Source organism: Flavisphingomonas formosensis (genome assembly GCF_009755815.1).
GTDB lineage: Bacteria > Pseudomonadota > Alphaproteobacteria > Sphingomonadales > Sphingomonadaceae > Flavisphingomonas > Flavisphingomonas formosensis.
Genome location: NZ_WRPK01000014.1, coordinates 55,708 through 111,336, shown reverse-complemented (window position 1 = coordinate 111,336; position 55,629 = coordinate 55,708). Strand labels below are relative to the sequence as shown.

At 61.6% G+C, this 55,629-nt stretch carries 58 protein-coding genes and 1 pseudogene (2 of these 59 cut by a window edge); 31 read left to right on the top strand and 28 right to left on the bottom strand.

Features of this window, described 5'->3' with window-relative positions; translation table 11 throughout:
- Positions 1–1,433 carry the 5' portion of a portal protein gene (locus tag GQY20_RS28770; RefSeq protein ID WP_157220619.1) on the bottom strand. The gene continues 409 nt to the left of window position 1, outside the view, so 1,433 of the gene's 1,842 nt are visible here — the first part of the coding sequence; it begins with the start codon at positions 1,431–1,433; the stop codon falls past the left edge of the window.
- Positions 1,434–1,597: 164 nt separating this feature from the next.
- Between GQY20_RS28770 and GQY20_RS28765 the strand changes: the two genes are divergently transcribed.
- Together GQY20_RS28765 and GQY20_RS28760 are read left to right on the top strand one after the other, a co-directional pair.
- Positions 1,598–2,044 carry a hypothetical protein gene (locus GQY20_RS28765; protein ID WP_157220618.1) on the top strand — a complete coding sequence of 149 codons (447 nt, stop codon included), beginning with the start codon at positions 1,598–1,600 and terminating at the stop codon, positions 2,042–2,044.
- Positions 2,041–3,579, top strand: coding sequence for a hypothetical protein (locus GQY20_RS28760; protein ID WP_157220617.1), 1,539 nt, complete (start codon positions 2,041–2,043; stop codon positions 3,577–3,579). The genes GQY20_RS28765 and GQY20_RS28760 overlap by 4 nt, the downstream gene beginning before the upstream one ends.
- Before the next feature lie 8 nt (positions 3,580–3,587).
- On the opposite strand, the gene GQY20_RS28755 is transcribed toward GQY20_RS28760, so the two are convergent.
- Genes GQY20_RS28755 through GQY20_RS28745 form a run of 3 tightly spaced genes read right to left on the bottom strand, consistent with a single transcriptional unit; the run spans position 3,588 to position 5,680 of the window.
- Positions 3,588–4,169 (bottom strand): hypothetical protein, encoded by a 582-nt coding sequence (locus GQY20_RS28755; RefSeq protein WP_157220616.1) that lies wholly within the window; start codon positions 4,167–4,169, stop codon positions 3,588–3,590.
- Between the two features lie 17 nt (positions 4,170–4,186).
- The gene (locus GQY20_RS28750; RefSeq protein WP_157220615.1) at positions 4,187–4,804 is read right to left on the bottom strand and encodes a hypothetical protein; all 618 of its coding nucleotides are present in this window, start codon (positions 4,802–4,804) and stop codon (positions 4,187–4,189) included.
- A 36-nt stretch (positions 4,805–4,840) separates the two neighbouring features.
- Positions 4,841–5,680 (bottom strand): hypothetical protein, encoded by an 840-nt coding sequence (locus GQY20_RS28745; RefSeq protein ID WP_157220614.1) that lies wholly within the window; start codon positions 5,678–5,680, stop codon positions 4,841–4,843.
- Between the two features lie 432 nt (positions 5,681–6,112).
- Between GQY20_RS28745 and GQY20_RS28740 the strand changes: the two genes are divergently transcribed.
- From GQY20_RS28740 to GQY20_RS28730, 4 genes are all read left to right on the top strand, one after another.
- Positions 6,113–6,829 (top strand): recombinase family protein, encoded by a 717-nt coding sequence (locus GQY20_RS28740; protein ID WP_157220613.1) that lies wholly within the window; start codon positions 6,113–6,115, stop codon positions 6,827–6,829.
- Positions 6,830–7,066: 237 nt separating this feature from the next.
- A complete protein-coding gene (locus tag GQY20_RS28735; RefSeq protein WP_157220612.1) occupies positions 7,067–7,756 on the top strand; it encodes a hypothetical protein in 690 nt (229 codons plus the stop codon).
- A 171-nt stretch (positions 7,757–7,927) separates the two neighbouring features.
- Positions 7,928–8,119, top strand: coding sequence for a DUF6771 family protein (locus GQY20_RS32980; RefSeq protein WP_332836116.1), 192 nt, complete (start codon positions 7,928–7,930; stop codon positions 8,117–8,119).
- 364 nt (positions 8,120–8,483) lie between these two features.
- Entirely contained in the window at positions 8,484–8,957 is a 474-nt protein-coding gene (locus tag GQY20_RS28730) for a MucR family transcriptional regulator (protein WP_157220611.1), read from the top strand.
- A 618-nt stretch (positions 8,958–9,575) separates the two neighbouring features.
- On the opposite strand, the gene GQY20_RS28720 is transcribed toward GQY20_RS28730, so the two are convergent.
- Complete coding sequence (locus GQY20_RS28720) at positions 9,576–10,487, bottom strand: hypothetical protein (RefSeq protein ID WP_157220609.1); 912 nt, start codon at positions 10,485–10,487, stop codon at positions 9,576–9,578.
- A gap of 735 nt (positions 10,488–11,222) precedes the next feature.
- On the opposite strand from GQY20_RS28720, the gene GQY20_RS28715 reads away from it, so the two are divergent.
- On the top strand, positions 11,223–11,513 hold the full coding sequence (locus GQY20_RS28715) for a hypothetical protein (RefSeq protein ID WP_157220608.1): 291 nt from the start codon (positions 11,223–11,225) through the stop codon (positions 11,511–11,513).
- A gap of 12 nt (positions 11,514–11,525) precedes the next feature.
- A complete protein-coding gene (locus tag GQY20_RS28710) occupies positions 11,526–11,732 on the top strand; it encodes a hypothetical protein (protein ID WP_157220607.1) in 207 nt (68 codons plus the stop codon).
- Positions 11,733–12,023: 291 nt separating this feature from the next.
- Here GQY20_RS28710 and GQY20_RS28705 read toward each other — a convergent pair whose 3' ends face one another.
- The 3 genes and pseudogenes from GQY20_RS28705 to GQY20_RS28695 form a co-directional block, all read right to left on the bottom strand.
- The gene (locus tag GQY20_RS28705) at positions 12,024–12,734 is read right to left on the bottom strand and encodes a PDZ domain-containing protein (RefSeq protein ID WP_157220606.1); all 711 of its coding nucleotides are present in this window, start codon (positions 12,732–12,734) and stop codon (positions 12,024–12,026) included.
- A 135-nt stretch (positions 12,735–12,869) separates the two neighbouring features.
- Positions 12,870–14,609 carry a recombinase family protein gene (locus GQY20_RS28700; RefSeq protein ID WP_157220605.1) on the bottom strand — a complete coding sequence of 580 codons (1,740 nt, stop codon included), beginning with the start codon at positions 14,607–14,609 and terminating at the stop codon, positions 12,870–12,872.
- A gap of 56 nt (positions 14,610–14,665) precedes the next feature.
- Positions 14,666–15,310: pseudogene (locus GQY20_RS28695) on the bottom strand (magnesium chelatase domain-containing protein); the annotation flags it as partial.
- Between the two features lie 155 nt (positions 15,311–15,465).
- Here GQY20_RS28695 and GQY20_RS28690 point away from each other — a divergent pair.
- From GQY20_RS28690 to yihA, 7 genes are all read left to right on the top strand, one after another.
- A complete protein-coding gene (locus GQY20_RS28690) occupies positions 15,466–16,284 on the top strand; it encodes an aspartate/glutamate racemase family protein (protein WP_157220603.1) in 819 nt (272 codons plus the stop codon).
- A gap of 72 nt (positions 16,285–16,356) precedes the next feature.
- Complete coding sequence (locus tag GQY20_RS28685; RefSeq protein ID WP_232476309.1) at positions 16,357–16,671, top strand: hypothetical protein; 315 nt, start codon at positions 16,357–16,359, stop codon at positions 16,669–16,671.
- A gap of 90 nt (positions 16,672–16,761) precedes the next feature.
- Entirely contained in the window at positions 16,762–16,896 is a 135-nt protein-coding gene (rpmH, locus tag GQY20_RS28680) for a 50S ribosomal protein L34 (RefSeq protein WP_015459770.1), read from the top strand.
- A complete protein-coding gene (gene rnpA / locus GQY20_RS28675; RefSeq protein WP_157220666.1) occupies positions 16,893–17,219 on the top strand; it encodes a ribonuclease P protein component in 327 nt (108 codons plus the stop codon). The genes rpmH and rnpA overlap by 4 nt, the downstream gene beginning before the upstream one ends.
- Positions 17,216–17,428, top strand: a complete 213-nt coding sequence (gene yidD, locus GQY20_RS28670) for a membrane protein insertion efficiency factor YidD (RefSeq protein WP_157220601.1) — start codon at positions 17,216–17,218, stop codon at positions 17,426–17,428. Before rnpA ends, yidD begins: the two co-directional genes overlap by 4 nt.
- 18 nt (positions 17,429–17,446) lie before the next feature.
- The gene (gene yidC / locus GQY20_RS28665) at positions 17,447–19,138 is read left to right on the top strand and encodes a membrane protein insertase YidC (RefSeq protein WP_157220600.1); all 1,692 of its coding nucleotides are present in this window, start codon (positions 17,447–17,449) and stop codon (positions 19,136–19,138) included.
- The gene (gene yihA, locus GQY20_RS28660) at positions 19,135–19,770 is read left to right on the top strand and encodes a ribosome biogenesis GTP-binding protein YihA/YsxC (RefSeq protein ID WP_157220599.1); all 636 of its coding nucleotides are present in this window, start codon (positions 19,135–19,137) and stop codon (positions 19,768–19,770) included. The genes yidC and yihA overlap by 4 nt, the downstream gene beginning before the upstream one ends.
- 6 nt (positions 19,771–19,776) lie before the next feature.
- Here the strand turns inward: yihA and GQY20_RS28655 are convergent, their stop codons facing one another.
- A complete protein-coding gene (locus GQY20_RS28655) occupies positions 19,777–20,061 on the bottom strand; it encodes a hypothetical protein (protein ID WP_157220598.1) in 285 nt (94 codons plus the stop codon).
- Between the two features lie 168 nt (positions 20,062–20,229).
- On the opposite strand from GQY20_RS28655, the gene GQY20_RS28650 reads away from it, so the two are divergent.
- Positions 20,230–21,198: a TIGR03557 family F420-dependent LLM class oxidoreductase gene (locus GQY20_RS28650; protein ID WP_157220597.1), complete on the top strand. Its 969-nt coding sequence runs from the start codon at positions 20,230–20,232 to the stop codon at positions 21,196–21,198.
- Positions 21,199–21,269: 71 nt separating this feature from the next.
- Here GQY20_RS28650 and GQY20_RS32895 read toward each other — a convergent pair whose 3' ends face one another.
- The 3 genes from GQY20_RS32895 to GQY20_RS28640 all read right to left on the bottom strand — a co-directional run bounded on the left by GQY20_RS32895 (position 21,270) and on the right by GQY20_RS28640 (position 23,784).
- Positions 21,270–21,392 carry a hypothetical protein gene (locus tag GQY20_RS32895; protein ID WP_269769794.1) on the bottom strand — a complete coding sequence of 41 codons (123 nt, stop codon included), beginning with the start codon at positions 21,390–21,392 and terminating at the stop codon, positions 21,270–21,272.
- Positions 21,393–21,480: 88 nt separating this feature from the next.
- Positions 21,481–22,206 (bottom strand): energy transducer TonB, encoded by a 726-nt coding sequence (locus GQY20_RS28645; protein WP_157220596.1) that lies wholly within the window; start codon positions 22,204–22,206, stop codon positions 21,481–21,483.
- A 123-nt stretch (positions 22,207–22,329) separates the two neighbouring features.
- Complete coding sequence (locus GQY20_RS28640) at positions 22,330–23,784, bottom strand: 8'-apo-carotenoid 13,14-cleaving dioxygenase (RefSeq protein WP_157220595.1); 1,455 nt, start codon at positions 23,782–23,784, stop codon at positions 22,330–22,332.
- Positions 23,785–23,812: 28 nt separating this feature from the next.
- Between GQY20_RS28640 and GQY20_RS28635 the strand changes: the two genes are divergently transcribed.
- From GQY20_RS28635 to GQY20_RS28625, 3 genes are all read left to right on the top strand, one after another.
- Entirely contained in the window at positions 23,813–24,403 is a 591-nt protein-coding gene (locus GQY20_RS28635; protein WP_232476307.1) for a TetR/AcrR family transcriptional regulator, read from the top strand.
- 37 nt (positions 24,404–24,440) lie between these two features.
- Positions 24,441–25,403: a prolyl aminopeptidase gene (gene pip, locus GQY20_RS28630; protein WP_157220593.1), complete on the top strand. Its 963-nt coding sequence runs from the start codon at positions 24,441–24,443 to the stop codon at positions 25,401–25,403.
- Positions 25,404–25,545: 142 nt separating this feature from the next.
- Positions 25,546–26,436, top strand: coding sequence for a Coq4 family protein (locus GQY20_RS28625; RefSeq protein ID WP_157220592.1), 891 nt, complete (start codon positions 25,546–25,548; stop codon positions 26,434–26,436).
- A 348-nt stretch (positions 26,437–26,784) separates the two neighbouring features.
- On the opposite strand, the gene GQY20_RS28620 is transcribed toward GQY20_RS28625, so the two are convergent.
- Positions 26,785–28,053 carry an aromatic ring-hydroxylating oxygenase subunit alpha gene (locus GQY20_RS28620; protein WP_198351265.1) on the bottom strand — a complete coding sequence of 423 codons (1,269 nt, stop codon included), beginning with the start codon at positions 28,051–28,053 and terminating at the stop codon, positions 26,785–26,787.
- 205 nt (positions 28,054–28,258) lie between these two features.
- Here GQY20_RS28620 and GQY20_RS28615 point away from each other — a divergent pair, with 205 nt between their 5' ends.
- On the top strand, positions 28,259–29,377 hold the full coding sequence (locus GQY20_RS28615) for an FUSC family protein (protein WP_157220590.1): 1,119 nt from the start codon (positions 28,259–28,261) through the stop codon (positions 29,375–29,377).
- Positions 29,378–29,538: 161 nt separating this feature from the next.
- Here GQY20_RS28615 and GQY20_RS28610 read toward each other — a convergent pair whose 3' ends face one another.
- Positions 29,539–30,525: an MBL fold metallo-hydrolase gene (locus tag GQY20_RS28610; RefSeq protein WP_157220589.1), complete on the bottom strand. Its 987-nt coding sequence runs from the start codon at positions 30,523–30,525 to the stop codon at positions 29,539–29,541.
- 56 nt (positions 30,526–30,581) lie between these two features.
- Positions 30,582–31,595, bottom strand: a complete 1,014-nt coding sequence (locus GQY20_RS28605) for a bile acid:sodium symporter family protein (RefSeq protein ID WP_157220588.1) — start codon at positions 31,593–31,595, stop codon at positions 30,582–30,584.
- Positions 31,596–31,690: 95 nt separating this feature from the next.
- Here GQY20_RS28605 and GQY20_RS28600 point away from each other — a divergent pair, with 95 nt between their 5' ends.
- The 6 genes from GQY20_RS28600 (at position 31,691) to dapE (ending at position 36,809) form a co-directional block, all read left to right on the top strand.
- Complete coding sequence (locus tag GQY20_RS28600) at positions 31,691–32,554, top strand: LysR family transcriptional regulator (protein ID WP_232476306.1); 864 nt, start codon at positions 31,691–31,693, stop codon at positions 32,552–32,554.
- A gap of 121 nt (positions 32,555–32,675) precedes the next feature.
- Entirely contained in the window at positions 32,676–33,527 is an 852-nt protein-coding gene (locus GQY20_RS28595) for a helix-turn-helix domain-containing protein (RefSeq protein WP_157220586.1), read from the top strand.
- A gap of 148 nt (positions 33,528–33,675) precedes the next feature.
- Positions 33,676–34,440 carry an SDR family NAD(P)-dependent oxidoreductase gene (locus GQY20_RS28590; protein ID WP_157220585.1) on the top strand — a complete coding sequence of 255 codons (765 nt, stop codon included), beginning with the start codon at positions 33,676–33,678 and terminating at the stop codon, positions 34,438–34,440.
- Between the two features lie 13 nt (positions 34,441–34,453).
- Entirely contained in the window at positions 34,454–34,855 is a 402-nt protein-coding gene (locus GQY20_RS28585) for a nuclear transport factor 2 family protein (protein WP_157220584.1), read from the top strand.
- Between the two features lie 53 nt (positions 34,856–34,908).
- Complete coding sequence (locus GQY20_RS28580) at positions 34,909–35,583, top strand: glutathione S-transferase family protein (protein WP_157220583.1); 675 nt, start codon at positions 34,909–34,911, stop codon at positions 35,581–35,583.
- A 92-nt stretch (positions 35,584–35,675) separates the two neighbouring features.
- Complete coding sequence (gene dapE, locus GQY20_RS28575) at positions 35,676–36,809, top strand: succinyl-diaminopimelate desuccinylase (protein ID WP_157220582.1); 1,134 nt, start codon at positions 35,676–35,678, stop codon at positions 36,807–36,809.
- On the opposite strand, the gene GQY20_RS28570 is transcribed toward dapE, so the two are convergent.
- The 5 genes from GQY20_RS28570 to GQY20_RS28550 form a co-directional block, all read right to left on the bottom strand.
- On the bottom strand, positions 36,773–38,485 hold the full coding sequence (locus tag GQY20_RS28570; protein WP_157220581.1) for a putative bifunctional diguanylate cyclase/phosphodiesterase: 1,713 nt from the start codon (positions 38,483–38,485) through the stop codon (positions 36,773–36,775). The genes dapE and GQY20_RS28570 overlap by 37 nt on opposite strands.
- 91 nt (positions 38,486–38,576) lie before the next feature.
- A complete protein-coding gene (locus tag GQY20_RS28565) occupies positions 38,577–39,131 on the bottom strand; it encodes a Smr/MutS family protein (protein WP_157220580.1) in 555 nt (184 codons plus the stop codon).
- Entirely contained in the window at positions 39,106–40,389 is a 1,284-nt protein-coding gene (gene mltA / locus GQY20_RS28560) for a murein transglycosylase A (RefSeq protein ID WP_157220579.1), read from the bottom strand. The genes GQY20_RS28565 and mltA overlap by 26 nt, the downstream gene beginning before the upstream one ends.
- Positions 40,386–41,036: a Tim44/TimA family putative adaptor protein gene (locus tag GQY20_RS28555; RefSeq protein ID WP_157220578.1), complete on the bottom strand. Its 651-nt coding sequence runs from the start codon at positions 41,034–41,036 to the stop codon at positions 40,386–40,388. Before GQY20_RS28555 ends, mltA begins: the two co-directional genes overlap by 4 nt.
- Positions 41,037–41,515: 479 nt before the next feature.
- Positions 41,516–41,701: a Thivi_2564 family membrane protein gene (locus tag GQY20_RS28550; RefSeq protein WP_157220577.1), complete on the bottom strand. Its 186-nt coding sequence runs from the start codon at positions 41,699–41,701 to the stop codon at positions 41,516–41,518.
- Between the two features lie 260 nt (positions 41,702–41,961).
- Between GQY20_RS28550 and GQY20_RS28545 the strand changes: the two genes are divergently transcribed.
- Positions 41,962–42,285: an RcnB family protein gene (locus tag GQY20_RS28545; RefSeq protein ID WP_157220576.1), complete on the top strand. Its 324-nt coding sequence runs from the start codon at positions 41,962–41,964 to the stop codon at positions 42,283–42,285.
- 58 nt (positions 42,286–42,343) lie between these two features.
- Here the strand turns inward: GQY20_RS28545 and GQY20_RS28540 are convergent, their stop codons facing one another.
- The 4 genes from GQY20_RS28540 to GQY20_RS28525 all read right to left on the bottom strand — a co-directional run bounded on the left by GQY20_RS28540 (position 42,344) and on the right by GQY20_RS28525 (position 46,332).
- Positions 42,344–42,934 (bottom strand): dienelactone hydrolase family protein, encoded by a 591-nt coding sequence (locus GQY20_RS28540; protein ID WP_157220575.1) that lies wholly within the window; start codon positions 42,932–42,934, stop codon positions 42,344–42,346.
- A gap of 139 nt (positions 42,935–43,073) precedes the next feature.
- On the bottom strand, positions 43,074–44,258 hold the full coding sequence (locus tag GQY20_RS28535; RefSeq protein ID WP_157220574.1) for an aromatic ring-hydroxylating oxygenase subunit alpha: 1,185 nt from the start codon (positions 44,256–44,258) through the stop codon (positions 43,074–43,076).
- A 159-nt stretch (positions 44,259–44,417) separates the two neighbouring features.
- Positions 44,418–44,858: a DNA polymerase III subunit chi gene (locus GQY20_RS28530; RefSeq protein WP_157220573.1), complete on the bottom strand. Its 441-nt coding sequence runs from the start codon at positions 44,856–44,858 to the stop codon at positions 44,418–44,420.
- 19 nt (positions 44,859–44,877) lie between these two features.
- Positions 44,878–46,332 carry a leucyl aminopeptidase gene (locus GQY20_RS28525; protein ID WP_157220572.1) on the bottom strand — a complete coding sequence of 485 codons (1,455 nt, stop codon included), beginning with the start codon at positions 46,330–46,332 and terminating at the stop codon, positions 44,878–44,880.
- Between the two features lie 270 nt (positions 46,333–46,602).
- On the opposite strand from GQY20_RS28525, the gene GQY20_RS28520 reads away from it, so the two are divergent.
- The 4 genes from GQY20_RS28520 to rsmA all read left to right on the top strand — a co-directional run bounded on the left by GQY20_RS28520 (position 46,603) and on the right by rsmA (position 52,096).
- Complete coding sequence (locus GQY20_RS28520; protein WP_408641147.1) at positions 46,603–48,831, top strand: LPS-assembly protein LptD; 2,229 nt, start codon at positions 46,603–46,605, stop codon at positions 48,829–48,831.
- Between the two features lie 121 nt (positions 48,832–48,952).
- A complete protein-coding gene (locus tag GQY20_RS28515; RefSeq protein WP_157220665.1) occupies positions 48,953–50,266 on the top strand; it encodes a peptidylprolyl isomerase in 1,314 nt (437 codons plus the stop codon).
- Between the two features lie 7 nt (positions 50,267–50,273).
- Complete coding sequence (pdxA, locus tag GQY20_RS28510; protein WP_157220570.1) at positions 50,274–51,272, top strand: 4-hydroxythreonine-4-phosphate dehydrogenase PdxA; 999 nt, start codon at positions 50,274–50,276, stop codon at positions 51,270–51,272.
- On the top strand, positions 51,269–52,096 hold the full coding sequence (rsmA, locus tag GQY20_RS28505; protein ID WP_157220569.1) for a 16S rRNA (adenine(1518)-N(6)/adenine(1519)-N(6))-dimethyltransferase RsmA: 828 nt from the start codon (positions 51,269–51,271) through the stop codon (positions 52,094–52,096). Before pdxA ends, rsmA begins: the two co-directional genes overlap by 4 nt.
- Before the next feature lie 41 nt (positions 52,097–52,137).
- Here rsmA and GQY20_RS28500 read toward each other — a convergent pair whose 3' ends face one another.
- The 4 genes in view from GQY20_RS28500 to guaB are tightly spaced (at most 51 nt apart) and all read right to left on the bottom strand, a layout consistent with a single transcriptional unit that may run on beyond the window.
- A complete protein-coding gene (locus tag GQY20_RS28500; protein ID WP_157220568.1) occupies positions 52,138–52,668 on the bottom strand; it encodes a hypothetical protein in 531 nt (176 codons plus the stop codon).
- Positions 52,669–52,703: 35 nt separating this feature from the next.
- Positions 52,704–53,885 (bottom strand): RsmB/NOP family class I SAM-dependent RNA methyltransferase, encoded by a 1,182-nt coding sequence (locus GQY20_RS28495; protein WP_157220567.1) that lies wholly within the window; start codon positions 53,883–53,885, stop codon positions 52,704–52,706.
- The gene (locus tag GQY20_RS28490) at positions 53,882–54,712 is read right to left on the bottom strand and encodes a TIGR02452 family protein (RefSeq protein WP_157220566.1); all 831 of its coding nucleotides are present in this window, start codon (positions 54,710–54,712) and stop codon (positions 53,882–53,884) included. The genes GQY20_RS28495 and GQY20_RS28490 overlap by 4 nt, the downstream gene beginning before the upstream one ends.
- A gap of 51 nt (positions 54,713–54,763) precedes the next feature.
- Positions 54,764–55,629: the 3' portion of an IMP dehydrogenase gene (gene guaB / locus GQY20_RS28485; RefSeq protein ID WP_157220565.1), read on the bottom strand. The gene runs 592 nt beyond the window's last position; only the last 866 of its 1,458 coding nucleotides appear in the window; its start codon lies beyond the right edge, outside the window — the gene reads right to left on this strand; its stop codon occupies positions 54,764–54,766.

The following is a 55,629-nucleotide window of genomic DNA, read 5'->3' as shown; positions in this document are numbered from 1 at the left end:
TGCAGGCGCATGATCGGTTGCCCCATGGGATCGAGCATCGGTTGACCGTCTGACCCCATAGCAGGCGCCATCTGCTGAGCCGTGACGGGAACATTGATTTCAAGGAATTCGGCGGCACGCTCCTGACCAGAGACGCGCACGAACATCTGAGCAGTCCAGTATTGCCGGACGGCATGCCACATGTGCTCATAGACGGCGTTTTCCCAACGCTCCAGACGATCGAGGACAGGCGCAAGCTCAGTGATGCCGGCTTGCTGCTGAACCATGCGGCTCCGTCCGCTCTCGGAGGTTCCGAGTGAGCGCCCCAGAACAGCCGGCGTGGGTCCCATGCGATCAATCTCAGCACGGGCTAACTGCAACAAGGCGTTCTGCTCAGTGAGATCGTTTCCACCCACGACCTGCCAGCCGGTAGGGATAACGCCATCGGGTCGTGACGCTTCTTCCCTCACCGTCTTTGAATCGACCACAGGCGCTGACATATCGATCTGTTGAACCCGCCTGCTGACTGCCGCTTTGACCATGGACGCCCGATGCGAGTTATATTCTGTCTGGGGATCGATCATCGACCTCACGACCCCATAACGGCTATAGGTGAGCGTCTCGTCGTCATGGTCCTGATTGATGTAACAACTCATCGCCACGATCGGACAGATGCTACGACCGGCATCATCAAGATACGCGGAGTCGCCGAAATCAAGAATGCCAGCATGACAGAAAACGATGCGTTTCCATCGCCCGTGCTCGACATAATACATTTCAACGACAAGGACGCGTTTGTTCTTACGATCAACCCACACATCCGGAGCGTCTTTCATCGTCTGATTGACGCCCAGCATATCGCCGGGTGATATTTCTCCGTATTTCGATTCAGCGTCAGGGAAGATATCGTAGATTTGCGAGATATGTAGCCATTTAGCAATGCCCATATAGAGCGCATCGCTGAAATCATACTCGCGGCTATGCACATCCCAAAAGAACTCATTTGGATGAATTCGACGGATCATGACATCCCGATCATCGGCTTCAACGATGACCGCACCGACGCCCTCAATGAATAGATTCTCGACTACATCATTTTTTACATTATCGAATTTCGTCTTATCTGCGACGTAACGGAGCAATTTGGTTACGATATCTGCGGCATCCTGATCGCTTGGGTTTCGCCCCCATGCTTCAGGGTCAGTCGAATTCTGTAAAACGACTCCTATGTGACCGTTGACGATTGGCTTGACGATATTGATGTTAAGTGGCGGCAGCTTGTGCGAGTCGAGATGCTTGCGCCATGCATCAGAAAGCGCACGGTTCCCATCATAATAGCCGCGATCAAGTGCCGCAGCATCACGGGCAAATTCCGATGTATCGATAGATTGACGAAACTTGCGCTTCAATCCTTCAAGGTCAGGAAGCGTCGGCGATGTATCATTTGAATCCATCGTCTATTTATTTGGTGCGTCGGCTTCTCCGGCTTCCGTCAACGCCACGATCGCGGCTCTGATCGCCTCCACACGCTCCCTCAGCCCTTCCCGCCCCTCACTGACTTCAAGGATGCGCTGCAAATCTTGGACCGTGTAACTCATCGGATATTTATAAATACGCGATGAGTGACGAGACAAAACCACCACGAAAAGCCAACCCTGCGCACTTCAAGAAAGGTCAGAGCGGCAATCCATCGGGTCGTCCGAAGGTTCAGAAAATCAATGGCGTGATGCCTTCCGAGATTTTCTCGACGCGTATTGGACCAAAAGCCATTCGAGCGCTGGAATTAGCCATCGGACGCGCCGCGAAACGCTTGGAAGAAGAAGGCGGAGAACTCACCCGCATTGAAGCCGATATGGTGAAATTTGGGATCGAAAGAACCTATGGCAAAGCCGTTCAGACAATCTCTGTAGCGTCCACCGAACCAAAGGCTTTGCCGACGCTCGATCTGACCGGCGCCTCAACCGATTTCCTCCGTCAGCTTGCCGCCATTCAGATTGAGGCGATCGATGCCACAGACGCTCAGCTTCTCCCGTCTCCCGACCGTCCGGAGGCGGACGATGAGTGAGCACCGTAACCGCAGAACAGATACGCGCCGCACGCGCTGAGCTTGCCCGCCGTTCGCTGGCGGAATTCGTCAAACAGGCTTGGACGGTCCTAGAGCCCGCCACCCCGCTCATCTGGGGATGGCACCTCGACGCCATCTGTGAGCATCTGGAGGCGGTCTCTGACGGTCGGATCAAACGGCTGTCCATCTGCGTCCCGCCAGGATCGATGAAAAGCCTTCTCGTGGCGGTTTTCTGGCAAGCGTGGGAATGGATCAGCCGTCCTCACCTTCGCACCGTCACGGCATCACATAGCCTGTCATTCGCCTCCCGAGACAACATCCGCGCTCGCCGGCTTATCACCTCAGATTGGTATCAAAGCAATTGGTCGATCCGGCTTCAGGACGATGTTAACACGACGCTCAAATTCGAGAATGAATCCACGGGCTACCGATGGGCGGTTCCCTATTCGAAGCTGACCGGCGCGCGTGGCGATCGTCTCATTATCGATGATCCGATTGCAGTCGGTGACGCTGCCTCAGAGATCGAGCGTCAGAAGGTCAACGACCTGTTTTTCCAGTCAGCGACCTCCCGCCTCAACAACCCGAAGCGTGATCCGATCGTCATCATAATGCAGCGCATCCATGCGGATGACTTGGTGGGAGCGATCCTCGCGAAGGGTCTGGGATACGAGACGCTCATCATCCCGATGGAATGGGAAGGCGAGAGCGGTTCAACATCCATCGGGTGGAGCGATCCAAGAACCGAGATCGGCGCTCTCATGCTCCCCGAACAGCGCGGACCTGAGGAGGTTGACGAGCTACGCCGTGCCGACGCCTACGCGTATGCGGCACAATATCAGCAAGACCCGGTTCCAAAATCGAGCGGCTTCTTTGACCCCGCATGGTTCAAGCGATGGACGCCCGCCACCCTGCCCAGCAACCTTGCCCACTATATGACCTCAGACCACAGCTTGGGGCTTTCGGGAAAAAGCGATTTCAATGTCATCCGCGTCTGGGGCGTGGACGATCGGAAAAACATCTATCTCCTCGATAGCTTCCGCGAGCGCTGCCATCTCAAGGAAGCGCTGGGGATCGCGACCGACCCGAGCGGGAAGCTCAAGGTTGCGGATCGTGGTGCGTTGGCGCTGGCGAAAAAGTGGAAGCCGCGCGTTTGGTTCGCTGAGCCGGACAACAATTTCAAAGCGTCGGTTGACGTGCTCAGGGACACGATGCTCGCCAGCGGGGTGATGGTGCGGATTGAATATGCGTCCAACCATGGCAAGGACAAAGCCACGAAGGCGTCAGCGTATCAGGTGATGGCTCAGGCTGGTAAGGTCTATCTCCCTATGGGGAGCGTGGGTGATACAGCGTTACAGGAATATCAGGCGTTCCCGAAGGGCAAGGATGATCAGGTGGACGCTGACGCCATCATCGCCCGAGAGCTTCAAGGGGCTCATCGGGCAATGATATGGGATCATGAGCCTGAGCGCCGCCCCATCGATGGATATGACCGTCGCGCGAGCGTCAAGAAGGATCGTCAGGCAGGATTTTACTGAATGATTATTCAATTATCATCATTTTGAGCGCTCTCCTGATCAAGATCCGGATAAGCTAAATCTCCAGCCTGAGCGAAATAATCCGCCTTTAACCCTTTAATTTTTCCAACGTACTGCACATGTTGCTTAACTCTCTCGCCGAGAAGATAGAATTTCTGCTTCCTCTCGACAATCTGTTTCAAATCCAATTCAGTTCCCGAATTTTCTTGAAAAGATTTCATTTTGAAGAACGGGCGAACGAATTCGCGCATCTCCCCCGTCTGATTCTCGCGCCCGACGAGAGCAAAATGCGCTATTTCATGCCTCTTGCGGTATGCTTTAAGAATTCTACTATGTAACTTCTTATAGTGATCGGTGTATTTTTCATTCACTGAATCATCAGCGGAAATATAAACTCTTATAACATCAAGACGTGCTTCGAGCGATATAAGAGCTTCAAAAGCAGCCCGCAACGGATGAGCAAACTCGATCCATGGTCGCTCATTTAATACCATGAAGAGAATTGTAATTTCGTTCTCAACTGTGCTCCATGCATGGATACACTCTCCCACCTCTGCATAAAGAGCCTTTCTATATTCTTCTCTCCGCACAGAACAATCCTTCAAATTTAGAACCCCGGAGCGAAATTAGAATCGATCTGAATTCCCGAGGAACGGATAGCCTCGAACATTTCCTCTACAAACGAGTCAGTTAAGCGCAATGCATTAGCATAACTTACTCGCGTTGCGTCATTCATGTGGTTTTGGTCAAACATTCCCGGATACCCTTCAAATAAATTTGAAGAATTATGCTTTAGGGTATTGCAAGACAGCCTCAATATTTCGAGCCTGCTCCTATCGACCGCCAGACCATTTTTCTCCAGAAAATTATATGCTCTTAGAGGATCATAATTCTTCTTCGAGTGCATCCACTCGTCACAGCGCTTTTCCCAATAATGGTGCAAGATAATTACATAGCTCTCCCTAGCGATCCGTAGAGAGGAGGCAGCATCATCGATTGAGTATTTTATCGCTTTCTCCTTTTCGTAAAGGATCGATCCATCCGCGTCGCGCTCGTAAGGATCTATCTCGCGAGCTTCGACCGCCCGCGCATTCTCTGTCAAATCAATTTCGAGCTTATGCTTACGCGAAGAAAGCGCCGATACAGTTTCTTTATAGGCAATCTCGATTTCTGAAACACCCTTTTGATAGAGATATCCATTGAGATTAAACGACAACTTCGCCATCCGCCCCCGTTTTACTCGATCTTTATCGATAAAAATTTAAGGAAATCCGAGGAATTTTCCTGCAATTTTATTTGCTATATGATCTGCCATTTCTAAGATATCACGACATACTTGTCTCACAAACGCGTCGTTTATTATGGTAATCATTTTTCCATCCTTGTCGTATCCATTGCGATGGACACAATCATGACGAATCGGAATCACCGCAAAAAGTCGAGACTTTGTTTCATCATTAGGAAATATAGAGAATTGAAGTGATGTTTGGTATATCTTATCGACCCTCGCAAGTTGATGGTAATTTATTTCTTTAAGATAACTTTTAATATAATCATCCACGGGTCGCTCTTTTGATATTATATGCAGGAGTGGCAATTTGGCATCTTTCAACTCTGGATCACCTCGGAGCAAGCGAGGCAAGGCGTCTCGGAGTTCTAACACGGCATTTATTAGCGTATCCGCGAGGAATGCCTCCATAGCCGAAATAGCCTGACTAAAAGCCATCCGCTTTATAATTTTTTCTGAAATAAATTCATTATGATATTCAAAAAGTGATAGGATTTCTTTGATAGTTCCTATCAAAATGGTGTGAGGATACTCCGGAATCTCAAAATCCATATCCTCATCGGAGACAAAATAAGCCCGACTCACCTCCATCACCCCAACGGGATGACCCTCCACGAACACATCCACCTGCATGTCATGATTGGTAATGCTTCCCTCAAAAACCCTGTTGCATTTCGGGCAAGCCACTTCGATATCCGCGCTTGCCCATCCTTTCTCTGGATCGCCATCCGCATCTTTAATAGGAGGAACAGAGGTAGGAATGCTGCTTGTTTCTCCGCAATTCGGACAGGGAAAGGTTATGTCGGCTGCCATATACATGCGCCGAAGATAAGGAAACCTGCGGCGCACGGAAAGCCCGCGATGCACGCACGATTATTCCGAAACGGTTTTTTTGGGGGCTGATTTAAAGACCCCTTTTTCAGAGGGTGGGGGTCGATCGCTGGCGAGGGTATACCCCCTACCCCACCCCCCCTAAAATTTCAGGAGGGGGTCAGCCTCAACCCTCTGCGGGCAGGCTCTCGACGATCGAGCGGATCGTTTTCGCTAGGCTCCTGTGAGCCTTTGAGGGAGCGTCGATCAGAATGACCGGGATCGTCTCTCGATCGTTGGAGAATGCCCCTCCACGAATCGTGATGCAAGAACTTTCTTGAACTATTTCAGTGAGTTCACGGTTAGTTCCTCTCGACAGCGATTCAGCCGTTCTGTTACACAACTGACAACGGTCATTGATCAAAGGTAACGGTAATGCCAAGCGGCTCTTTCATCTCATATGCGCGCGTCTCGACCGCGCGTCAGGGTCAATCAGGGCTTGGGCTCGACGCTCAGCGTGAGGCTGTTTCCCGCTACCTCAACGGTGGCGATTGGAAGCTCCTCGCCGAATATGTCGAGATTGAATCCGGACGAAAATCCGATCGTCCGCAACTCGCCGCCGCACTGGCTCATTGCCGTGCCACGAAATCGACCCTGATCGTGGCGAAGCTGGATCGCTTGGCGCGCAACGCTGCGTTCCTCCTAACTCTGATCGATAGCGGCGCCGATGTCCTGTTCTGCGATCTCCCTGACCTTCCCGCCGGTCCAGTCGGACGCTTTATGCTAACGCAAATGGCGGCTGTGGCTGAGCTTGAGGCTGGATTGATCAGTCAGCGGACGAAAGCCGCTCTTGCAGCGGCGAAAGAGCGTGGCGTGAAGCTTGGCGGCTATCGTGGCGAGGATCGATCCATGACCGTTCAGCGCGCACGATCGGCAGAAATTCGGGGCAATCAGGCTCGGGATCGTGCTGAGGATGTTATGCCGATGATCTCGTTGGCTCGCTCTCGTGGCGCATCGTCGCTGAGACAGATTGCCGAATTTCTAAATGAGAAAGGCGTCAAGACCGCCAGAGGCTCAGAATGGCAGGCAAACAGCGTGCGGAGAATCCTAAGCCTCAATGATGGTAGAGGAAAAGCCCCTAGGAGCGCCTAGGAGCTTCACTGAGCGCGATAATTAAAAAATGGCTGGTAGAGTGCAGATGCCAGAAAAGACTCTGGGAGGAATTGTTTTAGCGGCGCAAAAGGGCTTGTTAGCAGAGCCGCCTTTCTGTCAAGGTCCGCTATGCAGATGAGGGGAGACAATATGCCTAAGGATAGAGGCAACATATTAATTAAATCGAGAAATTATCTTCTAATATTTCTTTCTGGTATATTAGGATTATCGTTTCTCATGTATATCTCGTATGCAATATACGGACCGCTTACCGACCATGACACTAGATTAATAGATTCGGTTTTAGCTTCTGTTCTATTTACTGGATTTAGCGTTTATCTCCTATCCAGACGGATTTTCAGTTCATATCCATATTCTTTGGAAGCTTCTTCTAAAGAACCAGAAATCGAAGATCAGATTTATGCATATTATGACTTGCTTTCAAAGGACTCCCGTTCATTAGCGCAAAGTCTATATAATCGATCAGGTGTTTACCTTATCGTTGGTGTCATCATGGCTATTGCTGGAATCGGCGTATTTTATCTGAGCCAATCTCGAATGGACCCCAAGGAAAATATTGCAGCGATTGCCCTATCCCTTCTGCCTCATGCGAGCATCCTCCTCCTCACTGAACTCATCGCTTTCTTTTTCTTGCGTCAGTCTCGTGCAACGATGGACGAATTCCGTCATTTTGATAGTCTGGCGAGGCATCGCGAGGAGGTTCTAGCCATTCTCCGCATCGAGCATGAGCAAAACGATCAGATCGATCTCAATGGCGCGATCGAGAAGGGTTGGATTTTCTCGCAATCTCAGAAGCTCGCAGCAGGGGAATCGACGGAAATCGTGGAAACCCGTAAGCTCGAAAAGAATGAGGTCGATATCCTCAACAAGATTGTTGAGTTGATATCCGGAGCATCGAAGCGATAGACCGTTTCAACCATCCTCCGCCTTATCGCCCTCCCCATGATCGAGGCGACGCTCAAACGCGCGTCGGATAGGAAGATACTTCGGACCCTCGCCAAACGCGCTTGAGCGGATTGAAGGCGGTTGCATGAACCCTCTTGCCGAATCGTTCTCATTTTGTTCTCATGTCACGCTATGGAACGAATCGACCCATCAAGGATAGCCATGATCCTCCTCCACGCCCCAGCGTGGGCGAGGAATGGGCTATCTGCGTCTGAACGATCTCAGCGCGAGCGTGCGGCGGATGCTCTGGCGGCAACCATCGTAGAGCGTCTCAGAGAGCCTCTGATGGACGATGATCGCGACCAGCTTCGGCTAGATGTCTGAGTATGATCGGCTACGGCTGGCTCGCTGCTCCACGCTTGAGGATGTTAGCCGTGAAGGCTTTACGCTTGAGGTTTCGTGCAAATGTGGGCGGAAACGCGTCATTGAGACAAAGCCATTCCTGGCTCTCTGCGTGGCTCGACGATGGAAAACCGATTTCATCAACTGCGGTCGATATCTGCGGTGCCAATCATGCGGGAAAAAGTGGGCAAGCATGAAACCCGTGATGGAGCGAGCTACGGGCATTATCGGTCCAACGGATGAAGCATCGTATCAGCGCATTCTAAAGCGATCGCGGTGATTGCTCTGCGTAAATTGAAAAATCATTCGTTTCTGATAGGCGTCGCGGCTCAGATTGGAGTCGCACATGTCAGACGAAACCCTACTCACCCTTACAGCCGACATCGTTGCTGCTCATGTCAGCCGTAATTCTGTTGCGGTCGGGGATTTGCCTGCCCTGATTCAGAGCGTCCATTCGTCGCTGAGCAGCCTTGGTAAGGAGGTTGAGCCGGAACCTGTGGCGCAAGAGCCGGCGGTATCTGTGCGCTCTTCGGTAAAACCCGATTATCTGGTTTGCCTCGAAGATGGGAAAAAACTGAAGCTGCTGAAGCGCTACCTGCGGACGCGCTTTGACATGAGTCCCGACGAGTATCGTGCAAAATGGAAACTGCCGGCTGATTATCCGATGGTGGCACCGAACTACGCGGATCAGCGGAAGGAACTGGCGGTCAAAATCGGTCTCGGAAGAAAGCCTAAGGCGGTTGAGCCGGCTCCCGCTCCGGCACCTTCTAAGCCAGCTTCACGGGGTCGGCGGAAGCTCGGTATCTCGACCAACGGTTGAGGGGCGATGAGCCTCAACATCTTTCCAAAGGCGTAGGGCGGCGCGGTAAGCTCGCCCTAGCCGGCGATCAAAGCCCATGGTGAGGACAAATTCACCGATGCTAACTTTCTCCGCCGTGCACGCGGCGGGGAGAGACTGACCACATGCGAGGCGGGCGAGGACATATCCGTGTTGCGTCATCGCGTATTTAGCCCGCCCACCCCATCACGGCGGGAAACGGCGCGGACAACGGAACACTGAGCCAATTTCTCATTTAATGAAAAACTTGGTTTGCGATCGAACTTTTTCGTTGATCGAGCACAGACATGAAAATGGGTGGGCAAGGTCTATGCAATGAGACTTCCACATCTATAATGGAATTTAATCGAGCACTTATTCCAAAACATCGAAATTTCGCCATTTATGGCGCCTTGCGTGGACCTGATCACGAAGTGGGCAAGGTCTATGCAATGGCACTGCCACATACAAATTATGATAAATCGAGCGAAGCGCAGGAAATCGCAGATTTCCGCCATTTATGGCTCATTGCAAGGACGAGCCAACAAGGTGGGCAAAGTCTTTGCAATTATATTATAGAATAATATATTAGATATGTATTGCAAAGACCTTGCCCACTTTTTACCCTCGCTTCAACTCGAATTCTCCGGTTGCCCAATCCTGTTTTCCGTCGAGATTCTGCCGGATAGCACGACATTGTAGAACGAACTTATTGAGCGGCTTTCCGGTGGATGTCTTTTCGTCAAAGCGAGGCAGCAGGATTACCGCTGTGCCTTTCTGGTCCTGCATCATCAATATAGCCTGATCCAGCTTATGATTTTCCAGCCCCGAGCGATCCGCGAAAATAATCTGTCGATCGGTAAAGGGCGTGCCGGAATCGTTCGTCTTACTCTTGAGGAAACCGATCATATAATCATTGTTTTGCGCCGCGATACATGCTTCTTCAATGAAGTCTCGATACGCCTGAGTAATTGATTTTTGGCGTAGAAACCTATCTGCGTCCAACCTCGCTCTTTTCGGACTCCGAAAATCAACGAGACCGGACCAGCCCGCTTTACTGATTTGTGTCTGAGCGGATGTGCAGACCTGTATGGTAGCCGAAAAGCGTAGCGATTGACGCTCGATCCGCTCTCTTTTCGTTTTCTTGGGTGGACCGCGATCGGCAATAGCAATCTCGATCGTGGTAGCGGTGGCGAAAGGCATCGGTCTAAGCGGCTCAGCCTTTCGGAAAGGGGCTTGATAATCGAAAGCATGGGCGAGCCGCTCAAGATATATCGGATCAGATTTAGCCATCTCGACGAATTCTCGATAAATTTGCTCGCTCGATCGGTAAACCGGCTGCTCGATTTTATCGTAAACCGGCTTAGGCTCTGGGGCAGCGTCGAAACCAAACCTGCGACCGGAAAGGATTTTCGGCGCGGGTTCCGGCTCCGGCTCTGGATCGATAAAATCATTTTCCTGCTTCATAGCGCGTGGCACCCAGCCCGCTCTAAGTCTATCCAAGGTCGCACGAGCATTTTTTACATCATTCATGATAGTTTTCTCCAAAATATAAAAAGCCTCCGGATGTTGCGGACCATCCAGAGGCTTCTCACTTCTTATTATTTGGAGATAACATGCGGATTATATCCACACATCGTATTTATCTCAATAATTAAATCAGAGCGCATCCAACGATGGTCCGCACCATCGATCGGATATTTATCTTACAGGAGCGCCATAGCGGTTCGCATTATTATTTTCATCGAATCGGAAGTGATTCGAATAGACATATGTCATCAAGAATGCGTGTAGCTTTTGTGGTACGATAAACGCATTTTCGCGATGATCGAACGAAAAGCCCGTCAGACCGCCTAGGAGGCTCATACAAAATTATTTCATAATTTTGGCTCCTGCACCTCACCGTCAATTCAGCATATTTTTTACAAGCTCTAGGATCGTGACCGACGCTGTTATTATGGATAATCGATCTATTCTCTATAGTTCGGTCTTTTTATGCAATTTTTTGTTGACCAAATCAGATCGGCGAGAGATATAGCCGCCGTCACCGCGATGGCTGACGTTGAGGGAATCCGATAACTGGTTTCCTACTACAATAACAATAAAACTAAATCTCGAATTAGTTTACGCTAATTTTAGATTCATAGAAAATTTGATAACCCAGAATTTGAGTTACGATCGTGGACCCTATTATTATTTTCAACCGACCCCTCATCACGGTGACGGGTCAAAGAGGAACTATGTATGAATGAGATTGGACGACGGATCATGGTTATCGATGCACATGACGATAATATGCTTAAATGCGGGAGCATTGTTATTTTTGAAACTCCAAAAACTAAAAAATACGGGACTACATGCGAATTTGAGATACTTTGTGAAATATGGCGCAATAAGGTAGATCGCTTATGCTACACTACAGCTCTTTACCAGACCATTGATGGTATAAAACAAGTATATGCAGAAGATGATGCGATCAATTTGATCGACGATCTACCAGACGAATTTCGCGCTTCCGCGAAGATGCAAGCCCTTAATTTTATGATTTTGCATAGCTAAAAGGATTTTCAGATGAAACGCAAACTGAGCAAAGAACAAAAGCGTGCGATTTTGAGGAGTGAGGAAGCAAAGAGAACTGGGAAAACTATCGTTGTTAAGGATGAAACAAACGAAGATGGTAATCCGGTTATTGGTAGAATTTCTATTGATGTAGTATGCCCCGCGCCAGACAATACGGTTACGCGAACCCTCAAGGAGAAAATATCTAAGAAAAAATAGAAATACTCCACTAGGTATAGAAAAACAGCATAGAGCCGCTCGAATTCAAAATGGAATACAGCGGCACTATGTTATTTTTTGCGTGGATACCGATTATGACGCGTCAAATAGATAACTGCGTCAGGTCATTATCCAAGGTCGCAGAGCCAGCGCGACGCTCCCCAAAAATCGCTTCCGGTCGGAATAACATCAATAGAGGTTTCCGCCATTGGCTGTGCCAACGCCGTCCCTCAAGAACATCGTAACCGTGGGAAAATGATTTTGCTTAGCTTCATTGACCGCCCGCCCCCACTACTGAATCGGCGCACGCGTGAGTTTAACATCACCCCGCCCGATAATGGTAAAGGTTGCGGTTGTATCAAGGTTTTTTAGTATCTTAGCTACCGTGGGCTGATCAAAACCCTTGATCGGAATTGAGTTGATGGCAGAAATCACCATTCCTGTCGTCAATCCGGCTTTATCTGCCGGTCCCGCAGGCACAATAACGCCGATGTAGGCGCCATCTGGAACGATGTTAAAGCCAAAGCCGAATTGAGGCTGAGACGGATCGATAGCCGGTGTTGAGGCTGGGACCGCGCTCGCCAACGGCAGATAACCCGCCTGAATCGCTTTCTGGCAGCCCAACTCGACAAAATCGAAATCACCACCCTCGCCAACCTGCGAGAAAACAACCTGATCGTTGTTCATCACCACGACGAAGCGCCGGAAGCCGACATAGCCCCCCATGCGGTTTTTGCCGTTCACCAAACCGCAGGTCCACCAACCGATAACCTTCTTCTGAAAAACGGGCTTCCAATAGCCGCCCGTGATCGCGCGATCCCATTGGAACTGAGCGGACGAAGGATCAAAAAAGCCCTGTAGAATCGCTTGCTGACCCGCTTCCCGAAAATGTTCAAGTGAGGACGGGCGAGGACCGGGATCAACAGGCGCCTCAGGCGTCTTAGCCGCCATCAGAAGCGTTGACACAGCCGCAAGCGTAGAAACCCTGAGAACTGCTCTCATGATCGATCCCCCTTCAATGAAGGATGATATCGGCGGCGGGATTTCTCAAGCTCGAATAGCAGATTACCTCCGAAACGGCGCCGGATGCCTTCGACTTAGAGGTTGGGACATTGGCGAAGGCGGAACGGGAACGCCCTAGAGAGCAATTTTCGGGTGATTTTCCCTGCCCACAAACATCGTGCGCTCAATCGGCGCATCGTCCTCAGAAACGGGCTCCAGAGCCTCTTTCCGACGCTTATATGCCGCCTGAATTGGATCGTTGGTATCAGCGGCGATGGCGGGAAGCAGCGAGCCAATTTCTCCCGTGTCGCCATAAATCACGAATGAGCGAACCCCGCCTTTCAGGGTCACCGCTATCCGTGAACGGGAATGATGGAATATCATTTCCTTCACGATGTCGTTGATCGCCAGCTTGACGCGCGAACGCGCCTGATAACGCTCCTCTGCATTATCGCTGTGCATCATTGATCGGACCTCGTTGACCCGCCGGACATGCTCAGCGGGTGAAACGGAGCCACGCGCTTTCGCCAATGCCTCCTCAGCGTCCTGTAGCTGATTTTTAGCCGCCTTCGTGGCGTCACGGCTTTCACGATATTTCGCTATCGCAAAATCATCATCAGGGTCATCGGCTTTCGCATGGGCGGCGGCTTGCCGCTTTTCGCATTCTTTCACCTCATGCTTGAGCCGCAAGACCCTCGCCTCAAGCTCAGCAGCATCATCCTTCACGGAGAAATGCTGATCATCCATGGCGAGATGAAGAATCTGATCCAAGAGGGCTGATTCGATCGGTCTATATCCGTAGCTCTGCCGCCGATCACAGCCCTTGGCACGATGTGCATTCGAGCATTTCAGATAGCCGCGCTTGACTACCGATCCATCAGCAAGCGTCTCATCGCCCTTATTCACGAACATCATCCAACCGCCGCAGTTTCCACATTTGGCGATCCCGGCGAGGAGATTTGCGAGCGGGTTAGCCGGACGCTGCTTAGCTAGGATCGCCCTCGCCTTCTGGTCGTTGACCCGCTCAAACTGCTCGATTTCGATCACCGCAGGGAAATAATTCTGAATTGGCTCGCCAACCGGACGACGCTCGCCGCCCTTGGGTCGAGTGTGAGGCTGATATTCACCATACACGGCGGGGCTGGTTAGAATTTTCTGAATGTAGCTGGCGTGCCAGCCGTCACCGCGACCCCAAACCGGTTCAGACCGTTCATTGAGCATGCGCGCGATGGTGGATTTGCCGCGCCCTTGCTCGGTCAGGTTGAAAATTTCACGGACGATCGCCGCGCGGTTTTCGATCACCGAATATGCGGCTGAGAGATTGTCCGCGCTCTTAAAATGAGTGCTCTTCTGGTCGATCGTGAGCCATGCCGGACATATGCGGGTCATCGGCGCTCGGCGTTCACGCTTACGCTCCCACGCCTCTTTCACTCGATCCGATTTATCCTGAGATTCCTGATAGCCCTTGAACGCCTCAAAAATCAGCCCAACCACGACCAACTGATTGCGAATGAGAGCGTCGGCGTCGAGCGTATGACGACCGTCTGCGGTCATGATCGTGAGCCCGTAACCACACACCCGTTGGAGCCACTGAGTGACGACGAGGGGGCTTTGACGGCTGATCCTATCGAGCTTTTCGACGACAAGGACCTTACCTTGAGCGCCTTCCCGCTTGAAGCGCTCGGTTAGCTGCCCGAGTCGACCATTGATTAGATTGTCGCCGGTCCATGCTGAGCGACCTTCATCAACCACTCGCTCGACGATGTCGAAACTTCGGGCGGCGGCGAACGCCTCGCAAATCTCAAGCTGACGGGGCGCGCTCGTGGTCGATGTTTGTTCGAGGCTCGACCAACGAGAATATAAAATCGCTTCCATGCCATGCCTCCGTCGAACCGGTCCATATCATGACCGTTCGAGGATAACACCTAGCATACCATCAGCAGATTGTGGCCGCCCGCCGCCGCAATCTCGAGAGCGCGCTTGGCAGTCTCCTGCCCCTTCACCTCCGCCAGATCCGGCCCGCGCACGGGCGCCTCGGCTTCGCCCGGCAGCGGCGGCGCGAGTTGGCCCGATCCCTTGAAATGATTGAGCAGCGACAGGAGATCCGGCGCAGCGAGCACCTCCACCGACCCCGCCCAGGCCGCTTCCGATCCCTGCGCAGCCGGACAGACGAGGCCGAGATCGCGTTCGGACGCATGGAGAGCGGCGAGCAGCACGCCCGGCGACGGCATCACCCGGCCGTCCAGGCCCAGTTCGCCGACAACCACATAGCCAGCAAGCGTCTCGACATCGACCACGCCCATCGCGCCGAGCAGGCCGAGCGCGATCGGCAAATCATAATGCGATCCCTCCTTGGGGAGATCGGCCGGAGAGAGATTCACCGTGATCCGTCGCGGCGGCAAGGCCAGGCCGATCGCGGTCAGGGCGGCACGCACCCGTTCGCGGCTTTCCGCCACAGCCTTGTCCGGAAGACCCACGACGACGAAGGCCGGAACGCCGGCGCTGATCTGCACCTGCACCTCGACCGCACGCGCCTCCAGCCCCAGAAATGCCACCGTGGCGACATGCGCAACCATTTGTTCCCCCTCTGTCCCATATCCTCTTAGCCATGAAAGCCGCGCCGAGTCGATGGCGCGGAAAGAGAAGCGACGTGGTTCGCATTGTGCCGGCCCGCGCCATCGGATAGCGCGGCACGGCCAGGCCAAAGGCCGGCATGAGCGGGAGATGGGCCATGAGACTATGCGTCGCCAACATCGTGCCGGTGCCGGAGGATTATCTGGCGGCATCCCGCCAGAGCGTGGAAACCATCTGCCGGCGCGTGCTGCACGCCGACACCGAGCTCGCCTTCCGCGCGCCTCGCGCCGGCCTGACGCTGGGTCCGGACGGTCTCGAATATCATCGCAATGCCTATTATGAATTTCTGATCGGCGGCGCGGTGATCGACACGATATTGGAAGCAGATACGGAAGGCTTCGACGCCTTCGTGATCAACTGCTTCGACGATCCCGGATTGAAGCAGATCCGTTCGCTGATCGAAACGCCCGTCTTCGGCCTCAGCGAGCCCACCTTCGCCTGGGCCGCCACGCTCGGCGCGAAATTCGGGGCGCTGGTGCCCGACATGCCCGGACAGGTGAGCTATGTGACGCGCCAGATCGAACAGCTGGGCCTCGGCGACCGGCTGATCCCCAACGGCGTGCGCGCCGAGCGGCGGCGTTTTGTCCAGTCTTTCGGCGAAGCGCTCTCCGATCCGGCTCCGATGATCGACCGCCTGAGCGCGCAGGCGCGCGAGATGATCGACGAAGGGGCGGACGTCGTCGTGCTCGCCTGCGGCGGACTCGGCCAGATTTGCGGCAATGCCGGCTTCCACATGCTGGAGCATCGCGGCGCCCGCATTCCCATCGTCAATCCGCTCACGACCGCGGTGAAGACCGCCGAAATGGCGGTCGCGATGCAAAACGGCCTCGGCTACCAGATTCCGAGCAGGGTGCATGCCGGAACGCGGCTCTCGGCGGAAGATCGCGTCCGCTTCCGGGACGCCTTCCTCGGCTGATCGTGCCGCGGATCGGGCGATCATGCTTGCGCCGGCCGCCATCGCTCGCCACATCGCTGGGCAATGCGGTTGATGGATTCCTGGCGCGCGCTGAGGCGCACCGAAGGCTGGCGGCTTTCCATGTTGGCGCTTGGCCTGTTGCTGCTGATTCTTGCCCCGATCGTCGGCGCACTGCCCGGGCCAGGGGGCGTCTTCGTCTTCGCGGCCGGCCTCACGCTCCTGCTGCGCAACTCCGCCTGGGTGCGGCGACGCTATGTCCGCTTCAAGCGCCGCTGGCCCCGGCATGGTGCATGGGCCGATTGGGGGCTGCGCCGCAAAAGCGCGAAACGTCGCGCACAGCGCGAAAAGGCAGTGGCGGAAGCCCGGCCGGCCATAGAGGGCGATTGACTTTCCCGCCGCCCTTGCCTATCCGGCCCCCCGACAGCGGCCGCCCCACCGGCGGCCCTTTTGCATTCAGACGTTTTTGAGGAATGAGCGATGAAGCGCACCTTTCAGCCGAGCCGCCTCGTGCGCAAGCGCCGTCACGGCTTCCGTTCGCGTTCGGCGACGCCGGGCGGACGCAAGGTGCTGGCGGCCCGCCGCGCGCGCGGCCGCAAGACCCTTTCGGCCTGACGGTCCTCCGCAAACGCGCGGACTTCCTGGCTGCGAATGGCGGGCGTCGCGTTCCGATGCCCGGCTTCGTGTTGCTTGCCAGACATCGGAACGACGGCGATCCCGCGATCCGCTTCGGCATCACCGTGACCAAGAAGATCGGTGGCTCGGTTGTGCGTAACCGCATGAAGCGGCGTTTTCGCGCACTCATACGCGAGCTGCTGCCCGCAGAAGGAATGCCCGGCGCCGATCATGTGCTGATCGGCCGGTCGAGCGGCATCGAACGCGGCTTTGCGGATCTGAAGCGCGAGCTGTCCAAGGCGCTCGCCAAGGCGAAGCGATGATCGCGCGCCTGCTCATTCTGATCGCGCGGCTCTGGCAATGGGGTCCCTCGGCCATATTGCCGCCGAGTTGTCGTTTCACACCCTCCTGCTCCGCTTATGCGATCCAGGCCTGGACCCGCCACGGCGCGGTGCATGGAAGCTGGTTGGCGATCAAAAGGATCCTGCGCTGCCATCCGTGGGGCGGCTCGGGCTTCGATCCGGTACCGTGATTTTGGGGGTCCTGCTGCGTGGATAATAACCGCAACGTCATCCTGGCGATCTTCCTGTCGGCCCTGGTGGTGATCGGCTGGATGCTGCTGGCGCCGCGCTTCCTGCCGACGGCGAATCCGCCGGCAACCAAGATCGTCGATGGCAAGCAGCTTCCCGTCGCGCCGCCCGGCGCACCGGCGCCCGAAGTGGTCCGCGACGTCGCGGTGGCGCTGAACGACGGCCCGCGGGTCGCGATCGATACGCCGCGCCTCAAAGGATCGATCAATCTCAAGGGCGCGCGGATCGACGATCTGCTGCTCGTCTCGCACCGCGAGACGATCGCGAAGGATTCGCCGCCCGTGCGCCTGCTCGCGCCCAGCGGCACCAAAGATGCCTATTTCGCGTCCTTCGGCTGGACCGGGGACGGCGTTGCCCTGCCAGCATCGGATACGCTGTGGAAGGCCGACGGAAACGTCCTGACTCCCGCCAAGCCGGTGACGCTGAGCTGGGCCAATCCGGCCGGCCAGATTTTCGCGATCCGCATCGCGATCGATGCCAATTACATGTTCAGCATCACGCAGAGCATGTCCAACGCCAGCGCGAGCGCCATCGCGATCAAGCCTTACAGCCTGATCTCGCGGGTCGGCATCTCTAAGGATCCCGACACCTGGACCATGCACACCGGCCCGATCGGCGCATTCGGCGGGGCGGCCAATTACAGCGTCAACTTCAAGGACGTCGACGCGGCCGGTGCCGGCGGCGTGCGCTTCAACGATGGCGACTGGCTGGGCTTCGGCGACAAATATTGGCTGACCGCGCTCGTTCCGGCGAACCAGGGCCAGGCTGCCTCGGGCTTCCGCGCCTTCGAAGGAAATCGCTACCAGGCCGATATCAGCGGCGCACCCGCGATCGTCGCGCCGGGCAAGGTGCTGAGCACCAGCACCCGCCTGTTCGCCGGTGCCAAGGAAGTCAACGCGCTGCGCGAATATGAGAAGGGCGGCATCATCCAGTTCGATCGCGCGATCGATTGGGGCTGGTTCTACTGGTTCGAACAACCGATCTTCTGGCTGCTCGATACGATCTTCAAGGTGACCGGCAATTTCGGCGTGGCGATCATCCTGCTGACCTTGATCGTCCGGGGCGCGATGTTCCCGGTGGCGCAGCGCCAGTTCGCCTCCATGGCCGGCATGCGCGCGATCCAGCCGAAGATGAAGGCGCTGCAGGAGCGCCATAAGGACGACAAGGCGACGCTGCAGAAGGAGATGCTGGCCCTCTACCAGAAGGAGAAGGTCAACCCCGTCGCCGGCTGCCTGCCGATGTTCATCCAGATCCCGATCTTCTACGCGCTCTACAAGGTGCTGATGCTGACGATCGAGATGCGGCATCAGCCCTTCATCCTGTGGATCAAGGATCTGTCCGCGCCCGATCCGCTGACCCCGCTGAACCTGTTCGGCCTGCTCAACTTCACGCCGCCGGGCTTCCTGCACCTGGGCGTGCTGGCGATCCTGCTCGGCATCACCATGTATCTCCAGTTCAAGCTCAATCCGACCCCGATGGACGAATCGCAGAAGCAGGTGTTCGCGATCATGCCCTGGGTGTTCATGTTCATCATGGCGCCGTTCGCGGCGGGTCTGCAGCTCTATTGGGTGGTTTCGAACCTGCTTACGATCGGGCAGCAGAAGCTGCTCTACAGCCGGCATCCGGCGCTGAAGGAAGCTCAGGCGAAATGAGCTTCGACGACGAGGCCGTGGAGGCCGCACGGCGGCTCTTCGCAGGCCCCGTCGGTTTCCTGAAATCGGCGCCTGGGCTGCAGTTCCTGCCGGATCCGGACGTGCCGGAAGTGGCTTTTGCCGGCCGGTCCAACGTCGGCAAATCCTCGCTGCTGAACGCGCTGACGAACCGTAACGGCCTTGCCCGCACCTCCAACACGCCGGGCCGCACGCAAGAGCTGAACTTCTTCGACGTGGGCACGCCGCCGGTCTTCCGTCTCGTCGACATGCCCGGCTACGGCTTCGCTAAGGCGCCCAAGGACATGGTCCGGCGCTGGCGCCATCTGGTGAACGATTTCCTGCGCGGGCGCCGCGTGCTGAAACGCACGCTCGTGCTGATCGACAGCCGCCACGGCATCAAGGACGTCGATCGCGAGATCATGCAGATGCTCGACAATGCGGCCGTCTCCTACCGGCTGGTGCTGACCAAGGCGGACAAGGTGAAGGCGACGGAACTGGCGGCCGTGACGGAACGCACCGTCGCGGAGGCGCGTACGCGCCCCGCGGCACACCCCGAGGTATTGGCGACATCGAGCGAAGGCGGTCTGGGTATCGCCGAACTGCGCGCAGCCGTGATAGAAGCGATCTTCTGAGCCGGCTCAGCCCTGGGAGGAATCCGGGGTCAGCGTCACGCCTCGCGGCTTCGCATCGGCCAGCGAGCGCGGCAATTGCGGCGCCGCTTCGTCAGACGGCTTTGCTGCAGGATCTCCTCCTAGCGAAAACAGCCAGGCAGCATCCGCATCCGCGAAATTGGAAAAGGTCTGCGCGGGCACGCCATAGGGCGCCGACAGGCGATATTCGGTGATCGGGGCTCCGGCCGCATCCCGCCGCTCGACGCGGGTGAGAATGACTCCAAATGCCGATCGGACTATTGTCTCGTTCATGGCGACCTCATGCCGCGGGTCACCCCACCGCAGCGGATATGTGCCTTACCGATCGGTTGCGCATTAAAATGGGTCAAGCGGCAACCACTTAGCGATCCGTCGCCAAATCCGGCAGGGATCGTAGCGCCGCCTTCCGCATTGATGACGTTTCAAGATGCGGAGATCGTCATGACACGATTCGGATATAAGCTGATGAGCGAGGAGCATGGCTCCCTGGCGCTCGTCGAAAATGCGCGCCTTGCCGAAGCCGCCGGCTTCGACTTCGTTTCCCTCTCGGACCATTTCCACCCCTGGCTCGACGCACAGGGCCATTCGCCGTTCGCCTGGAGCGTGCTCGGCGCGATCGCGCAGGCCACCTCACGGATCGCGATCACGACCGGTCTCACCTGCCCGATCATCCGATACCATCCCGCCATCATCGCCCAGGCGGCCGCCACCGTGGCTCTGCTGAGCAGAAACCGCTTCACCCTCGCCGTCGGTGCAGGCGAGCGGTTGAACGAACATGTGACCGGCGCGCGCTGGCCGTCCGCGCCCGAGCGGCACGCGATGCTCGCCGAAGCGATCGAGATATTCCGGCTGTTGTGGTCGGGGGGCGTCCATACATATGTCGGCACCCATTTCACCGTCGATCACGCCCGGCTCTACGATCTTCCCGACCAGCCGATTCCCATCATGGTCGGCGTCAGCGGCCCCGCATCGATCGCTCTGGCGGCGGAAAGGGCCGATGGGATCATGGCGACGGAGCCCAATCCCGATTTCGTTTCCGGCTTCCGCGAGAAAGCCGGGAAGGATGGTCCTCGCTATGCGGAAGTCGCGCTTGCTTATGCGTCTTCCGAGGAAGAAGCACTGGAGATGGCCTATCGACGCTTCAGCTTCTCGGCTTTCGGCTGGGCGGTGAACAGCGAGTTGCCGCACCCGGCGGGCTTCGAAGCGGCCGCACGCTATATGCGCCCTAGCGACCTGGCCGAAAGCATCGCCGCCGGCCCCGATCCCGAACGCCATCTCGCCGCGATCCGAAAATATATAGATGCGGGCTATGATCATGTCGTGCTGACCGGCATCGGGCCGGATCAAGCCGGTTTCATCGATTTCTATCAGCGCGAACTGAAGCCGAAGCTGGGCGTGCTAACCGCCTGAGCGGATCGGGTCTCCAGCAAAGGCAGATGCCTTTGCTGGATAGAATTCACTGGGATGGGCGCGCCCTTGCATCATATGAGTTGAAGCACCGCGCTCGCAACGCCGAGCACCGCCAGAGTCGCGCCGAGCAGCAACTGGCGATTGCCGGTGAACCGCTCCAGAGGAACACCGATTTCCCTGCCGATAGATGTCATGAACCATCTCCCTTCGGGAGGAGCATATAGGAAACAAGGCTGATCGCGTCATTCGATCATTCTTTCTTAGAATTATCGAACAAAGCAATCAGTCTGCCGGATCGGATGGCCGCCAGCCTTCCGTTTCTTCCTTGACCTCCTCAACCGCGCGTCCGGCTGAATCGCGGGCCGGCTCGAAGCGGTAACGGCGTTGGATGATGGGGCAGGTGATCGCATCCAGCTCGACATAGCTGCTTGGCCGGACGACTTCGCACGTCCCGACGCGGCCGTCGGGGCGTACCACATAGCGCACGCGAATGGCCAAGGTCCCGGCATCGCGCGCCGAGCGCGGAAAGTCCGAATCCCTGAAACGGCCTTTCATGAGACGGGCGCGGATCGCGATCTCGCCCGAACCATAACCCGTGCCGCGGCCCGTACCGGCTCCATTCTGTCCGGCGCCGGAGCCGGCACGATCGGAAGGGCCGAAGGCTTGGCCCGTATCCGTCGCAGGCATCGGAGCAACGATCACCGGTGGAGGCGGCGCCAGCGCGACCAGCGGCGGCGGGGCGAAGACGGGCGCGGGACGGCGCGCACGATCATGCCGCGCGCCGGAAGGGCCATGGACGGGCAGACGCGGCGGCTCGCCCCGGCGTTCATGGGGCGGCGACGGCTCGGGCAGGACGGTGAATATCGCAAGCGCATCCGATCCCGCGGCGGGCCTTTCGCCGCGCAATCCCATCACCAGCACATAACCGAGCAGCGCCTGCACGAGCAGCACCGTAAACGCCGAGAGAAAGCGCTCGGCGCCGCGGGGACGATCGACGAAGCGGCTCATTTTTTCCGGCCTCGACGACCAGCCGTGCCGCCTGTCCTGCCTTGTCCGCCATCCGCGCATCGAGCGTCTCCGCCCCTTCGCGGACAACATCCATCCCGCAGCGGACGTTCCCGCCGCCGCTCGCTACGTCCGGCGCGCGGCCTGCGCGGCCGGGAGCCAGTTGCCGTGAAAACCGGGCGGCACGCGATGCGGGATATGGATGCGCGCAACCGGATCCTGCGCAAAACGCATGGCATCCAGAATGACGAGCTCGGTCTCTTCGCGCGGAACATCGACGACGAGACCGATCATCCACCCCTCCCCTTCCGCACCGTCCGGCGCAGCAGGAACGAAGACGAACTCGCCCGGATGGCGCCCCGGGCCGAATTCGTGAACCGCCCGCCCTCCGGTCTCCAGATCGTGGCGATAGAGCGATGTGCCGGGACCGAAGCGTTCGGGTGCATCCGGTGCCAGGGCGATCGTATGGACGTACCGATATGGCTGGCCGAAAAAGCGTTCGTCGACGCGTGGAAATTCCTGCGGGGCGGAATCGATCGTCCGGATCGAAACGCTGCGCGCGACCGGATCGATCGTCCAGCGTTCCAACCCGCGCGACGCCGCATCAGGGCCCTTCGCATCGCCATCGAACATCGTCTCATAGGCGCAGACGTCGACCACCAGTCGCCCGTCCGGCAGATCATAGGCGTTAGCAACGTGGAAAACATAGCCCGGCGTCACCGGGCACCAGATGATATCTTCCGCCCCACCGCCGCGTGGCAGCAGACCGATGCGAGCAGGATGATCCGGATTCCATCGATAGGGCAGACCATGCCCGCAGATCAGCGCCTTCATCGAAAAGGTCACGGGAAGATCGAGGATGATCGCGTAGCGGGCCGTGATCGCGCAATCATGGATCATCGGGCCGTGCGTCACGGGGATCGCCAGCTCGCGTATGACATGCCCAGCACGATCGATCACGACGTGGCGCACCTCGCCCGGCTGCGTGGCCTCATAGCAGATCGCATGCTGCTCGCCGGTCAGGGGATCGAGATGCGGGTGTGCGCTGAAGGACCCGGCCAGCGTGCCGTCGAACGGGTTGTAACGCTGCTCGTCGAGAGTCTCGGACAGCTCGACGGGATAGCTTCCCGCTTCGACCAGCGCCCATGTGCGGCCCGCAATCTCGGCGACGTTGGTATTGACAGTTTCGAAATTGCCATGCCGGGGCCCCGGCGCCTGCTGGATGCCCAACGCGGCGCCCACTGCCTTGGAGCGGATCCAGCGGTTGCGATACCAGAGCGCGCGGCCGTCCGCGAGGCGCACACCATGCACCATGCCGTCGCCGATGAACCAGTGATAGCCGACAGGATCAGGCACGACCGGATTCGGCCCGATGCGCAGATAGCGCCCGTCCAGGGCCGCTGGAATGACGCCCTCCACCTCCAGCTCGTTCAACGTCAGCTCCACGCTCATCGGGCGATGAATACCCGTGAGGAAAGGATGTTCGCCCTCCGTCGGCAGGCGCCTGCGGTTGAAGGCTGCAACGGCCTCGACACCTTTGGTGACGGTCGATCGGATCAGCGTTTCGACTCGGCTTCCCATGACATCCTCCGATGTTTACACCGTTACCATGATCCCAGATGATAACAGTGTCAACATTGGAAGGCCACGCTATCACCATGGCGACCTCAAGGCCGCCCTCGTCGACGCCGGCCTCGGCCTGCTGGCCGAACGGAGGGTTGAGGATGTTTCACTACGCGAAGTAGCACGGCGCGTCGGCGTGAGCGCGACGGCGGTCTATCGTCACTTTCCGGACAAAGCCTCGCTGATGCGCGCACTGGCGGAAGAAGGGCTCGCCCGCCTCGCCCGCGCGCAGCATGAGGCCGCGGACGCCGCGGGCGGCGGCTCGGCCGGTTTCGCGGCCACCGGGCGTGCTTATGTCCGCTTCGCGCTCGCCAATCCGGCACTGTTCCGGATGATCTTCGCGTCGCCTCCGCTCACGGCATCCGAAGAGAGCGGCAAGGAAGTGGAGGCCATGGCTTTCCTGCGCGCCAACGCCGCCGCGGCGGTCAACGACGACCCGCACAGCCGCGCCGCGTGGATTCGTGCCGTGCGGGCCTGGTCGCAGGTCCATGGCCTCGCCATGCTGATGCTCGATGGCCAGATCGCACCGAGCGACGCGCTGATCGAAGAGGTGATCGATCCCGGCAGTTGCACCTGATAGGTATCGGTCCTTCCGGTCCAGGGGAGACGAACCGATGCTGCGCACTCTCTATCCTCCGATCGAACCCTATGAGAGCGGGATGCTCGACGTCGGCGAGGGGCACAGCATCTATTATGAGCGGAGCGGCATGCCCGGCGGCAAGCCGGCCGTCTTCCTGCACGGCGGACCAGGCGGCGGCATCGCGCCCGAGCATCGCAGCCTGTTCGATCCGGACCTGTATGACGTCATGCTGTTCGACCAGCGCGGCTGCGGCCGATCGACCCCGCATGCCGGGATCGAGGCGAACACGACTTGGCATCTGGTGACGGACATAGAGCGGCTCCGTGCTCTCGCCGGCGCGGAGACCTGGCTGGTCTTCGGCGGCTCCTGGGGCTCCACCCTGGCGCTGGCCTATGCCGAAACGCATCCCGAGCGGGTAAGCGAGCTGGTGTTGCGCGGCATCTATACATGTACCCAGCCGGAGCTCGACTGGTTCTATCAGTTCGGCGTCTCGGAAATGTTTCCGGACAAGTGGGAGCGGTTCGTGGCGCCCATTCCGGAGCCGGAGCGGCACGATATCATGGCGGCCTATCATCGCCGGCTGACCGGCGACGATCCGGACGTTCAGGTGGCCGCCGCCCGCGCCTGGAGCCTCTATGAAGGCGAGACCATTTCGCTGCTGCCCGATGCGGGGCGTGCGGCGCAGCATGACGAAGGCCACTACGCCCTCGCCTTCGCCCGGCTCGAGGTCCATTATTTCATGAACGGCTGCTGGCTGGAGCCGAACCAGTTGCTTCGCGACATCGGCCGGATCCGGCACGTTCCCGGCACCATCGTCCACGGACGCTACGACATGCCCTGCCCCGCGCGCTACGCCTACGCGCTGCACAAGGCCTGGCCCGAGGCGGATTTTCACCTGATCGAGGGCGCGGGCCACGCCTATTCGGAGCCGGGAATCCTCGACCGGCTCGTCCGTGCCACCGACCGCTATGCCGGCAAACCATCCGAAGCGGGCTGAGAGGCGGGAAGCGGCCGCTCATCGCCCGCCGCGCGATTGCACTTGCCTCGCAACGTTTCGGAATGTAGTTCCTAAATTGTGATGCCCCGTGCGGCGCCCTCGCGCCGTCCGCGGACAGCGCGTCCGCTTTGGGAGAGAAGCAATGAATGACGTCTCGTCGAAAATCGGCGATGCCGAACTGGCCTATTTCAACGGATCCGGGCCGAAGCTCACCACCGAGAGCTCGACGCTGATCAGCTCGTCGCCCTATCTCAACAATCCCAAGCTCCGCGAGATGATGGGTCAGGAGATGCTGCGCCGGAACGGTGCCGACCTGCCCAACACCGCCTACATCCCCGACATGGTCAAGATGTTCATGGAGCATGAGGATTGGGGCCGGATCGTCCAGCTGATGGAGGAGGAGAAGCAGCGCCTCCCCGAGTTCAAGGCATGGCTGGAAGGCCGCAAGATCTCGCTCTTCAAGCAAGAGGAACTCGACGGTGCCGAGCCGGGCACGCTGCGTCACGTGATCTGGGATTTCGTGACCAACAGCGGCATGAGCATGGACTTCTTCTATCAGGGAATGGAGATCCAGACGGACCTCGAATTCATGATGAAGGAACGCTCGACCACCCATGATATCGAGCACATGATCACCGGCTTCGAGACCAACCATGCCGGTGAAATCGCTCTGCTCAAGGCGAACGAGCGCGCCGTCTACAATTATTTCAAGCCCGAGCTGGCTGCCTTCTTCTTCCGCACCGGCGCCTTCCTGCTGGCCAAGTCGAAAATGCGCTGCAGCCTCTTCTATCCGGACTGCTACAAGGTGGAGCTGGAGGCCGAGGAAATCGGGATCGCACAGGGCAAGACCTGGAAGCATCCCCTCTTCATCATCCCCTATCGCGACTATCTCGACTGGAAGATCGTCGACATCCGCGAGGAGTTCGGCATCACCGGCGCGCCGCCGTCGGGCTATTGGGACTGGACGACCGCGGTCAGCGAAGATCCGCGTAACGACAATCAGCCGGGCGCGACGGCGATGGCCGCCGAATAAATCGCCCGCCAGATCCGGTCATGACGAAGCCGGGCTCGTTCAGCGCAACGGGTCCGGCTTTTCATTTGGAGCATCACGACGTTCGTTGATACCTCATACCAGCGGAAGCTGGGATCGCCGTCGACAAGGCTAGCCGCTCGAAGTGGATAGCGATCCCAGCTCCCGCTGGTACGACGAGCTCAATTCAATCCAAAGTCATCCTTTGCTCACTTTTTCGGATACCGCGATTTCCGAGCCGGCAGGCGAATCCACGCGCTTCGATATCGCTCCAGGTCCATTCCGACCTTATGCCGCAGCACCGCGATCCGGCGATGCTGCGCCCGTGGCCTTCCGGAGGAAGCGGGATGATCAGCCGGCGGCGTCGACCGTCTCGCGGATCACGGCATAGTTGTTCTGCACCGCCAGTTCGTTGCGGCCGAATATCAGCTCCTTGATCGATCCGGATGCGAGCGCCCGGTGGGCGGTCGTCACGCCGAACGGGAAATCCTCGTTCATCACGATGTTGTGCGCGCTCTGCCACACCATCTCGAAGAAGCCGTCATTGCCGTTCATCTCCGCCGGTAGCTTGCTGTAGCAGCTGTGCTGGACGATCGTGGTGTCGACGCTTTGCGGGAAGATGCGGAACACCTCCAATATCTGCGGGCTGTTGATCAGCACGATGCCGGGAAACAGCACATAGGCGATCAGCAGATGATCCTGGAGCTGCCGCTCCTCCGGCGCATGTGCCGCGACATGATCGGGCAGCGTGCGGTTCGCCACCGCGATGCGCTGATGCTTGCCGAAGCGATCCACGGTGTTGACATTGGGGACATAGAAGGTCGCAAGATTGTTCTTGTGCGCCTGAGCGAAATGGTAGCTTTCCAGGAAGGTGTCGTAGACCAGCTTCCAATTGCCCTTGAGCGCCACCGGCTCCGAGCGCGCACCCGTGACCTTGTCGAATTGCCACAGCGCCAGTTCGCGATCGAGATCCGGGCCAAGGAAAGTATCGAGATCCAGCGGCGCGTCGGCACGCGGTGAGACGAAGACGAGCCCGTGCCGTTCCTCGCACGGCACCTGAACCAAGCCATGCTCCTTCTTGTCCAGCCCTTCGAACGCCTCGGGGCAGGCAATGCCCTTGAGATCGCCTTCGTCCGTATAAGCCCAGCCATGATAAGGGCAGAGAAAGCCGCCCTTGGCATTGCCGGCATCGTCGTAGACGAGCGCAGCGCCGCGATGCCGGCAGCCGTTGACGAAAGCCTTCACCTCGCCCTTCCTGGTGCGGGTGACGATGATCGGCGTATCCAGCTCCTGCACGCGGCGATAGTCGCCGGCATGGGCGATGTCGCTGGAGAGACAGGCGAGAATCGGCATCCTGTCGAAGATCGCGGCCTTCTCTCGTGCGAAATGGGCAGGATCGAGATAGGCCGAGGCCGGAACGGTGATGTAGGTCGGCGCTTCGTCCGGCCGTTTGTTTCCGATCAGCTTCAGCAACCGCTCGCTCAGCGATTGCAGCAGTTCTGCATCGGCCGTCGCCGTTTTTACGTGACCGAAGCGCTTCCCCGCCTCGGCCATCATCTCTCCCATGAGGCCAATCTTTTCAGCCGGCGCTTCCACCAGCGCTGCGCTCGCCTGCTCCATCGCTTCTCTCCCAAGCTCGGTACGCGTTGCCATGATTATGGTCGTGATCATGCGTTTGGCCGGCTGGCGCCGATCGGCTGGGCCGGGCAGCCGCAGAATATCGGAACCGAACCTGGGGCGCCATCTCAAAATGGAGCATGCTCTAAAAGCTCCACCTTCGTTCAGGACGGTTGCGCTGCCAGCCGCCAGGCGGCAGGGCGAGGCCATGAAGACGGCGCTGGCAAAGCTGTTCGGACATAAAGCGGAATGCCGACAGGCCCTTCGCGTGGCGCTGGCCGCGCTCGTCACCTTCATCCTCTACAAATGGCTGCATCTGCCCCAGGGTTATTGGGCGGTGTTCACCGTCGTGATCGTTATGCAGGGTTCGGTCGGCGGCACGCTCGGCGCTGCAGGCGATCGACTGCTGGGCACGCTCGCCGGCGCGCTGTTCGGAGGAATGGGTGCGCTCCTGGCGCCTGCGGAGGGGCCGGCGCTCCCGATCGTGCTGGGGATCGTCATCGGCGTCACCGCCTTCGCCGCGGCGCTGCGGCCGCGACTTCGCATCGCTCCCGTGACGGCCGCAATCGTGCTGCTCAGCCGCCCGCCCGGCCTCAGCGCCGAATATTTCGTCGTTGATCGGGTGATCGAGATCATGCTCGGCGGGCTGATCGGCATTCTCGCTACACTGCTGCTTTTTCCCGCCCGTTCGCGCGGGGTAGTGGCGACACGGGCGGCTGCGGTGCTGGACGGCATCGAGGCGATCCTGCTGGAAAAGGCCGCGGCCGTCACCCGCGGCGAAGCGGCCTATTTCGTCAGCGGCCATGTCGCGCTCCGCAAGAAGCTGGCCGCGGTAGACGATGCCGTTGCCGACTCGGGCCGCGAACATCGCGCCCGCCTCTCCGAGGACGCCCTCTCGCCCGCCCTCGCCCGCACGCTGTGGCGCGTGCGCAACGATCTGGTGCTGATCGGCCGTACGCTGGATCAGCCCTTGCCCCAAGCCGTTGCGCCCGTCCTGGCGCCGGCCACGGCCGAGCAATTGCGTGCCGAAGCGAAATTCGCGGCGCTTTGTGCCGCCGCGTTGCGCACGGGCACTGCGGTGGTGCGCAGCGAAGACGAGGAAGAGCGGCACGCCTTTGCGGATATGTTCGACGGCATCCGCCACGAAGGGCTCACCCGCGATCTCGACTTCGAAGATGCAGGCCGCGTTTTCGGCCTCGCCTTCACGTTGGAGCGGCTGCACCGCGACTTCGCCGACCTGGCCGAACGGATCGGGGAGATCGCGACGGGCAAGCGCCCCGGGCCAGCCAGCGCGGCTTCGAGCGGCAAAGCAGTGCCCGAGGACTGATCTTTGCGAAAGCGTGGAACCCGTCCCGCGGCGACGAGTTCATGAACCCGAGGACCGGCTTCATCCCCCCCGCTCACCGGTCTTCGCAGTTGCGTTCCGCCCCGTCTGGTTCCCCCGCCAGGCGGGGCGATGCGCATCCAGCACAAGGCCGCCGCCGCATATCATCCCGTCGCTACATCGAAGATGTCGCCGGGCTGCCCTGCCGGGAAGCGATCTTGTTCGATGCCTCGCCCCGCCAGCGCCGCGCGAAGCAGATATGCCGGCTCCTCGCGCGGTTCGTCCGTCAGCTGGAAGCTACCCCAGTGGATCCCGATGCCAAACTTGGCCCCCAGATCGTCGAATATGCGGACCGCCTCTTCCGGGTCGGTATGCTGGGCGGACATGAACCAGCGCGGCGCATAAGCGCCGATCGGGATCAGCGCGGCATCCGGGGAGCCATAGGCTGCGCGCATGCGCCGGAAGATCTCACCATCGCCATATCCCGTATCGCCGGCAAAATAGACGCGCCCGGCAGGCGTATCGAGCATGAAGCCGCACCAGAGCGCCATCCGGCGATCCCGCGTTCCGCGTGCCGACCAGTGATGGGCCGGCACGAAGTGCGCACGCGCGCCATCTCCCACGTCGACGCCGTCCCCCCAGTCTCCGGTGGCAAGCCGGGCATCCGGGATATGACGACGGACGATCACATCGTTACCCAGCGGCGTCACGATCAACGGGCGATGCACGGTATGGAGCCCCGCCAGCGTCGCGACGTCGAGATGATCATAATGATTGTGCGAAAGCAGCACGGCATGGATGGGCGGCAGATCCGCGAAGGCGATGCCCGGCGCCGTCACGCGCCGCGGACCGGCGAAGGACAAGGGACTCGCCCGATCGGACCAGAGCGGATCGGTCAGCAGATTGACGCCCGCAGCCTGGATCAGCAGCGTCGCATGGCCGACCATGGTGATGCGCAGCCCCGCCACGTGGGGATCCGGCACGACCGGGCGAATCGCCACCTCGCCCGGCCAAACCGCCGCTTTCTCCCGCAGTTTCCAGCGCAGCATGTCCCGGAGGCCACGATCGGTTTCGGCATGGTCGGGATTGAAAAAGCGAAGGCCGTCGAAATGATCGCTCCGGGGCCCGCGATAATATGGATTCTCGGCCAATCGTCCCTCGCTGCTTGTGCCGCGGAGATGGGGTGTCGCCCGCCGACCGAAAAGACCTAGGCCGCAGCCGGCGCCGCGTGCACGGTAGCCGGCCGCGCTCCGCGGGCGGCATAGCGGCGGGCCAGCGTCGCGCAGACGAAGAGCTGGGCCTGGTGGAACAGCATCAGCGGCAGCACGATCAGGCCGACGGCGTGGCCCGGAAACAGGATCGCCGCCATGGGAATGCCGCCCGCCATGCTCTTCTTCGATCCGCAAAAGACGATGGCGATCTCGTCCTCCGTCGAGAAGCCGAGCCAGCGGCTCACCCCGGTGGTGGTGGCGATGACGATGGCCAGCATCACCAGATCTATGGCGAGCACCAGCAGCACGCTGGCAACCGAAAGCTGCGTCCAGATTCCAGCGACCATGCCGGCGCTGAAGGCGGCATAGACGACCAGGAGGATAGAGCCACGATCGACGATCGCGGTGAGCGTGCGATGACGTGTCAGCCAATTGCCCATCCAGGGCCGCACGGCCTGCCCGACCGCAAAGGGCAGCAGGATCTGAAGCGCGATATCCTCGAGAGCATGGGCCGAGAAACCGGCGCCAGCGGCCGGCAGCAGCAGCGAGACGAGCAGCGGCGTCAGCACGATCCCGAGGAGGTTGGAGAGCGACGCGCTGCACAGCGCTGCAGCTACGTTCCCGCGCGCAATCGAGGTGAACGCGATCGAGGACTGCACCGTGGACGGCAGCACGCAAAGGAACACGAGCCCGACTAGAATGTCATGCGGCAACCAAGGCCGCACGACCCTGCCGGTCACCAGCCCGATCAGAGGGAACAGAAGGAAGGTGCTGGCGAAGACGAGCGATTGGAGGCGCCAGTGCGAAAGGCCGGCCCAGATCGCCGCCGGCGAGAGCCGTGCGCCGTAGAGGAAGAACAGCGCCGCGACCGCGGCATAGACTCCGCCATTGGCGACCGCGACTCCCGCACCGCGTGCTGGGAACAGGATCGCGAGGCCTACCGTACCCAACAGTAGAAGCAGATAGGGATCGATCGGCAGGCGGGCGATAAAGGTGCGAACGCTGGACATGGGCAGGCTCCCGGTTGCGCCGCCGAGCTATGACCGCCATCGGTAATGCACAATCCCGATCACCATGATAATAGTCATCACGAAAGGCGATGACCATGACGACCATCCATCCAGACCTGCTACGCACGCTCGTGACGATCGCCGACGCGGGCAGCTTCACCGCCGCCGCCCGCGCCCTGGGCTTGCGGCAATCGACCATCAGCCAGCATGTCCGGCGCCTCGAGGAAGCGACCAGCCGGCGGTTGCTCGACCGCGACACGCATCGCATCGCGTTCACCGCGCAAGGCGAGGCGATGCTGGATCAGGCGCGCCGGGTGCTCGAAGCGCATGACGGGATGGCCCGTTTCCTAAGCGGCGTGCCGCTTCGCGGGCGGCTGCGCTTCGGCGCGTCGGAGGATTTCGTGCTTTCAGCGCTGCCGGACGTTCTCGCAGCCTTCATCCGCCGCTATCCCGGGGTGGATCTCGAACTCTCGGCGGGGCTCAGCGAGGATATTTACGCTGCCTTCGATGCCGGCCGGCTCGACATCATCTTCGTCAAACGACGGGCCGGCGACCGGCGCGGCATCACGGCCTGGCGCGAGCCGATCGCCTGGGTCGGCCAGCCGGGCTTGCGGCTCGACCTTCATGCACCCTTGCCACTACTGCTCTATCCGCCGCCGAGCGTAACGCGCGCCAGCGCCCTCGAAACGCTGGAACGTGCCGGCCGGCCGTGGCGGATCGCCTTCACCAGCGGCAGCCTCAATGCGCTCGGCGCCGCGGCGCGCGCGGGGATCGGCCTGATGCCCCATTCCATGCGGCTGATTCCGCCCGGCCTTGCCGTCGCCATGCAGGCCGCCGACTTGCCCGCACTCGCGGAGTTGGAGTTCGTCATCATCGGTCCCGGGGGACATCATATGGTTGCCGACACGCTGACGCAGGTGATCCTGCAATGGGCCGCCTCCGGCCGCACCAACGCCTGAATTCGATGCCACGGAACCAGCCTTTACGAGAGCGGACGGAAAATGACGGGCCTGTGGGTCATAGGCTTGCCTCATCCGGCGATGCGGCCCACGCTGCACGCTCGGAGGAGAGACGAGCCTGATGATTTCCGAATGGACCGTGACGCGCCGCGCCGACACGCCGCACGCGGCGATCGAGTTGTGCCGCGGACACTGGCCCACCCCCAATGAAATCGTGCGGCTCGAGCAGTGGCCGACGCTCAGCTTCGACATGAACAGCGCACCCGAGGCCAAATATGGCTGCTATCGCGACGTCGTACAGGCGGATTTCCTGCCGATGGGCGATCTGATCTTCCAGCCCGGCGGCACGCGGCTGCATTCGCGCGGATCGGGCGGCACGCAGATGTTCCTGCGCATCGGCTTCCGGCCCGACGCTTTCGCCGGCCCCGATCGCCTCGTGCCCGATCATCGCGATCCCGAGGTGCAACGCCGGATGATGCATGTCGACCCGCCGGCGATGCTGGCCTTCACCAGACGCATCCTGGCCGAGCTCAAGGCGCCGGACATGGGATCCGCCTTCCTGCTCGACAGCCTGACGCTGATGCTGGCGGCGGATCTCGGCGCCTTCCTTTCAGGCCAACGCGGCGAAGTCGTTCAGCGGACCGGCGGCCTGGCGCCCTGGCAATTGCGTCGGCTGGCCGATCGAATCGACGACCCCGCCGCGCCCTCGCCAAGCATCACTGAGCTCGCCGCGCTGCTGCGGATCACCCCGCGTCATCTCGCCCGCGCCTACCGCGCATCGACCGGCGGCACGCTCAGCGACGCCGTCGGTCTCGCACGCCAGGCACGGGCCGAGCGGATGGTGCGCAGCGGAAATCGATCAATGGCGGAGATTGCCGCACTACTCGGATTTTCCGGCACGAGCAGCTTCTCCACCGCCTTTCGCCGCCGCGCGGGCTGCTCCCCGCAGCAATTCGCCCGCAGGCTGCACTGACGCCCAGGCGCTTTGCGTCCCGTCCGCAAAATCCGTGTCCGTTCGCGTAAAGCCGGTGCCTTGCCCGCCGCTTGGCTCGCGCCGTAACTAACGGGCGAAAGGCGCGCCGTCAGGAGAGCGCGCCGAACGAGGGAAGGAGCCCGAAGCGATGCAGGACAACTGGCCCACAATCCGTTTCGATTATTCCGGCGCAGCGGTGCTGGTGACGGGCGGAACGAGCGGCATCGGGGCAGGCATCGCCGCAGCCTATCGCGCGGCAGGGGCGGACGTCACCATCACCGGCACGCGCGCCTCGGCCGCCGACTATGACGAGGATCTTGCGGGATATCGCTATCTCAAGCTCGACATCGAGAGCCGAGAGAGCATCGACACGGTCGCCGCGGCGATCGACAAGGTGGACATCCTCATCAACAATGCCGGCTTCGCCATGCCGAGCATCGGCCTCGACGAATATGATCCCGACATCTTCGATCGCGCCGTGTTCATGCATCTCAACGGCGGCTATCGCATGGCACGTAGACTGGTCGACAAGCTGGAGGAGAGCAAGCTGCCGGGCGGAGCCTCGGTGATCGGCATCGGATCCATGTCCTCCTATTTCGGGATCGAAATCGTGCCAGGCTATGGCGCCGCCAAGACCGGTCTTATCGGCCTGACCCGCGCGCTTGCCGTCGCCTGGGCGCGCCGCAACATTCGGGTGAACGCCGTCGCCGCCGGTCTCACGGAAAGCCGCATGACCGCCACGACCATCGCCAATCCCGCCTGGTCCGAGCCGACCCTGCAGCGCACCCCCGCCGGGCGACTGGGCGTTCCGGCGGACATTGCCGGACCGGTGCTCTTCCTCTCCAGCGCCGCCGCATCCTGGGTGACGGGCCAGACGCTGCCGGTGGACGGCGGCTTCACCGTGGCCGGCTGACGGAGGCGATGCGATGAGCGACGATGCCGACCGGCCCGGCCCCGATCATATCCGTTCCGTGTTCGAACGCTATGGCGCCCTGCTGAGCGCGGGCGATACGGACGGCATCGTGGCGCTGTTCGCGCCCGATGCGGTCGTGCGCGATCCGGTCGATGGGCCGGAATATCGCGGCCATCCGGCGATCCGGGCCTTCTATCAATCCGGTTTCGACGCCATGGGCGGCGGCATCCAGATGACGCTGGAGGGCAATGTCCGCGTTGCGGGACGCCACGGCGCCGCCGCCTTCATCGCCCGTACGATCAATCACAGCGAGATATTCGAGACCGACACGTTGGACGTCATGCGGTTCGACGGCGAGGGCCGGATCGTCGCGATGGACGCCTATTGGGGCCCATCCAACTTTCGTCGGGCGTAAACCCGACGCTTGCGGGTTGAGCGAAACGCCTTCGCGCTTTATCCCGCTCGCCCATGCTCAAGCTCTTCATCGGCAACAAGGCCTATTCCTCCTGGTCGCTGCGCGGCTGGCTCGCCGTTCGCCAGTCCGGCCTGCCGTTCGAGGAGATCGTCGTCCCGCTCTATGACGAGGATTGGGACAAGCGGCGCGAAGGCGACGAGTTCGCGCCCTCTTCGGGCAAGGTGCCGATCCTCTGGGATGACGAGACTGTCGTATGGGACAGCCTCGCCATCATCGAATATCTGGCGGACAAGACAGGGCGCGACCGCTTCTGGCCAGCCGACGACGCCGCCCGCGCGATGGCGCGATCCATGGCCGCCGAGATGCATTCGAGCTTCGCCAATCTGCGGCGCGAGCATTCGATGAATCTGCGCCACCGCCTGCCGCCGCGCGAGCTCAGCGAGGGCGTGCAGCAGGATGTCGTGCGCATCCTCGAACTCTGGGCGGAGGCGCGTGCGCGATTCGGCGGCACGGGGCCCTTCCTGTTCAGCGATTTCGGCGCGGCGGACATCATGTTCGCCCCGGTGATCACCCGCTTCGTGACCTATTCCATCCCGCTGCCCCGCTTCGCCGTCGCCTATGCCGAAGCGGTACTCACCCATCCCTTCATGCAGGACTGGCTCGCCGCCGCGCAGGAGGAACAATGGGTGATCGAGAAATTCGAGCCGCAACAGGCCGGAAAAATCTAAGCGATCCGCTCACGCTCCTTTTCAGGCACGTTACGCACGTTCCGACTCGCGGGGTGTTTCCACCCGTGTCGAAAATGCTCTAGGCGGACGCGATGCACGCCACGATCGATCCGCTCGACCTCACCCGACGCCTCATCGCCTGCCCCAGCGTCACGCCAGCGGATGCCGGCGCGCTGGACGTGATCGAAAACGCGCTGGGAGCGATCGGCTTCACCGTGCATCGTTTCGTCGCGGGCGAGGCGCCGGACGGGCCTGTCGAGAATCTCTTCGCCACGCGCGGCTCGGGCGGCCGCCATTTCGCCTTTGCCGGCCATAGCGACGTCGTCCCTCCCGGACCGGGCTGGACGAGCAATCCGTTCGAGCCTGCGGTGCGCGGCGATCTGCTGCACGGCCGCGGCGCGGTGGACATGAAAGGCGCGATCGCCGCCTTCATCTCCGCCGCAGAGCGCACCGCCGGCTCTTCCGGCACGCTCAGCCTGATCATCACCGGCGACGAGGAAGGCCCCGCCACCTATGGCACCGTGGCGCTGATGGATTGGATGGCCGAACGCGGCATCCGGCCCGATCTCTGCCTGGTAGGCGAGCCGACGTCCGAGGCACGGCTGGGCGATACGATCAAGATCGGCCGGCGCGGCTCGGTCAATATGTGGATCGACGTGCCCGGAACTCAGGGTCATGTCGCCTATCCGCATCTCGCGGACAATCCGGTACCACGGCTCGTGCGGCTGCTCGATGCGCTCGACCGCTGGACGCTGGATGACGGCAACGACTGGTTCCAACCCTCCAACCTCGAAATTACCGATATCGAGACCGGCAACGCCGCGACCAACGTGATTCCGGCGCGCGCCGGAGCGCGACTGAACATCCGCTTCAACGATCTGCAGCGCGGCCAGGCGCTGGTCGATCATGTCCGCGCGCTGATTCAGAACCACGCGCCGGGCGCGCATCTCGATGCCCGCATCTCGGGCGAGGCCTTCCTCACCGAGCCCGGCACGCTCTCGACACTGGTTTCCGAGGCCATCGCTGGCGTCACCGGCGTCACGCCAAAGCTGTCGACCAGCGGCGGCACGTCCGACGCGCGCTTCCTTTCGCGCATCTGCCCGGTGGTGGAGTTCGGCCTGCCCAACGCGACGATGCACAAGCTGGACGAGGCAGTCGCGATTGCGGACCTCTATCGCCTCACCGATATCTACGCAGACGTGATCGAGCGCACCCTGCGCGACTGATCGAAGGGGGTGACCCGCCCCGAAATCCAGTCGACGAAGATCTGCTCGTCGACAGGTTTCGACAGGGTATAGCCCTGGATCAGATCGCAGCCGATGACGCGCAGCACCTGCCGCTGTGCATCGTCTTCAACGCGTTCGGCGACGACTTCGTAGCCGAGTCCGTGGACCAGGTTGATCATCGAATGGACCATCGCCCGCGTCTCGGACGAACGCACGATGTCCTGGATCAGACTGCCGTCGAGCTTCACCCGGTCGAGCGGCATGTCCTTCATCCTGGCGAAATTGGAATAACCTGTGCCGAAATCGTCGATCGCGATGGCGATGCCCCAGCCGCGCAGCCGCGCTATGCTTTCGAGCACTGCCGGGCTGCATTGCATCGCCAGCGTTTCGGTGATCTCAATCTCCAGCTTCGAGTAGGGTGCGCCGCTGCTTTCCACTGCGAGACGCAGGCGATCGACGAAATCCGGCCGTTCGAGTTGCCGCGGGCTGACGTTGAAGGTCAGCCGCTGGCTGAGGCCCTGGCGGTGCCAGCGCGCCAGCGTGTCCGCGACGGCATCCACCACCCAGCCGCCAATATCGACGATCAGGCCATTTTCCTCCGCAGCGGCGATGAAGGAGCCAGGCATGCGCAGCCCTTGGGTGGGATGGCGCCAGCGGATTAGGGCCTCGGCCGCTACGATCGTATCGGTGCGCACGTCGAGCTGCGGCTGGAAGACCAGCTCAAACTCGTTGCGCTCGACCGCCTGACGCAGCTCGCGCTCAAGTTTAAGCTTATCTTCGAACTGCGCTGCCAGGGCATCGGTGAAGAACTGCACCTGATTGCGGCCATTTGCCTTGGCCTCGTACATCGCAACGTCCGCGGCGCGCATCAGACAGCTCAGATCGCCGCCATGCATGGGATAGAGCGCGACCCCAATCGACGCGCCTATATCGAGCGAATGATCGCTCATATGGAAAGGTTCGGACAGACCGTAGAGAATGCGGCGCGCGAGGCGCAGGGCGTGGCTCTGATCACGAAGCCCGGCGAACAGCAGGGTGAACTCGTCGCCGGCAAGACGTGCGACGATCGGTTCCGGCAGTTCGCTCCCCGCGCCGCCGATCCCTTCGCCAGCCGCGACGTGGCGCAGCCGGTTGGCCACCATCATCAGCAGCTGATCGCCCTGCGCATGACCCAGGCTGTCATTCACCTGCTTGAAGCGGTCGAGATCGATGAACAGCAAGGCGGCTACGCTGCCATGAGGAATACCGGCGAGCAGCTGCTCGGCATCGCGGCGGAACTTGACGCGGTTCGGCAATGAGGTGACTGGATCATACATCGCCAGCGCGTTCACGCTTTCAAGATTGGCGCGCACCTGGGCGAAGAGGCCCTCGACGGCAGTCGCCAACATCGGCAGCGTCGCCGATACCGAGTTCGGCGTGGGTGACAGCAAATCTCCCTCCGCCGCCTGGACGATCCGATCCGACACCGCGTCCACAGCTTCGGCGGTGCCGGCGATCGCACGCTCGGCCGAGCCCCAGCTCATCACGCCACAGACGATGGCGATGATCAACGCGCTCAGCACTTGGCCGTGCGTGCCGGCCTTTGGCGCCCCCGCCAGCAAAGCCAGAATGAAGACGACGGCTCCGGCAGCTAGCGCGAACGCGACCGCGCGGCTCTTGAGCGAGAAACCTTCCATGCCGTAAGAGCCTGCCCCCTGATGCCAGACCGGATCTGGTCCGGTCTTCCCTCGACGGCGCTATGACACGGAGGGAGTTAAGAAATCCTCGTCAGGCAGGACGATCGCGCCGGCGCAGCACGATATAGAGGGCGCCGGTGCCGCCGTGCCGCGGATGAGCGCCCCGCACCGCGGCGATGTCGGCGACGTGACGGGACGCCGCCAGCCAATCCCCGACGGCAGCGCGGATAGCGCCGCGGCGAGGTCCCTCGCTCTGTTGCGGCCGCGGTTTGCCTGTGACGAGCAGGATCAGGCGGCCGCCTCGTGCCAAAGTGCGCGCAATACCGGCATCCAAGGCCGCATGGGCGCTGGCCAGCGTGTGGCCATGAAGATCGATCGTCGCATCGGGCTCGACGATGCCGCGGCGAAGCCGGCGATCCCAGCCGCCGTCCAGCGTTTCGCCAGGGCTCGGCCGGGAAGCCGGTTCACCGCGACGAGCGGGCGATGAGACCGGCGCAGGCTTCGTCGCCCGCTCCGTTTTCGCGGAGGGGGTTTCGGCCGCTGGCAGCGACGGGTGCATGGAACGATTGCCTTCGATCGGGCGGACTGTCGCGATCACGCGCCGCCAGAGCATGGCTTCTTCAGGGTCGAGCTGCCGCCCCGCCACCGCTGCCCCCCCGAGCGCGCGCCACGCTGCCGATCGGCAGCAGGATGGTGGCCTGTCCGCGCGAGGACATGCCGCCCGCCACGGTCCGGGCATTGTCGCCCGCACCCCAGAAGGTGTCGATGCGATTTGCTCCCTTGATCGCGCCGCCCGTATCCTGCGCGACCCACAAGCCGGTCGCCTCGCTGCGATCCATCTCAAGCCACACAGGCGCTCCCAAAGGAATATAGGCCGGATCGGCGGCGACAGAGACCCGGCCCGTGACCGGCACGCCCAGCGCACCCAACGGCCCCGGCCCGACGATTTCCTTGAAAAACACGAAGCTCTTGTTCTGCTGCATGATCGAGATGCCGCCATCCGGCTCCTGCCGCAGTCGGGCCATGACGCCCTGCATCGTCGCGGAGCCCGATGCGAGCATGCCGCGATCCTTCATCCATTTGCCTATACCGACATAATCGCGGCCATTCTGCCCGTCATAGCCGATCCGCATGATCGTGCCGTCGGGCAGGCGCAGCCGTCCCGAGCCCTGGACCTGGAGGAAGAAGAATTCGATAGGATCGGCGGCCCAGGCGATCTCCAACCCCTGCCCGGCAAGCGCGCCGCCATCGATCGCCGTTCGATCATGATAGGGAATGAGCGTGTTTGCGGACACGCGGCCGCGAATCCTCTTGCCCTTCAGGTCCGGCGCGAAGAGGCCGAGATCGACATCGATCAAGTCGGGCGGGCGGCGGTAGATCGGCACCGTGAAACCAGACGAGCGGCTGCGCGATCCGAGGATTTCGGGTTCATAATAGCCCGTCGCATAGGCGCTGCCGGTCCCGACAACCGCGGTTTCGAAATAGCGCGCAAAAAAACTCCGCGCGTCGCTGTCCGGCCAGGAGACGGCCGCGTTGCAGGCCGGCGCCCAATCCGATGGAATGGTAAGGCCGCTGCCGTCCGTCCGCTTGACGAGCGCCGGACAGGACAGCCTGAAGGCACCCAGCGCGGCGCGCGCGCCATCGGCAGTGATCGGCAGGCTTGCCACGGCAGGCCCCGGCTGAACCCCGGCACCACGGGCATTTGCGCCGCTCGCAGCGGGCGTCTGCGGCAGCGGCGCGGTCGACGGGCCGTGGGCAGGCGCCGGGATGGTGTCGGGAACGATGATCGGCAGCTTCGGCGCGGACGGCGCACGGCTACCGGCTGACTCCGGCGTGGAGGGTACGACACCACAAGCGGAAAGGAACAGCGCGGCGCCGAGCGCCGCGTAACGCAGCGCCGTCACGCCGCCTCGTCGGTCTCGACCAGAATCCAGTTGGGATCCTCCGCACGGACATGCCGGCTGAAGGTCCACAGATCGTGCGTCGGCACGGCATCGCTGAGCGAGCCGGCAATGACGTTGCCATCGGCATCGCGCGTCACCGCCGCGATATCAGCGTCGAAGCGCACCGTGATTACCGCCATCTGGCCGTCGAGCCGCGCCGCCTCGATCGATGCGTTTTCGATCGATACCAGGCGATTCTCCAATAGGTGGCCCGCCGCCTTACGATCGGCGATAGCCTGGGCGAACGCCTCGCGAACGTCGCCGTCGACCAGCCGGCCCAGCTCGCCTTCGTCGCCGCGCCAGAAGGCTTCCAATATCATGCGGTAGGCCGAGCGGGCTCCTTCCAGAAAACGCCGCACGTCGAACAGAGCATCGGCCTGTACGATCTGGCGAATGCCGTCCATTGCAGCAGGCGTTATCGCCGTATCCGCAGGCGAGATCGGCTGGGGCGCAAGATCGGCGATCGGGCGACTCACCGGCGCGGGCTGCGCAGGCGCCTCCGCCGGCTTCGCGATCGGCTGCTCATGGCCGGTGCGACGGCCCAGCACGCTGAACAGCCGCAGCCCTACCAGCAGGGCCACCATCGCCAATATGATGATCTCGACCAACCAATCCTCCGAACGGAACAACCCGTACATAGGCAAATCGACGTCAGGTTTCAAATGGCGCCGACTTTCCATCCATTGGGACGGCGACGTCGTCCGGTCAACCGGCCGTTCGCAAGCCGAGCCAACGGCCCACCCCGGGAATGCGCCGGAACAGCAGGAGTTCCGCAGCGCGCACCAAAAGCAGCGAGATGCCTCGGCGGACACCCGTCGCCACCACATCACATAGCGGAAAGGCGATCATGCCCAGACCGAAGCAGTGAGCAGGTCGAAACTCTTGGTTACTCCGAAAACTGACCCCTGCGGTGACGAATTTTGACAAGGCCGCGCGTCCTGCACCGCCATCAGAGGCAAAGGCGGGAGAGGACCAGGACGATTGCCAGCTCGGCGAGATGCGAGCCCCACTAGGCGATCAACGAGGCTCTCGCCGCAGTCGGCCGCCGGCGCCACGGCAAAGCCGTCACGCCGGACGGATCCAGACGTCAGTGAACGTTGATGCTGCCCACCGAGCCAAGCAGGCCGAAAGCCTGCAGCAGCCAGAGAATCACGAAGATGACGACGACCGCGTTGAGGATGGTTTTGATCGATCCGGCCATCGGGATGTAATTGTTGACGAGCCATAGCAGCACGCCGACCACGATGAGAACGATGATGATGTTGATCAACATGGGGCCTTCTCCAGACCGGCGCGCGATGGTCGCTGCCGTAACGAAGCCATCAACCCGAAGGCCGCGACAAATGTTCCGCCGGCAAGCCTGAAAGCCGCTTGGAAACGCGCCCGCAGCGCATTGGCGGGCCTGCCCCGCTTACCATGTCTCCGGCGATACAATTCGCGACACTTTTCTCCAGACCCCGACAAAATCGTGCGACAGGCCGAACGCATTTTCCTCTCAACGCCAATCACGGCGTTCGTGAAGGGAGATATACGATGAAGAAGCTGATCCTCGCCGCGCTGGCCGCCTCCGTCGTCGCAACGCCGGTGCTCGCGGCTCCTTATGATCACCGCCCGCCCGTACAGAAGCAGGTGATCGTGAAGAAGAAGGTCACCACGGTTAAGTATCGTAGCTGGCACAAGGGCGATCGTTTCAATCACCGCTATGCTCGAAACTATCGGGTGATCAGCACCCCCAACCGTTATCATCTGCGCCCCGCGCCCAAGGGCTATCGCTGGGTCCAGTCGGGCAATGACGCGGTGCTGGTCGGCATCGCCAGCGGGATCATCAGCTCGGTGATCGTCAACGGCATCCGCTGATCCCGCTAGACATAGAGGCCCATGGCCCCCGGCCGGACGAACCGGCCGGGGGCTCTCGTCACAAGCCGCGCAGAAATTCTATCGCAGCGGCCGTCATATCCGCTCCGATGGCGTGGCCATAGCCTTCGCTCGCCATCAGCGAGACGTCATGTCCAGCCGCGCGGAGCGCCGCCTCAGCCTCGCCGGCGAGTGGGAACGGCATCATCGTGTCGAGCTTATCGTGCAGCAGCAGCACCGCGGGCGATCCCGACCGCGCCGGGGATAGCGGAGCCGCCAGCCGCCCTGCTACAGCCACAACGGCCCCGAACGTGCCGCCGCCCACCACCGCCGCGAGCGACATGATCGATCCCTGGCTGAAGCCGGCCAGTGCGATCGCATTCCGTGCAACGCCCCGGTCATGGGCCAAGCCGTCGATCCGTGCGAGCAAGCCCGGCAACGCCGCCGCCACGCGGGCGGGCCGATTGGTCTCGGTCACGCCCTTGATGGAAAACCACTGCCGCCCTCGCGGCGGAGGCATGTCATAAGGTTCCGGCCCGTCCAGCGCGACCGCTTCCGCGCCGATCGCAGCGGCAAGCGCCTCGCCGAAAGGCGCGATGTCCGCTGCGCACGAACCGACGCCATGGAGCGCCACGATCAGGCGGATCGTCATGCCCTCTCCTCCATCCCTATCCGCGCCGGGCTATCGTCCGCGATCGATGGCTGCGATCATCATCAAGGTTGCACGATCACAAGGGCAGCGCGCCGGAATCGACCGGCACGCCGCCCTCCCCAATTCCTGATACTTGATATTACTCCGCTGCTTCGTCCAGCCGCTCGACAGCAAGCGCGGCTTCGGCATCGTGGCCGATCAGCCTGTCGTAATTCTTATGCATGCGCAGGACATTCTGCTCGCGCCGACCGAAGATGATCGACGGGACCGCACCATTCTCCATCATGATCTGCGAGTTGGACTGGACCTTCATGTCCTCTTCCATCGCAACGGTGAGCACCATCGCCGCCATCGCCTCGTCGCGTGCCTTCTGTTCCGCGTCCGGATTCCGGCCCCATCCGTAGAAGCGGATGTTGTAATCGCATCGACCCGGATCGTCGCTCGGATCGCTGCGCTGGAATATCGCCATGCCTTCGCCGACGCTCACGATCGTATTGGGGAAAATCGCATTGGAAACGGAGAAGCCGCAATATTCCGGCCATTCCTCTTCCGGCATGTCCCGCATCGCAAGCATCTCCGGACTGACATTCACCAGCGAGTGATGCAGGCCGAAATCGATATGGCGGAAGAATTTGAGGGTCATGGGCCCGACGGTCTGGGGATGCAGGAAGGGCACATGATAGCCCTCCACGCCGCCATCCACCGCATGCTTCCAGTTGATCCGCGCCGTCTGACTGTGGCCGCTGATCAACCGGAGATTTTCCATGTGGTAACCGGCAAGATGCTGTTTCATCGGCCCCATGAACGCGTCGAAATCAAGATGGCCGTCCGGTTGCGGATGGACGACGATCACGCCGATTTCCTCGTGGATCGGCAAGGCGATCAGGCCGCGATCCTCGAGCAGTCCGTCAAACGAGTCCTTGCTCGGCACGCCGATCAGGTCGCCATGCGAGTTGAACGTCCAGGCATGATAGGGGCAGGTGAAGGTGGAGGCGTGGCCGCAGCCTTCGGCCAGCTGCACGCCGCGGTGGCGGCAGGCATTGAGGAAAGCCCGCGCTTTGCCGTCCTTGCCGCGCGTCAGCAGGATCGGCTTTCCTGCGATCGATGTCGCGTAATAATCCCCATTTTCGGGAATATCGGCGGAATAGGCGACGAGCTGCGGGCGATTGAGGAAGAATTCCTCCTTTTCCTTCAGGAACCGCGCCTTGTCGGTGAAACGGCCGATGTCGACCTCCCAAGCCGGCTCGTTCGCATATTGCATCTCGTCCCGCTCGATCATGCCGATCACCTCCCTGGCGATCGCAATCCGTGCCGCGCGCTCCATCTCGCTCTCCTTCGCTAGGTTCGTGGCGGCTACCCCGCTCTCCAAACGACAGGCAGATTAATGACGAATGCGTCTTTTTACAAAGAATATTCTACGCATCTGCATCAGATATAACCGGACGCAAGCGGCTTTATGATAAAAATACCGCGTACTGGCCGATCAACCCGCTTCCTTCCAGCGCCCTGCTTCGTCCTGGCGCCAGAAATATCGATCGATCCCGTCCCGGCCGGCCAATCCGCGCCAGGCGGCCCGGGCAGCATCGATCGTCAGCGAATCGAAGAAATGGAATGCGCGATCAAATGCGAGCGCCTCTTCCCGCCAGCGCCCATCCACCAGCGCGACAGCCCGGGCAGCGTTGAGCGGCACCGGCGCATTGCTCAGCAGGACCAGCTGATCGGCCTCTCCCTCTTCCCCTGCCAGGCCATGCGGCAGGAAGCTGTCCGGTCGATAGGTCCATAGATGCGCATCCAGCCGTGCGAGCAAGCTCCTCTCTTCGGCAACGACGAGCAGCCGCCCGCCGCCTTCGACGATTCGCTCTGCAATACGCGGCAGCGCGCGTTCGACGGGCGTCGCGGCGAGATGATAGAAATCAACGCGCACGGCGCCCGCCTCTGCCGGCTCAGCGCTCGAAATTATCCGCGACGAACTGATCGAGCAGGCGCACGCCGAAGCCGGTCGCGCCCTTGTCCCACAGCGTGCCCGGCTTCGCCGCCCAGACCATGCCGGCGATATCGAGATGCGCCCAACGCGTATCGCCTTCGATGTAGCGCAGCAGGAACTGGGCCGCCGAGATCGAGCCGGCATCGCGCGGACCGACATTCTTCATGTCAGCGATCGGCGATTCGATCAGCTTGTCATAGGCATCGGAAAGCGGGAAGCGCCACAGCGCGTCGCCCGAAGCCTTGCCGGCGGCGAGAAGCTGATCGGCCAGCGTGTCGCTGTTCGAAAAGAGGCCCCCATGCTCGTGGCCGAGCGCGATGATCATCGCGCCGGTCAGCGTCGCGAGATCGATGATCGTATGCGGCTGATAATTTTTCTGCACCCAGGTGAGCGCATCGCACAGCACCAGCCGGCCCTCGGCATCGGTGTTGATCACCTCGACGGTCTGGCCGGACATGGTGGTGACGACATCGCCGGGGCGCTGCGCCTTGCCGTCGGGCATGTTTTCGACGAGTCCGCAGATGCCGACGACATGCACCTTCGCCTTGCGCGCGGCGAGAGCGCGAATGGCGCCCGCCACCGCACCGGCCCCGCCCATGTCCCACTTCATGTCCTCCATGCCCGCCGGCGGCTTCAGCGAGATGCCGCCGGTATCGAAGGTCACGCCCTTGCCCACGAAGGCGAGCGGCGGATTGCCGCTGTCTCCGGTGCCGTTCCAGCGCATCACGAGCAGGCGTGCGGGACGATCCGATCCCTGCGCAACGCCGAGCAGCGCCCCCATGCCGGCGGCGCGCATCGCATCCTCGTCCAGCACGCTGATCTCGACACCGAGCTCACGCATCGGCAGGCAGCGTTCGACAAAGCTTTCCGGATAGATGATGTTGGCAGGCTCGGAGACCAGCTCGCGCGTGAAAGCGATGCCCTGGGCCAGGCCCTCCAGCGGCGCCCATGCGGCCTCGACGCCCGCGGGCGCGCCGACGATGACGACCTCCTTGAGGCTCGGGCGCGATTTTTCAGGCAAGCGGGTACGGTAGAGGTCGTAGCGCCAGCTGCGCAGCAGCGCGCCGAAAGCGATATGCGCGCCGGCCCCTGCATCCGTCCCTGCGCGCGACAGATCGACGACCAGCACTTCCTCACCCGAGGTTAGCAAGCGTGCCGACAGAGCCGAGCCCAGCGCTTCCCAGGCCTTTGCGTCCGGATTGGAGCCGGCGCCGGACAGCAGGGTACGACGCACCCCGCCCTCTTCCGGCAAATACAGCTCGAGGATGTTGCCCTTGTCGCCCTCGAAGCGCGCCGCGCCGGCGGCGCTGGCGGCGAGCGGCGGCAGCGCGGGATCGAGCGCGGTACCGGCTGCGACGGGGAGAGCGAGAACATAGGCGCCGGACGGACGGGTATCGGAAAAACGGACCAGCATGGAAAGGCAAACCTCCTCAGCGAAGGACAGGCTCTAGAACGGAATGCGACGCCGCGAAACCGCCAAGGCTCGAAGCGACCGATTTAGGAACGCAAGCGCGTTTTGGAATGGCCGTCGCAACGGCTCGCAGCCGCTGCCGCGACCCGGGGATGCCGGGAAGTTCGGATGGGCCGAGCCGCAAGTGATTGCAGGCTGGCGAGACAGATGCGATAGGCGCTCCTTCGTAGGGTGGTCGCGCGGGGACATGTGATCAGGGTTCGTTTGCTTTGCCTGTCCGCATTGCCGTTGGTGCTCTCCACCGCCACGGCCGTTCGTGCGCAGGATCTGACGCGTCCGGAGCCCGCCGTCGCCCCCGTTACCGATACGCCCCCGCCGGCGGATGACCAGCAGGTGACATTCACCGCCGATACGCTGACCTATGACGACAAGGCAGACGTCGTCACCGCTTCCGGAACCGTGCACATGCTGCGCGACGGCAACGAACTCCATGCCGACACGGTGACCTGGAACCGGACGACCGGCCAGGTCCGCGCGATCGGCAACGTCGCGATCCGCAATCCCAATGGAGACATTGCCTATGGCGACAATGTCGAGCTGACCGACACGCTCAAGGACGGCGTGGCGGACAATATGCTGCTCGTCCTCGAAAATGGCGGGCGCATCGCGGCAGTGCACGGCACGCGGGTGAATGGCGTGTCGACGATGGAGCACGCTGCCTACACCCCGTGCGCTGTGGTGAGCTCCGAGGGCTGCCCGAAGACGCCGCTCTGGCAGATCAATGCCGTCCGGGTGGTCCACAATCCTGCCAAGCACCGCGTCTTCTACAAGGATGCGACGCTCTCGCTCCTCGGCGTGCCTATCCTGGCATTGCCCGGCATCTCGCATCCGGACGGCAATGGCGGCGGCGGCCCCGGCCTTCTCGTGCCCGAAATCCAGTATAACAGGACCAACGGGCTCCAGCTGGCGCTGCCCTATTATGTCAAGCTCGCGCCGAACAAGGACCTGACGGTCACGCCCTATCTCTACACCGGCGTGCTGCCAGCGCTCGAGGCAAAATATCGCAGCCTGCTGTCCTATGGCGCCTATCAGGTCGGGGGCATGATCACCTATGGAACCCGCCTGCCTGCCACGACGATCGGCGAATCCACGACCAACCTGGTCGGAACCCGCTCGATCCGCGGCTATATCGATGCCAATGGCACCTTTCAGCTGGGTACCGACTGGACGCTGACCGGTGTGCTGCGCCTATCGAGCGACCGCACGTTCCTGCGCCGCTACTCGATCAGCAATGACGATCGGCTGCGCTCGATGGTCAATGCTGAGCGGATCACGGCGGACAGCTATCTATCGATCGCCGGCTGGTACGTGCAGACGCTTCGCGCGGGGGATTCGCAAGGGAAGCAGCCGATCGCCTTGCCCGCGATCGACTATCGGCTACGCCTTCCGGAGAAGATACTGGGCGGACAGCTTCAGATCCAGGCGAACAGCCTCGGCATCATTCGGACAGCCGGACAGGACACGCAACGCGCCTTTGCCAGCATCGAGTGGGATATGCGGACGATCACGCCACTCGGCCAGGAGCTGACCCTGACCGCCTTCGGCCGCGGCGACGTCTACCATAGCAGCAATACCCTCTCGACCTCGGTCGACATTTATCGCGGCATGGCGGGGTGGCAAGGCCGCGGCACCGCCGCCTTCGCCGCGGACATGCGCTGGCCGTTCGTCGGCGAATTGTTCGGCGGCACCCAGGTGCTCTCCCCGCGAGTCCAGCTGGTCGCGGCCCCGCCCACGAAGAATCTCGAAATTCCCAATGAGGATTCGCGCGCCTTCGACCTCGACGATTCGAACATCTTCGCGCTGAATCGCTTCCCTGGCTATGATCGCTGGGAGGATGGCAACCGGGTCACCTACGGCCTCGAATGGAATTTCGATCGGCCGCGCTTCTCGATCACCACGATGATCGGCCAGAGCTATCGCCTGACCAACAAGGCCTCGCTCTTCCCGGTCGGGACCGGCCTCACCGATCGCTTCTCGGACATCGTCGGCCGTACCGAGATACGCTATGGCAACTTCCTGGAGCTGAGCCACCGATTCCGGCTCGACAAGGATACGCTGGCGCTGCGGCGGAACGAAATCGACGCCACGATCGGCAGCAAGCAGACCTACATCACGGTCGACTATCTCCGCCTCAACCGGAATATCGTGAACGATATCGAGGACTTGCAGGACCATGAGGAAATCCGGGTGGGCGCGCGCATAGCGATCAACCGGCACTGGTCGATCTTCGGATCGACGGTGGTCGACCTCACCAGCAAGAGCGAGGATCCGCTGTCGCTGGCCGACGGCTACCAGCCCGTGCGCGATCGCATCGGCGTCGAATATGACGACGATTGTTTCGAATTCGGGCTGACCTGGAAGCGCGACTATGATCAAACCGGTGACGCCCGGGCAGGAAGCACGGTCCTGTTGCGTCTGGCATTCAAGAATTTGGGCCGCTAAGCGTGCGTTCAGCCGACATGGGGGATGGCAGCCCGCAGCAGGCACGCGGGCAGCGCGAGCATATGGAGCGAGAGTGATCGTACAATCGAAGGGTATCTCGCGGCTGGGCAAGGCGGCCGTCATGGCTGGCGTGCTGCTGGCCGCCACCACGGCGATAGCCCAGAGCGTCGGCGACGATGACGATGCGACTCCGTCGGTGGGGCTCGACCTGCCGAAGGATCTGACCGTTTTCGGCCACAGCGATCCGAACGTCCACAAGGCTACGGCGATCGTAAACGGTACGATCATCACCGACACGGACGTCGATCAGCGCCTGGCGCTGGTGGTAGCCGCGAATGGCGGCAAGATCCCCGAGGACGAGAAGGAGCGGCTTCGGCTGCAGGTGCTCCGCAACCTGATCGACGAGACGCTGCAGATCCAGGAAGCGCGCGCTAACGACATCAAGATCTCCAAGGAGGAGATCCAGCAGACGTTCGAGCGCGTATCTTCCAATTTCAAGCGCACGCCCAATGATTTCGCCGCCTATCTGCGCGAGAAGGGCTCGTCGGAAGCCTCGATCAAGCGCCAGATCGAAGGCGAACTTTCGTGGAATCGCCTGTTGCGCCGGCGCGTCGAGCCCTTCGTTTCGGTCAGCGAGGAAGAGGTGAAGGCGGTGATCGACCGCCTCAATGCCTCCAAGGGCGCGCATGAATATCACGTCGCTGAAATCTATCTGTCGGCGACGCCGGACACCCAGGCGCAGGTGCTCGCCAATGCCCAGCGCATCGTCGACCAGGTCCGCAAGGGCGGCTCCTTCGTCGCCTATGCACGGCAATATTCCGAAGCATCGACCGCCGCGGTCGGCGGCGATCTCGGCTGGGTGCGCGCAGGGCAGCTTCCCGAAGCGCTGGCCCAGGCCGTGCAGACTCTTACCAACGGCCAGATCAGCGATCCGATCAGCGTACCAGGCGGCTACTCCGTCATCGCACTTGTTGACCAGCGTCAGGTGCTCACCTCCGACGCGCGCGACGCGGTGCTGAGCCTCAAGCAGATCTCGATCACCTTCCCGCCCAACCTCACCCAGACGACGGCGGCCCCCAAGGTGGAAGCGTTCGCCAAGGCCGTGCAGGGCATCCAGGGCTGCGGCAAGGTCGAGGAGGTCGCCTCGCAGATCGGTGCCGAGGTGGTGCAAAGCGATCAGGTGAAGGTGCGCGATCTGCCGCCGGCGCTACAGACGATGCTGGTCAATCTGTCGATCGGCCAGGCAACCCAGCCGTTCGGATCGCTGCAGGAGGGCATCCGCTCGCTCGTGCTGTGCGGACGTGACGATCCGCAGGTGTCGGACGGTCCGTCCTACGACCAGATTTACAACCAGATGCAGGAAGAGCGCGTGAACCGCCGTGCGCAGCGCTATCTGCGCGACCTGCGGCGCGACGCGGTGGTCGATTATCGATGAGCATGCCATGGGCCGTGTGAGCCCGCTTGCGGTTTCGCTCGGGGATCCGGCCGGCATCGGACCGGAGATCGTCGCCAAGGCTTGGGAACAACGCCTCGCGGCCAAGCTGCCACCGTTCTTTGCCGTCGGGGCCACACGGTCGATCCAGGCCGTATGGCAGGGCCCGATCATCCGCATTTCCGATCCGGCCGATGCCGAGACACTTTTTGGCGAGGCACTGCCGATCTTCGAGGTGGACGATGCCGCCGCGATCATTCCCGGCGAGCCGAACATGCCCGGCGCACGCTGTTCGCTCGATTCGCTGGAACTCGCTGCGGGCCTCGCCCGCTCCGGCGTCGCCGGAGCGCTGGTGACGGGTCCGGTGAGCAAGGCGCAGCTTTATGCGATCGGTTTCAACCACGCCGGCCAGACCGAGTTCATCGCCGAACGCTGCGGCATCTCGCGCGAGAATGTGGCGATGATGCTGGCGGGGCCGACATTGCGGGCCGTGCCGGTGACTACCCATGTCGCGCTGCGCGAGGTGCCCGACCTGATCAGCGTCGATCTGCTCCTCGCCAAGATCCGCACCACCGATCGCGGCCTACGTCGCAACTTCGGCATCGCCTCGCCCCGCCTCGCAGTGGCCGGCATCAACCCGCACGCCGGAGAGCAGGGCGCGCTCGGCCGCGAGGAGATCGAGGTCATCACGCCGGCGATCGAACTGGCGCGGGAGGAAGGAATAGACGTGGTGGGGCCGCTCGCCGCCGACACGATGTTTCATCCCCGGGCCCGCGCGACCTACGATGCCGCCATCTGCCTGTATCACGATCAGGCGCTCATCCCGCTCAAGACGCTGCATTTCGATGAAGGCGTGAACATGACGCTGGGCCTGCCGATCGTGCGCACCGCGCCCGATCACGGCACCGCCTTCCCGATCGCCGGACAGGATCGCGCCGAACCGGGGGCGATGATCGCCGCGATCGCCATGGCAGGCGAATGCGCGGTGTTCCGCGCGCTGGAGGGATGACCGACTCGCTCGGCGCGCTGCCGCCGCTTCGGGACGTCATTGCGCGTCACGGCCTGGCCGCGAGCAAGGCCCTCGGGCAGAATTTCCTGCTCGACGGGCAATTGCTCGACCGGATCGCACGCATTCCCGGCCCGCTCGACGGCGAAGCCGTCTACGAGGTCGGTCCTGGACCCGGCGGTCTCACCCGCGCTCTGCTTGGGGCCGGCGCCCGCGTCGTCGCCGTCGAGCGAGACGAACGCTGCCTGCCTGCCCTTGCCGAACTGAGCGCGGCCGCCGATGGACGGCTGCGTGTCATTTCCGGCGATGCTATGGAGGTGGACGAGGCCGCCGAAGCAGGAGCCGGCGCCCATATCGTCGCCAATCTCCCCTATAATGTCGGCACGGCGTTGCTCGTGCGCTGGTTGACCGGCGGAAGCTGGCCGCCATGGTGGCGTTCGCTCACGCTGATGTTCCAGAAGGAAGTGGCAGAGCGGATCGTCGCCAGGCCGGGATCCGGCGCCTATGGGCGCCTCGCCGTTCTCGCGCAGTGGCGCAGCCAGGCGCGGATCGCGATGAGCGTCCATCGCTCCGCCTTCGTGCCGCCTCCCAAGGTGATGTCGGCGGTGGTCCACATCACACCCGCCTCGCAACCGGACGGCGTCGAGGTGCGAACGATCGAGGCACTGACCGGCGCCGCTTTCGGCCAGCGGCGCAAGATGCTGCGCCAGAGCCTGAAAGCGCTACCCGGCGCGCTCACAGCCCTGGAGGCGGTCGGTATCGATTCCGCCCGCCGGGCGGAAACGCTGTCGGTGGATGAGTTCGTCCAGATCGCCCGGGCGATGTAGGTCGGGATCGACTCCCAAAGACAGCCTGCCCCGCCTCCCGATCAGGGCTGAGGCGCCGCTTTCTCTTCCTCGCCCTTGGGCGGAACGGTCGTGGCCGCCTGAGCCGTCATGACGGCCGCGGGCGGCCCCTTCGCGATCGCCGCGGCAAGCGTGGTCGCCGGGGCACATTCGGTTTTGCAGATGCCACGGATGCGCGCGAGATTGGCCTGGGCCCGCGTCATCGCACCGCGCTGCACCATCGCCTCGCCCTGCCCGGCGAGCGCCGCGGTATCGTTGGGTTCGAGCGCAAGCGCCTCGCGGTAGAAACGTATCGCCTTGCCGGGCAGTTGCTGCGCCTGCGCCACCTTGCCCATGGCGATGAATGCCGCGCGGTTGCGCGGATCCACCGCCAGCGCGGTTTCAAGCAGGTCCTCGGCATTTGCGAGATTGCCGGCCCGGCGTGCCGTTTCCGCCTGCTGCAACAACTCGATCGAACGTGGATTGATCTGATCGTCGGGCTTCTGGCTTTGTCCGACGCTGGACACGGCAGCGAGAGAGAGAGCAAGGGCAATGGCGGTCGGCGAGAAACGCATCAACTTCTCCAGGACGGACTCCTGACCGCTTACTATCACGCTGCGCGCAGTCTCGCGACGAAAAAGCCGTCGGTATGGTCCCTTGCCGGCGTGAGCACCCGTCCGGCGCCAAGCTCACGGCCTGCGGCGAGCCCGTCGGCCTCGATCGCCCAGCCGGGATGGCGCACGAGAAACGCCCGCACCTGCTCCTCCCCCTCATCCGGCAGCAGCGAGCATACCGCATAGACCAGTGCGCCGCCCGGCCGGACCAGTTTCGCCGCGAGATCGAACAATCGTGCCTGAAGGCTCACCAGACGCTCGAGCCGCGCCGGCGACAGCCGCCAACGCGCTTCTGGATTGCGACGCCAGGTCCCGGTGCCAGAACAGGGCGCATCGACCAGCACGATATCCGCTACGGCCCGCAAATCGGTAAGCGCGGCCTCTTCGCGGCCATGATCGAGCAAGCGGCGCTCGACGATCGTCACCCCGGCCCGATCGGCACGCGGCGCCAGCCGGCCAAGCCGTGCGGCATCGGCGTCGCTCGCGATCAATCGGCCGCGATCGGCCATGTCGGCCGCCAGCGCCAGCGTCTTACCGCCGGCGCCCGCGCAAAGATCGATCACGGTCATACCCGGCTTTGCACCGCAGGCATGCGCAAGCAACTGGCTGCCTTCGTCCTGCACCTCGACGAGGCCTTGCCGCCAGGCATCGGTCGCTTCGACCCGAAACCCCTCGGGCAGGCGCAGACCATCCGGCGCATGCGGCGTGGCAACCGCATCAGGCAGCAGCGCGAGAGCCGCGGCGCGATCCCCGCGTAGCCGGTTGACGCGAAGGTCCAGCGGCGCGCGATCGAGCAGCGCCGGCAGCTCCTCCGCGCCGATGGCCGCGCGGAGCTTCTCCTCCAGCCAAGCCGGCGCCACGCCCGCCGCGGCCACGGCTTCGCCCGGATCGATCGGCGCCGGAGCGTGACGCGACCCGTCGAACAGTGCAGTCAACGGCGGATCGCCGGCCGCGAGACCGATCATCGCGGCGCGTCCGGACACCGGCCGCTCCCCAGCCCGGCGGATCGCGGCATAGACGAGATCGCGCACCGCACGCCGATCCTTCGATCCCGCGTAGCGGCGTTCGGCGAAATAGCGCGCGATCAGCGTATCGGCAGCCGCACCCTGATCGCGCGCACCGGCGATGATGCCGTCCAGCAGATCGATCGCGGCCTGGACGCGCGCGCCGGGCGTCACGAACCGAACCGCTTTGCAAAGGCTCCATAGACAGCCCGATCGGCGGTACGATCGAACACGGCCATGGTCACGCGGGCGAAGCAATTTGCGAATTCGCCCTTCAACAGATCCTCAAAAAGCCCGGCAATCTTATTGGGATCATTCCGGAAGACGCCACATCCCCAGGCACCGAGGATCAGGTCGCGATGGCGGTGGCGGTTGGCGAGCCACAGCAGCTTGCGCGCTCGTTCGCGATTGACCGCGTCGATCCGCGGGACCGCGTCCGGCTCGTTCTGGCGAACCGCACCGGCATTGACGGCGGGAGCGGTAATGAAGGCCGCATGATAAGGCGATAGCAGCAATTCCCCCGCATCGTCCCTGAACACGGGGACGGCCGGGGCGTGGATCATCCAGTCCGAATAGAGGCAGGACGGCTGGGCGCGATTATGCGCATAATAGTCGAATTGGCTGACGAGACAGGGATAAAGCGCCGACGAACGAGCGAGCGATTCCTCCTGCGCCTGTGCGCCGTTCAGAAAGCCGCCGCCCGGATTTCGGGCCGAGGCGAAGTTAAGGATACATATATCCGCATCCTCCTGCGCGCCGGTGAGGCGCTGCGCCGCCGCCAGACTGGTTTCGCCGGTCAATTCGATCAAGCAATTGGCAACCGTGACGATTGGCTCGATCCGGAGCGGAAAATCCTCGCCTCGATACAGACGTGTTCCGGCGACGGCGCGCTCGACTGCCGCCTTGATGGAAATATCGCTGTCGTCAGCCGCACGATAGCAGCCCGTCTCGACGATGCGGAGCGTTTCCTCCGCCGCCGCGATTCTCGCCGCCCTGTTCATCCGCTCGATCCGCCCGTTCGCGACCCCGTCGCAGAACGGGCGGTTCTCCACTCAGCGTGTCGGATAATTGGGGGCCTCACGCGTGATCGTCACGTCATGAACATGGCTTTCACGCAGGCCCGCATTGGTGATCTGCACGAAACGTGCCCGCTCGCGCAGCTCAGCAATGGTCGGTGCCCCGACATAGCCCATAGCAGCCTTCACGCCGCCGACGAGCTGATGGATCACATCCTTGGCCGGCCCCTTATAGGGCACCTGCCCCTCAATCCCTTCCGGAACGAGCTTGAGCTGATCCTTGATATCCTGCTGGAAATAGCGATCGGCCGATCCGCGCGCCATGGCGCCCACCGATCCCATGCCGCGATAGCTCTTATAGGCACGGCCTTGGTAAAGAAAGGTTTCTCCCGGCGCCTCTTCGGTGCCGGCGAGCAGCGAACCGACCATCACGCTCGCTGCGCCGGCGGCAAGCGCCTTGGCGATGTCGCCCGAGGTGCGCAGGCCGCCGTCCGCGATCACCGGAACGCCGGATTTCAGCGCCTCTTCCGCGGACTCCAGCACAGCCGTGAGCTGCGGCACGCCGACGCCCGCAACGACGCGGGTCGTGCAGATCGATCCCGGACCGATGCCCACCTTGATGCCGTCCGCGCCTGCGTCGATGAGGGCGCGCGTCGCCTCGGCCGTCGCGACATTGCCCGCAACTATCTGCACCGAGTTGGAGAGCTTCTTGATCCGCTCGACCGAACGGGCGACGTCCTTGTTGTGGCCATGGGCGGTATCGACCACGATCAGGTCGCATTCCGCATCGATCAACGCTTCGGTGCGGGCGAAACCCTTGTCGCCGACGGTGGTGGCGGCCGCGACCCGGAGGCGCCCCGATCCGTCCTTGGTGGCGGAGGGATAGGTGACCGCCTTCTCAA

Bases quoted from the DNA above. Each gene is read 5' to 3' on its own strand.
- GQY20_RS28515 (WP_157220665.1), top strand. From the start codon at position 48,953: ATGGCTGGCGTGCTGCTGGCCGCCACCACGGCGATAGCCCAGAGCGTC.
- GQY20_RS28735 (WP_157220612.1), top strand. From the start codon at position 7,067: ATGTATATCTCGTATGCAATATACGGACCGCTTACCGACCATGACACT.
- pip (WP_157220593.1), top strand. From the start codon at position 24,441: ATGCTGCGCACTCTCTATCCTCCGATCGAACCCTATGAGAGCGGGATG.
- GQY20_RS28705 (WP_157220606.1), bottom strand. From the start codon at position 12,734: ATGAGAGCAGTTCTCAGGGTTTCTACGCTTGCGGCTGTGTCAACGCTT.
- GQY20_RS28570 (WP_157220581.1), bottom strand. From the start codon at position 38,485: ATGGAAGGTTTCTCGCTCAAGAGCCGCGCGGTCGCGTTCGCGCTAGCT.
- GQY20_RS28745 (WP_157220614.1), bottom strand. From the start codon at position 5,680: ATGGCAGCCGACATAACCTTTCCCTGTCCGAATTGCGGAGAAACAAGC.
- GQY20_RS28655 (WP_157220598.1), bottom strand. From the start codon at position 20,061: ATGAACGAGACAATAGTCCGATCGGCATTTGGAGTCATTCTCACCCGC.
- GQY20_RS28605 (WP_157220588.1), bottom strand. From the start codon at position 31,595: ATGTCCAGCGTTCGCACCTTTATCGCCCGCCTGCCGATCGATCCCTAT.
- GQY20_RS28580 (WP_157220583.1), top strand. From the start codon at position 34,909: ATGCTCAAGCTCTTCATCGGCAACAAGGCCTATTCCTCCTGGTCGCTG.
- GQY20_RS28640 (WP_157220595.1), bottom strand. From the start codon at position 23,784: ATGGGAAGCCGAGTCGAAACGCTGATCCGATCGACCGTCACCAAAGGT.
- yihA (WP_157220599.1), top strand. From the start codon at position 19,135: ATGAGCTTCGACGACGAGGCCGTGGAGGCCGCACGGCGGCTCTTCGCA.
- GQY20_RS28625 (WP_157220592.1), top strand. From the start codon at position 25,546: ATGAATGACGTCTCGTCGAAAATCGGCGATGCCGAACTGGCCTATTTC.
- GQY20_RS28535 (WP_157220574.1), bottom strand. From the start codon at position 44,258: ATGGAGCGCGCGGCACGGATTGCGATCGCCAGGGAGGTGATCGGCATG.
- dapE (WP_157220582.1), top strand. From the start codon at position 35,676: ATGCACGCCACGATCGATCCGCTCGACCTCACCCGACGCCTCATCGCC.
- GQY20_RS28730 (WP_157220611.1), top strand. From the start codon at position 8,484: ATGTCAGACGAAACCCTACTCACCCTTACAGCCGACATCGTTGCTGCT.
- GQY20_RS28550 (WP_157220577.1), bottom strand. From the start codon at position 41,701: ATGTTGATCAACATCATCATCGTTCTCATCGTGGTCGGCGTGCTGCTA.
- rpmH (WP_015459770.1), top strand. From the start codon at position 16,762: ATGAAGCGCACCTTTCAGCCGAGCCGCCTCGTGCGCAAGCGCCGTCAC.
- GQY20_RS28620 (WP_198351265.1), bottom strand. From the start codon at position 28,053: ATGGAGCAGGCGAGCGCAGCGCTGGTGGAAGCGCCGGCTGAAAAGATT.
- GQY20_RS28750 (WP_157220615.1), bottom strand. From the start codon at position 4,804: ATGGCGAAGTTGTCGTTTAATCTCAATGGATATCTCTATCAAAAGGGT.
- GQY20_RS28635 (WP_232476307.1), top strand. From the start codon at position 23,813: ATGATCCCAGATGATAACAGTGTCAACATTGGAAGGCCACGCTATCAC.
- GQY20_RS28740 (WP_157220613.1), top strand. From the start codon at position 6,113: ATGCCAAGCGGCTCTTTCATCTCATATGCGCGCGTCTCGACCGCGCGT.
- GQY20_RS28490 (WP_157220566.1), bottom strand. From the start codon at position 54,712: ATGAACAGGGCGGCGAGAATCGCGGCGGCGGAGGAAACGCTCCGCATC.
- GQY20_RS28585 (WP_157220584.1), top strand. From the start codon at position 34,454: ATGAGCGACGATGCCGACCGGCCCGGCCCCGATCATATCCGTTCCGTG.
- pdxA (WP_157220570.1), top strand. From the start codon at position 50,274: ATGGGCCGTGTGAGCCCGCTTGCGGTTTCGCTCGGGGATCCGGCCGGC.
- GQY20_RS28595 (WP_157220586.1), top strand. From the start codon at position 32,676: ATGATTTCCGAATGGACCGTGACGCGCCGCGCCGACACGCCGCACGCG.
- GQY20_RS28645 (WP_157220596.1), bottom strand. From the start codon at position 22,206: ATGAGCCGCTTCGTCGATCGTCCCCGCGGCGCCGAGCGCTTTCTCTCG.
- GQY20_RS32895 (WP_269769794.1), bottom strand. From the start codon at position 21,392: ATGACATCTATCGGCAGGGAAATCGGTGTTCCTCTGGAGCGGTTCACC.
- GQY20_RS28525 (WP_157220572.1), bottom strand. From the start codon at position 46,332: ATGCTGGTCCGTTTTTCCGATACCCGTCCGTCCGGCGCCTATGTTCTC.
- GQY20_RS28685 (WP_232476309.1), top strand. From the start codon at position 16,357: ATGGATTCCTGGCGCGCGCTGAGGCGCACCGAAGGCTGGCGGCTTTCC.
- GQY20_RS32980 (WP_332836116.1), top strand. From the start codon at position 7,928: ATGGAACGAATCGACCCATCAAGGATAGCCATGATCCTCCTCCACGCC.
- GQY20_RS28600 (WP_232476306.1), top strand. From the start codon at position 31,691: ATGACGACCATCCATCCAGACCTGCTACGCACGCTCGTGACGATCGCC.
- GQY20_RS28765 (WP_157220618.1), top strand. From the start codon at position 1,598: ATGAGTGACGAGACAAAACCACCACGAAAAGCCAACCCTGCGCACTTC.
- GQY20_RS28700 (WP_157220605.1), bottom strand. From the start codon at position 14,609: ATGGAAGCGATTTTATATTCTCGTTGGTCGAGCCTCGAACAAACATCG.
- GQY20_RS28650 (WP_157220597.1), top strand. From the start codon at position 20,230: ATGACACGATTCGGATATAAGCTGATGAGCGAGGAGCATGGCTCCCTG.
- GQY20_RS28720 (WP_157220609.1), bottom strand. From the start codon at position 10,487: ATGAATGATGTAAAAAATGCTCGTGCGACCTTGGATAGACTTAGAGCG.
- GQY20_RS28540 (WP_157220575.1), bottom strand. From the start codon at position 42,934: ATGACGATCCGCCTGATCGTGGCGCTCCATGGCGTCGGTTCGTGCGCA.
- GQY20_RS28590 (WP_157220585.1), top strand. From the start codon at position 33,676: ATGCAGGACAACTGGCCCACAATCCGTTTCGATTATTCCGGCGCAGCG.
- yidD (WP_157220601.1), top strand. From the start codon at position 17,216: ATGATCGCGCGCCTGCTCATTCTGATCGCGCGGCTCTGGCAATGGGGT.
- GQY20_RS28545 (WP_157220576.1), top strand. From the start codon at position 41,962: ATGAAGAAGCTGATCCTCGCCGCGCTGGCCGCCTCCGTCGTCGCAACG.
- GQY20_RS28710 (WP_157220607.1), top strand. From the start codon at position 11,526: ATGAAACGCAAACTGAGCAAAGAACAAAAGCGTGCGATTTTGAGGAGT.
- rsmA (WP_157220569.1), top strand. From the start codon at position 51,269: ATGACCGACTCGCTCGGCGCGCTGCCGCCGCTTCGGGACGTCATTGCG.
- GQY20_RS28715 (WP_157220608.1), top strand. From the start codon at position 11,223: ATGGTTATCGATGCACATGACGATAATATGCTTAAATGCGGGAGCATT.
- GQY20_RS28500 (WP_157220568.1), bottom strand. From the start codon at position 52,668: ATGCGTTTCTCGCCGACCGCCATTGCCCTTGCTCTCTCTCTCGCTGCC.
- GQY20_RS28690 (WP_157220603.1), top strand. From the start codon at position 15,466: ATGAGACTATGCGTCGCCAACATCGTGCCGGTGCCGGAGGATTATCTG.
- GQY20_RS28615 (WP_157220590.1), top strand. From the start codon at position 28,259: ATGAAGACGGCGCTGGCAAAGCTGTTCGGACATAAAGCGGAATGCCGA.